The organism is Dehalogenimonas formicexedens (genome assembly GCF_001953175.1).
Lineage (GTDB): Bacteria > Chloroflexota > Dehalococcoidia > Dehalococcoidales > Dehalococcoidaceae > Dehalogenimonas > Dehalogenimonas formicexedens.
The window spans coordinates 1,423,228-1,479,398 of sequence record NZ_CP018258.1 but is presented as its reverse complement, the minus strand read 5'-3'; the positions used below and the strand labels follow the sequence as shown (position 1 = coordinate 1,479,398).

62 protein-coding genes, 1 tRNA gene and 1 pseudogene (2 of these 64 only partly in view) are annotated in these 56,171 nt (G+C 56.0%); 32 read left to right on the top strand and 32 right to left on the bottom strand.

The features are described from left to right. Positions 1-918: the 5' portion of a double-cubane-cluster-containing anaerobic reductase gene (locus Dform_RS07705; RefSeq protein WP_076004487.1), read on the bottom strand. The gene continues 357 nt to the left of window position 1, outside the view; 918 of the gene's 1,275 nt are visible here — the first part of the coding sequence; its start codon is at positions 916-918; its stop codon lies beyond the left edge, outside the window. A gap of 423 nt (positions 919-1,341) precedes the next feature. Between Dform_RS07705 and Dform_RS07700 the strand changes: the two genes are divergently transcribed. Further along, positions 1,342-1,416, top strand: a tRNA-Met gene (locus Dform_RS07700). 195 nt (positions 1,417-1,611) lie between these two features. On the opposite strand, the gene Dform_RS11255 is transcribed toward Dform_RS07700, so the two are convergent. Further along, positions 1,612-1,896, bottom strand: a complete 285-nt coding sequence (locus Dform_RS11255) for a hypothetical protein (protein ID WP_145925551.1) — start codon at positions 1,894-1,896, stop codon at positions 1,612-1,614. Positions 1,897-2,087: 191 nt separating this feature from the next. On the opposite strand from Dform_RS11255, the gene Dform_RS07690 reads away from it, so the two are divergent. Further along, positions 2,088-2,894: a hypothetical protein gene (locus Dform_RS07690; protein WP_076004485.1), complete on the top strand. Its 807-nt coding sequence runs from the start codon at positions 2,088-2,090 to the stop codon at positions 2,892-2,894. Then, positions 2,894-3,166 (top strand): DUF2277 domain-containing protein, encoded by a 273-nt coding sequence (locus Dform_RS07685; protein ID WP_076004484.1) that lies wholly within the window; start codon positions 2,894-2,896, stop codon positions 3,164-3,166. The genes Dform_RS07690 and Dform_RS07685 overlap by 1 nt, the downstream gene beginning before the upstream one ends. Positions 3,167-3,170: 4 nt before the next feature. Here the strand turns inward: Dform_RS07685 and Dform_RS07680 are convergent, their stop codons facing one another. The 6 genes from Dform_RS07680 to Dform_RS07655 form a co-directional block, all read right to left on the bottom strand. Beyond that, positions 3,171-4,115, bottom strand: coding sequence for a ribose-phosphate diphosphokinase (locus Dform_RS07680; RefSeq protein WP_076004483.1), 945 nt, complete (start codon positions 4,113-4,115; stop codon positions 3,171-3,173). A 231-nt stretch (positions 4,116-4,346) separates the two neighbouring features. Continuing rightward, entirely contained in the window at positions 4,347-5,594 is a 1,248-nt protein-coding gene (locus tag Dform_RS07675) for a serine hydroxymethyltransferase (RefSeq protein WP_076004482.1), read from the bottom strand. 223 nt (positions 5,595-5,817) lie between these two features. Continuing rightward, positions 5,818-6,090 (bottom strand): hypothetical protein, encoded by a 273-nt coding sequence (locus Dform_RS07670; RefSeq protein WP_076004481.1) that lies wholly within the window; start codon positions 6,088-6,090, stop codon positions 5,818-5,820. A gap of 23 nt (positions 6,091-6,113) precedes the next feature. Beyond that, the gene (locus tag Dform_RS07665) at positions 6,114-7,529 is read right to left on the bottom strand and encodes a reductive dehalogenase (protein ID WP_076004480.1); all 1,416 of its coding nucleotides are present in this window, start codon (positions 7,527-7,529) and stop codon (positions 6,114-6,116) included. A gap of 1,081 nt (positions 7,530-8,610) precedes the next feature. Then, on the bottom strand, positions 8,611-8,826 hold the full coding sequence (locus tag Dform_RS07660; protein ID WP_076004479.1) for a hypothetical protein: 216 nt from the start codon (positions 8,824-8,826) through the stop codon (positions 8,611-8,613). 122 nt (positions 8,827-8,948) lie between these two features. Further along, positions 8,949-10,280: a KamA family radical SAM protein gene (locus tag Dform_RS07655; protein ID WP_076004478.1), complete on the bottom strand. Its 1,332-nt coding sequence runs from the start codon at positions 10,278-10,280 to the stop codon at positions 8,949-8,951. A 537-nt stretch (positions 10,281-10,817) separates the two neighbouring features. On the opposite strand from Dform_RS07655, the gene Dform_RS07650 reads away from it, so the two are divergent. Then, a complete protein-coding gene (locus Dform_RS07650) occupies positions 10,818-11,393 on the top strand; it encodes a pentapeptide repeat-containing protein (RefSeq protein ID WP_076005117.1) in 576 nt (191 codons plus the stop codon). A gap of 298 nt (positions 11,394-11,691) precedes the next feature. Here the strand turns inward: Dform_RS07650 and Dform_RS07645 are convergent, their stop codons facing one another. Then, positions 11,692-12,654, bottom strand: coding sequence for a YihY/virulence factor BrkB family protein (locus Dform_RS07645; RefSeq protein ID WP_076004477.1), 963 nt, complete (start codon positions 12,652-12,654; stop codon positions 11,692-11,694). An 85-nt stretch (positions 12,655-12,739) separates the two neighbouring features. Here Dform_RS07645 and Dform_RS07640 point away from each other — a divergent pair, with 85 nt between their 5' ends. From Dform_RS07640 to Dform_RS07610, 7 genes are all read left to right on the top strand, one after another. Continuing rightward, on the top strand, positions 12,740-13,078 hold the full coding sequence (locus Dform_RS07640; protein WP_076004476.1) for a GIY-YIG nuclease family protein: 339 nt from the start codon (positions 12,740-12,742) through the stop codon (positions 13,076-13,078). Between the two features lie 326 nt (positions 13,079-13,404). Continuing rightward, a complete protein-coding gene (locus tag Dform_RS07635; protein WP_076004475.1) occupies positions 13,405-14,046 on the top strand; it encodes a uracil-DNA glycosylase in 642 nt (213 codons plus the stop codon). A 49-nt stretch (positions 14,047-14,095) separates the two neighbouring features. Further along, positions 14,096-15,727: a ribonuclease J gene (locus Dform_RS07630; RefSeq protein WP_257787732.1), complete on the top strand. Its 1,632-nt coding sequence runs from the start codon at positions 14,096-14,098 to the stop codon at positions 15,725-15,727. A 131-nt stretch (positions 15,728-15,858) separates the two neighbouring features. Beyond that, positions 15,859-16,053 carry a hypothetical protein gene (locus Dform_RS07625; protein WP_076004474.1) on the top strand — a complete coding sequence of 65 codons (195 nt, stop codon included), beginning with the start codon at positions 15,859-15,861 and terminating at the stop codon, positions 16,051-16,053. 84 nt (positions 16,054-16,137) lie between these two features. Further along, positions 16,138-16,653, top strand: a complete 516-nt coding sequence (locus Dform_RS07620) for a putative immunity protein (RefSeq protein ID WP_076004473.1) — start codon at positions 16,138-16,140, stop codon at positions 16,651-16,653. A gap of 199 nt (positions 16,654-16,852) precedes the next feature. Beyond that, entirely contained in the window at positions 16,853-19,147 is a 2,295-nt protein-coding gene (locus Dform_RS07615; RefSeq protein WP_083635409.1) for a DNA translocase FtsK, read from the top strand. A 230-nt stretch (positions 19,148-19,377) separates the two neighbouring features. Continuing rightward, on the top strand, positions 19,378-20,760 hold the full coding sequence (locus Dform_RS07610) for an MBL fold metallo-hydrolase RNA specificity domain-containing protein (RefSeq protein ID WP_076004472.1): 1,383 nt from the start codon (positions 19,378-19,380) through the stop codon (positions 20,758-20,760). A gap of 209 nt (positions 20,761-20,969) precedes the next feature. Here Dform_RS07610 and Dform_RS07605 read toward each other — a convergent pair whose 3' ends face one another. The 6 genes from Dform_RS07605 to Dform_RS07580 all read right to left on the bottom strand — a co-directional run bounded on the left by Dform_RS07605 (position 20,970) and on the right by Dform_RS07580 (position 25,976). Next, positions 20,970-21,800, bottom strand: coding sequence for a S1C family serine protease (locus tag Dform_RS07605; RefSeq protein WP_083635408.1), 831 nt, complete (start codon positions 21,798-21,800; stop codon positions 20,970-20,972). 148 nt (positions 21,801-21,948) lie between these two features. Next, a complete protein-coding gene (locus tag Dform_RS07600; protein WP_076004471.1) occupies positions 21,949-22,710 on the bottom strand; it encodes an ABC transporter permease in 762 nt (253 codons plus the stop codon). Then, the gene (locus Dform_RS07595; RefSeq protein WP_076004470.1) at positions 22,707-23,645 is read right to left on the bottom strand and encodes an ABC transporter ATP-binding protein; all 939 of its coding nucleotides are present in this window, start codon (positions 23,643-23,645) and stop codon (positions 22,707-22,709) included. The genes Dform_RS07600 and Dform_RS07595 overlap by 4 nt, the downstream gene beginning before the upstream one ends. Then, entirely contained in the window at positions 23,623-23,874 is a 252-nt protein-coding gene (locus Dform_RS07590; RefSeq protein WP_083635407.1) for a PLD nuclease N-terminal domain-containing protein, read from the bottom strand. The genes Dform_RS07595 and Dform_RS07590 overlap by 23 nt, the downstream gene beginning before the upstream one ends. Further along, entirely contained in the window at positions 23,871-24,347 is a 477-nt protein-coding gene (locus tag Dform_RS07585; protein ID WP_076004469.1) for an HIT family protein, read from the bottom strand. The genes Dform_RS07590 and Dform_RS07585 overlap by 4 nt, the downstream gene beginning before the upstream one ends. A gap of 234 nt (positions 24,348-24,581) precedes the next feature. Next, the gene (locus Dform_RS07580; RefSeq protein ID WP_076004468.1) at positions 24,582-25,976 is read right to left on the bottom strand and encodes a putative Ig domain-containing protein; all 1,395 of its coding nucleotides are present in this window, start codon (positions 25,974-25,976) and stop codon (positions 24,582-24,584) included. 261 nt (positions 25,977-26,237) lie between these two features. Here Dform_RS07580 and Dform_RS07575 point away from each other — a divergent pair, with 261 nt between their 5' ends. Both Dform_RS07575 and Dform_RS07570 read left to right on the top strand, forming a co-directional pair. After that, positions 26,238-26,402: a DUF3008 family protein gene (locus Dform_RS07575; RefSeq protein ID WP_158513483.1), complete on the top strand. Its 165-nt coding sequence runs from the start codon at positions 26,238-26,240 to the stop codon at positions 26,400-26,402. 53 nt (positions 26,403-26,455) lie between these two features. Continuing rightward, on the top strand, positions 26,456-26,626 hold the full coding sequence (locus tag Dform_RS07570; protein ID WP_076004467.1) for a DUF1328 domain-containing protein: 171 nt from the start codon (positions 26,456-26,458) through the stop codon (positions 26,624-26,626). A 35-nt stretch (positions 26,627-26,661) separates the two neighbouring features. Here Dform_RS07570 and Dform_RS07565 read toward each other — a convergent pair whose 3' ends face one another. Continuing rightward, complete coding sequence (locus Dform_RS07565; protein WP_076004466.1) at positions 26,662-27,513, bottom strand: DUF4382 domain-containing protein; 852 nt, start codon at positions 27,511-27,513, stop codon at positions 26,662-26,664. Continuing rightward, on the bottom strand, positions 27,510-28,025 hold the full coding sequence (locus Dform_RS07560) for an RNA polymerase sigma factor (RefSeq protein ID WP_076004465.1): 516 nt from the start codon (positions 28,023-28,025) through the stop codon (positions 27,510-27,512). The genes Dform_RS07565 and Dform_RS07560 overlap by 4 nt, the downstream gene beginning before the upstream one ends. Positions 28,026-28,172: 147 nt before the next feature. Between Dform_RS07560 and Dform_RS07555 the strand changes: the two genes are divergently transcribed. Then, on the top strand, positions 28,173-29,090 hold the full coding sequence (locus Dform_RS07555) for a diacylglycerol/lipid kinase family protein (protein WP_076004464.1): 918 nt from the start codon (positions 28,173-28,175) through the stop codon (positions 29,088-29,090). Here Dform_RS07555 and Dform_RS07550 read toward each other — a convergent pair. Then, positions 29,087-30,295 carry a MalY/PatB family protein gene (locus Dform_RS07550; protein WP_076004463.1) on the bottom strand — a complete coding sequence of 403 codons (1,209 nt, stop codon included), beginning with the start codon at positions 30,293-30,295 and terminating at the stop codon, positions 29,087-29,089. The two genes, Dform_RS07555 and Dform_RS07550, sit on opposite strands and share 4 nt — an antisense overlap. Before the next feature lie 16 nt (positions 30,296-30,311). Then, positions 30,312-30,992 (bottom strand): RibD family protein, encoded by a 681-nt coding sequence (locus Dform_RS07545; protein ID WP_083635405.1) that lies wholly within the window; start codon positions 30,990-30,992, stop codon positions 30,312-30,314. A gap of 186 nt (positions 30,993-31,178) precedes the next feature. On the opposite strand from Dform_RS07545, the gene Dform_RS07540 reads away from it, so the two are divergent. Continuing rightward, positions 31,179-32,060, top strand: coding sequence for a hypothetical protein (locus Dform_RS07540; RefSeq protein ID WP_076004461.1), 882 nt, complete (start codon positions 31,179-31,181; stop codon positions 32,058-32,060). 193 nt (positions 32,061-32,253) lie between these two features. On the opposite strand, the gene Dform_RS07535 is transcribed toward Dform_RS07540, so the two are convergent. Next, the gene (locus Dform_RS07535; RefSeq protein WP_076004460.1) at positions 32,254-32,766 is read right to left on the bottom strand and encodes a deoxyuridine 5'-triphosphate nucleotidohydrolase; all 513 of its coding nucleotides are present in this window, start codon (positions 32,764-32,766) and stop codon (positions 32,254-32,256) included. 108 nt (positions 32,767-32,874) lie between these two features. On the opposite strand from Dform_RS07535, the gene nhaA reads away from it, so the two are divergent. The 5 genes from nhaA (at position 32,875) to Dform_RS07510 (ending at position 36,150) form a co-directional block, all read left to right on the top strand. After that, the gene (gene nhaA, locus Dform_RS07530) at positions 32,875-34,221 is read left to right on the top strand and encodes a Na+/H+ antiporter NhaA (RefSeq protein ID WP_076005113.1); all 1,347 of its coding nucleotides are present in this window, start codon (positions 32,875-32,877) and stop codon (positions 34,219-34,221) included. Positions 34,222-34,294: 73 nt separating this feature from the next. Beyond that, positions 34,295-34,618 (top strand): 50S ribosomal protein L21, encoded by a 324-nt coding sequence (rplU, locus tag Dform_RS07525; protein ID WP_225973660.1) that lies wholly within the window; start codon positions 34,295-34,297, stop codon positions 34,616-34,618. An 18-nt stretch (positions 34,619-34,636) separates the two neighbouring features. After that, positions 34,637-34,891, top strand: a complete 255-nt coding sequence (rpmA, locus tag Dform_RS07520) for a 50S ribosomal protein L27 (protein WP_076004459.1) — start codon at positions 34,637-34,639, stop codon at positions 34,889-34,891. 6 nt (positions 34,892-34,897) lie between these two features. Further along, positions 34,898-35,107, top strand: a complete 210-nt coding sequence (rpmE, locus tag Dform_RS07515) for a 50S ribosomal protein L31 (RefSeq protein ID WP_076004458.1) — start codon at positions 34,898-34,900, stop codon at positions 35,105-35,107. 83 nt (positions 35,108-35,190) lie between these two features. Further along, complete coding sequence (locus Dform_RS07510) at positions 35,191-36,150, top strand: DUF1385 domain-containing protein (protein ID WP_076004457.1); 960 nt, start codon at positions 35,191-35,193, stop codon at positions 36,148-36,150. A gap of 88 nt (positions 36,151-36,238) precedes the next feature. On the opposite strand, the pseudogene hisI reads toward Dform_RS07510, so the two are convergent. Next, positions 36,239-36,574, bottom strand: a pseudogene (gene hisI, locus Dform_RS07505) (phosphoribosyl-AMP cyclohydrolase); the annotation flags it as partial. Between the two features lie 70 nt (positions 36,575-36,644). Next, positions 36,645-37,379, bottom strand: a complete 735-nt coding sequence (gene hisA / locus Dform_RS07500; RefSeq protein WP_083635404.1) for a 1-(5-phosphoribosyl)-5-[(5-phosphoribosylamino)methylideneamino]imidazole-4-carboxamide isomerase — start codon at positions 37,377-37,379, stop codon at positions 36,645-36,647. 151 nt (positions 37,380-37,530) lie between these two features. Here hisA and Dform_RS07495 point away from each other — a divergent pair, with 151 nt between their 5' ends. The 8 genes from Dform_RS07495 to Dform_RS07460 all read left to right on the top strand — a co-directional run bounded on the left by Dform_RS07495 (position 37,531) and on the right by Dform_RS07460 (position 44,993). Next, a complete protein-coding gene (locus Dform_RS07495) occupies positions 37,531-37,911 on the top strand; it encodes a hypothetical protein (protein WP_145925550.1) in 381 nt (126 codons plus the stop codon). 205 nt (positions 37,912-38,116) lie between these two features. Then, positions 38,117-41,356 carry a preprotein translocase subunit SecA gene (gene secA / locus Dform_RS07490; protein ID WP_076004454.1) on the top strand — a complete coding sequence of 1,080 codons (3,240 nt, stop codon included), beginning with the start codon at positions 38,117-38,119 and terminating at the stop codon, positions 41,354-41,356. Between the two features lie 5 nt (positions 41,357-41,361). Next, complete coding sequence (locus Dform_RS07485; protein WP_076004453.1) at positions 41,362-42,075, top strand: hypothetical protein; 714 nt, start codon at positions 41,362-41,364, stop codon at positions 42,073-42,075. 245 nt (positions 42,076-42,320) lie between these two features. Beyond that, positions 42,321-42,578 (top strand): hypothetical protein, encoded by a 258-nt coding sequence (locus tag Dform_RS07480; protein ID WP_145925549.1) that lies wholly within the window; start codon positions 42,321-42,323, stop codon positions 42,576-42,578. Continuing rightward, complete coding sequence (locus Dform_RS07475; protein ID WP_076004451.1) at positions 42,568-43,050, top strand: permease; 483 nt, start codon at positions 42,568-42,570, stop codon at positions 43,048-43,050. The genes Dform_RS07480 and Dform_RS07475 overlap by 11 nt, the downstream gene beginning before the upstream one ends. Next, a complete protein-coding gene (locus Dform_RS07470; RefSeq protein WP_083635403.1) occupies positions 43,047-43,631 on the top strand; it encodes a permease in 585 nt (194 codons plus the stop codon). Before Dform_RS07475 ends, Dform_RS07470 begins: the two co-directional genes overlap by 4 nt. Positions 43,632-43,644: 13 nt before the next feature. Beyond that, complete coding sequence (locus Dform_RS07465; protein WP_076004450.1) at positions 43,645-44,739, top strand: permease; 1,095 nt, start codon at positions 43,645-43,647, stop codon at positions 44,737-44,739. A gap of 11 nt (positions 44,740-44,750) precedes the next feature. Further along, positions 44,751-44,993 carry a thioredoxin family protein gene (locus Dform_RS07460; protein ID WP_076004449.1) on the top strand — a complete coding sequence of 81 codons (243 nt, stop codon included), beginning with the start codon at positions 44,751-44,753 and terminating at the stop codon, positions 44,991-44,993. Between the two features lie 74 nt (positions 44,994-45,067). Here the strand turns inward: Dform_RS07460 and Dform_RS07455 are convergent, their stop codons facing one another. The 8 genes from Dform_RS07455 to Dform_RS07420 all read right to left on the bottom strand — a co-directional run bounded on the left by Dform_RS07455 (position 45,068) and on the right by Dform_RS07420 (position 52,607). Further along, positions 45,068-46,738 carry an MDR family MFS transporter gene (locus Dform_RS07455; protein ID WP_076004448.1) on the bottom strand — a complete coding sequence of 557 codons (1,671 nt, stop codon included), beginning with the start codon at positions 46,736-46,738 and terminating at the stop codon, positions 45,068-45,070. Beyond that, entirely contained in the window at positions 46,735-47,151 is a 417-nt protein-coding gene (locus Dform_RS07450; protein ID WP_158513482.1) for a MarR family winged helix-turn-helix transcriptional regulator, read from the bottom strand. Before Dform_RS07450 ends, Dform_RS07455 begins: the two co-directional genes overlap by 4 nt. Positions 47,152-47,253: 102 nt before the next feature. Continuing rightward, positions 47,254-48,096 (bottom strand): DegV family protein, encoded by an 843-nt coding sequence (locus tag Dform_RS07445; protein ID WP_076004446.1) that lies wholly within the window; start codon positions 48,094-48,096, stop codon positions 47,254-47,256. A 149-nt stretch (positions 48,097-48,245) separates the two neighbouring features. Then, entirely contained in the window at positions 48,246-49,499 is a 1,254-nt protein-coding gene (locus Dform_RS07440) for a DEAD/DEAH box helicase (protein ID WP_076004445.1), read from the bottom strand. 248 nt (positions 49,500-49,747) lie between these two features. Then, positions 49,748-50,956, bottom strand: a complete 1,209-nt coding sequence (locus Dform_RS07435) for a zinc finger domain-containing protein (protein ID WP_076004444.1) — start codon at positions 50,954-50,956, stop codon at positions 49,748-49,750. A gap of 78 nt (positions 50,957-51,034) precedes the next feature. Beyond that, positions 51,035-51,598 (bottom strand): LemA family protein, encoded by a 564-nt coding sequence (locus Dform_RS07430; RefSeq protein WP_076004443.1) that lies wholly within the window; start codon positions 51,596-51,598, stop codon positions 51,035-51,037. Between the two features lie 12 nt (positions 51,599-51,610). Continuing rightward, a complete protein-coding gene (locus Dform_RS07425; protein ID WP_145925548.1) occupies positions 51,611-52,042 on the bottom strand; it encodes a zf-TFIIB domain-containing protein in 432 nt (143 codons plus the stop codon). Positions 52,043-52,118: 76 nt separating this feature from the next. Beyond that, complete coding sequence (locus Dform_RS07420) at positions 52,119-52,607, bottom strand: CvpA family protein (RefSeq protein WP_076004441.1); 489 nt, start codon at positions 52,605-52,607, stop codon at positions 52,119-52,121. 117 nt (positions 52,608-52,724) lie between these two features. Here Dform_RS07420 and Dform_RS07415 point away from each other — a divergent pair, with 117 nt between their 5' ends. From Dform_RS07415 to Dform_RS07400, 4 genes are all read left to right on the top strand, one after another. Next, on the top strand, positions 52,725-53,306 hold the full coding sequence (locus Dform_RS07415; RefSeq protein ID WP_076004440.1) for a YkgJ family cysteine cluster protein: 582 nt from the start codon (positions 52,725-52,727) through the stop codon (positions 53,304-53,306). A 15-nt stretch (positions 53,307-53,321) separates the two neighbouring features. Then, a complete protein-coding gene (locus Dform_RS07410; protein ID WP_076004439.1) occupies positions 53,322-53,627 on the top strand; it encodes an antibiotic biosynthesis monooxygenase family protein in 306 nt (101 codons plus the stop codon). A 127-nt stretch (positions 53,628-53,754) separates the two neighbouring features. After that, entirely contained in the window at positions 53,755-54,594 is an 840-nt protein-coding gene (pheA, locus tag Dform_RS07405) for a prephenate dehydratase (RefSeq protein ID WP_076004438.1), read from the top strand. Positions 54,595-54,667: 73 nt separating this feature from the next. After that, complete coding sequence (locus tag Dform_RS07400) at positions 54,668-55,741, top strand: M42 family metallopeptidase (RefSeq protein WP_076004437.1); 1,074 nt, start codon at positions 54,668-54,670, stop codon at positions 55,739-55,741. On the opposite strand, the gene Dform_RS07395 is transcribed toward Dform_RS07400, so the two are convergent. Then, positions 55,738-55,938, bottom strand: a complete 201-nt coding sequence (locus Dform_RS07395) for a YwbE family protein (RefSeq protein WP_076004436.1) — start codon at positions 55,936-55,938, stop codon at positions 55,738-55,740. The two genes, Dform_RS07400 and Dform_RS07395, sit on opposite strands and share 4 nt — an antisense overlap. Then, positions 55,935-56,171, bottom strand: partial view of a GNAT family N-acetyltransferase gene (locus Dform_RS07390; RefSeq protein WP_076004435.1) — the 3' portion only. It continues 276 nt past the right edge of the window; only the last 237 of its 513 coding nucleotides appear in the window; the start codon falls outside the window, past its right edge; its stop codon occupies positions 55,935-55,937. The genes Dform_RS07395 and Dform_RS07390 overlap by 4 nt, the downstream gene beginning before the upstream one ends.

Here is a 56,171-nt window from a genome sequence, read left to right as displayed (position 1 = left end):
GACGACTACAGCGCCGGCGCTTTCGATGATGTGGTGCAGCTTCCAGTTGGGGATAGCCATGGGGGAGCCGGAGATGAGGATGCGCTTGGCGCCTTTGGGGAAGACGCCGACCCCGTTTTTGACCCGCTCCTCGAGTTCATCGTTTAAAGCTTTCATGATCTGGGTCTCGCGGTCGACGTCATCGTACATCGACACCTGGGTGGCCAGGAGGGCGTCCTTGCCGGAAATGGGCGCCGGGTCGGCGGCCCTGAGTTGCGACAGGCGCTTGAACTCCCGGCGGCGGGCGTTGACCTTCTTGATCGCCTCGGCCAGGTTTTCGGCGGTGATCTTGTTGCCCGTCAGTTCTTCGATCCTGGCCTTGAAATCCCGGACCTCCTGCTGCCACAGGGCGCGGCCGGCGGGTCCTCGCTTGTTGGGTACCTCCATGACGTAGACCGGCTGGTGCTCGGCCAGGAGCTCGAACATCTTTTTCTTACCGTCGCAGGTGGTCTCACCGACGATGAGATGAGAAACCTGGACGTAGGGGCACAACCTGCCCAGCTTGAAGCCGAAGGATGATTTTATCAAAGCGCAGGTATTGCGGGGCAGCACTTCTTCGGCGGCGGGAATGGAAAAGGCGGTGCCGGCACAGAGGCTGATGGGTATGGCGCCCGCCGCCCAGCAGAATTCCTCCGGGACGAAGACGCAGTAGGTGGCTACCACCTTGCCGCCGGATTTGGCGTGTTCACGCAGTTCCTTGACCCGGATGCCGTGGATGTCTCCGACGACGAAATCGTAAAAACCCATGCCCTTGGGGCGGTTTTTCTGGCTGAGGTAAATGTCCTGGTAAATGGGACCGAGGGCATTCATCAGTTGACCATGAGCTTGAAGGTCGATACCAAGGTCTGCCCACATCTGCTCGTTTTCGGTTAAAACCATGTCATAATCCTCTCGAAATTATTTGTTTTTGAACCAATGGCTGTTTTCGAGGGGACTGCGGCCGTAGTCCGGTGATCGTCGGAACGACGTCAAAGAAAGACGGTGGGGTGCCTCCGCCGTCGCGATGAAACAGATGAGATGTTCGACTAAACTAGCCGAAAACACCCGACGGCAGGGAGGCGTAAGCAGTCCCGGGGGCGCGGCAAGCGCGCCTATCAATTTCCCGTCAGGTGCGGCGGTGGAAGGGCGTCCTGGACATGCTTATCACCTCCTTCATGATAAAGATGATGATTCTTGCTTAATTATACATGTGATGTGTTTAGGGGTCAAAGGAATTAGTACTTTAGATATAACGGAATCAAGATTGACAGCCGTCGGCGGCGGATTATAGAATTACTGTCTGTCGCGTTCGAAGTTCACCCTGGCGGCGTAGCTCAGCGGCAGAGCAGGGGACTCATAAGCCCTTGGTCGGTAGTTCAAATCTACCCGCCGCCACCAGTTTCATTCAGAATAGCGCGATGAACCAGAAAACTCTTCTGACTCTCGAACAGGCGCATCGATTGTGCCTTGCTTACCGCCAGACACATAAGCCACGTTTGTTCAGCCAATGTTGGGGTTGTATCAAATATTCCAAAGACAATCCTGAAAAAATGTGTCTTTTCAAACCTCCGACGAATGATGGTTGCCGGTTCGTCAACAAGTTATACGAGCCGTTAACGAGTCAATGAGCCGGTTTTTCAGGTCTCCCAACGGGACGGCAATCGGCTGGATCGTATTCACTATATTGGCATTACCCGTCCTGGCATTCGCGATAGGAGCCGGTATTTCTGATGGTTTCACGTTGAACAGGGCGGCGGTAGCGGCGCTCGACCTTGCGACTGTCGGGTTGGCATCGTGGTTATTGGGGTTTGGGATATCGAGAAGATCAAAACTGTTGATAGCGTTCGCGACAATTTTTATCCTGTTGATATCAGTCACTTACGCCGCTGCCGTCTCCCTGTTAATCGGCGGTCTTCATCTAAACATTTTCTAGGTGATCTGTCGGCGACGGCCGTCGATGAGTAACTCAAACCCACCGCCCTTCCTGATTTTTCCCGCTACTTTCGCTTTATAACGCGTCGAACTTTTTCACATTATTCATCCGTTTGGCGGTGTAATATACTGGATTCATGGGCGGAGAAGAAATTTTCCATGTGGCGGCGATGCCGCCAGCCGAAATGACTCCGGATTTGGTAAGCAAGATCGCTGCTGCCGTAAAGCAACCGGATTACCAGATACGGTTTCAACTCGCGGGCGGTTTACCCCGCATGATCGGACATTTCAAGGAACTCAATGAAGCCCGACAAGCCGCACAATCGCTGACCGTTTTGAAAGTAGCTGCTTTCACCATCGCCGAATCTGAACTGAGGCGCGGAGTTTCACCTGAAATTACCCCATTCTCAATCGACTTAGATGATGACCAAACCATTTTCACAAGTCATGACGGCAAAAATCTTACCTTAAATGGCGCGGATGTATTCCTAATCTTGGCAGGCCGCAGGACCGGTAACTTTGTGGAAGACACAGTTGCCAAAAGCACGATGAAAGTAAATGTTGCCGCCACGATGCTGACCGGTGGTATTCCGGTGATGAAACGCGTTACTACCAAGACAAATGAACCCTTGGGAATCGTTGAACAATTCGTCCGAATGTACGGCCGCGAATCCGACGCTCCGATGGTGGAAATTTGCCAATTCGATTTCGATTATTCATTTCTAGGTGAAAAGATGGAACTCACAACCACCTGCAACTTCGATACGCTCGTCGACTTCTTGAAGCGCAGGTTTCAAAAAGCATATTTCAACGGCACCATGCTTGCCGGGTTCGTCCCTGGGTCAGGCGGCGGCCCGGCTATAGATGTCGCCGAACAAAGCTGTCTCCTGCTTGCCAGGTATTATCGAACAATGGCCGAAGATCAGCCCGGGGAGGCTAGATAATGAGCCGCAATATTCACATGCTGTTCAATTTCGATCCGCCGGCGACCGAGGAAGAGGTCAACGCGGCGGCGCAGCAGTTTGTCCGCAAGGTCAGCGGCTTTGCCAATCCGTCCGCCGCCAATCACAAAGCCTTCGACCAGGCGATCAGGGAAGTGTCCCGGGCTACTTCTAAACTCCTGGATTCGCTGGTGACAGAGGCCCCGGCGAAGAACAGGGAGATCGAGGCCGCCAAGCGGCACGCCAGGGCGGTCGAACGGTTTGGCCGCGGCTAGCGGCCTATTCCTGCTGGAACATGGCGCCGACGGAGAGGCCGGTATGGATTCGGTGGATGGCCTCACCCAGGAGCGATGCCACCGATAGTACGGTGATCTTATCGATGTGTTTTTCACCCAGCACCGGGATAGTATCGGTGACGATGACTTCTTTGACCGCCGATCCCTGGATGCGCTTGATGGCGGGACCGGACAACACCGGGTGGGTGCAGCAGGCGTAGACCTCGGTGGCGCCGTTATTTAAAAGCGTCTGCACCGAGTTGGTCAGAGAGCCGGCGGTATCGATCTCGTCGTCGACGGTGAGGGCGATGCGGCCTTTGACATCGCCGATGATGTTCAGGGTTTCCGTTTTGTCCTCGTTGCCGAGGCGGCGTTTTTCGATGATGGCGAGGGGCGCGTCAAGCCGGGCGGCGAAATCCCTGGCGCGCTTGGAAATACCGATATCGGTGGCGACGACCACCAGAGGCGACAGGTTCATCTTCTTGATGTAGGTGGTCAGCAGGCTCATCGCAGAGAGCTCGTCGACGGGGATGTTGAAGAAGCCCTGGATCTGGGCGGCGTGGAGATCGACGGTGAGCAAACGGTTGGCACCTGCAGTTGTCAGCAAGTCGGCAAGGAGACGGGCGGTGATGGGCACGCGGGGCTGGTCTTTCTTATCGGTGCGGCCGTAGGCGTAGTAGGGGACGACGGCGGTGATACGCCCGGCCGAAGCCCGTTTCAGGGCGTCGATCATGATCAGCATCTCGAGGATGCTCTGGTTAACCGGTGTCGAAAAAGGCTGGATGACAAAGGTATCTCGGTTGCGGACGTTGTCCAGGATCTTAACGAAAGTGTTTTCGTTGGAGAACTGGAAGACCTGACTGTTGCCCATCGGAATGCCGAGATAATCGACCACGGCTTTAGCTAATGCCGGGTGGGCGTTGCCGGTGAAGACCTTCATCTCATCCATCGTTTACCTCTAAATCCGGAGCCCGAAATCCGAAATTCGAAATGCAGGGATGTGGAAACCTATCCCCTGCCCCTTCCCTTCGTCTCACTCTGTTCGCCGATGGAAGGGGTGTTGTTTTGAAGAGGTTTTGGCTCGCAGCCCCGCTCGCCAAAACCTCTGGGATGGAGTCCCCACCCAAGATTTGAAAGATAGTGTGGTTGTTCGTGCTCGTTGTTTTACTCGGTTTCAATACTAATCTGTTATTCCGGGAACGGGAAATTTTTCGGTCAGCGCCCTGACTTCTCCGGCGATGCGGGCTTCAATGTCGGGATTGCCGAAATTCTTGATAACCTCGTGGACCCAGGCGGCGATCTGGATCATTTCCGGTTCGCCGAAACCGCGGGTGGTGACCGCCGGAGTGCCCAGCCGCATGCCGTTGGGAGCCGTGGCCTTCTGGCTGATGACGAAAGGCACCGTATTCCGGTTGACCACGATGTTGCAGCGGCCAAGGGCTTCCTCGGCGTCCTTGCCGTTGACGCCGGTGGCGGTGAGATCTAGCAGGACCAGGTGGTTGTCGGTGCCGCCGGAAACAAGGCGGAAGCCATGCTTCTGGAGTTCGCGGGCAAGCGTCTTTGAATTGGCCAGCACCTGGCGGGCGTAGTCGCCGAATTCAGGGGTGGTGGCTTCGCGGAAGGCGACCGCCTTGCCGGCCAGGACGTGCATCAGGGGCCCGCCCTGGATGCCGGGGAACATGGCGGCGTCGATGGCGTGGGCCAGTTCAGCCTTGCAGAGGATGAAACCGCCGCGGGGACCGCGGAGGGTCTTGTGGGTAGTCGAGGTCACCACATCGGCGTAGGGGACGGGGGTAGGATGGGCGCCGGCGGCAACCAGGCCGGCGATGTGGGCCATATCCACCATCATCTTGGCGCCGACCCTGTCGCAGATCCTGCGGATGCGCTCGAAATCTATTACGCGGGGATAGGCGGAGGCCCCGGCGACGATAATCTTCGGCTGACATTCATCGGCCAGTTTTTCCATTTCGGCGTAATTGATGCGCTCGGTCTCCGGGTCGAGACCGTAGGCGACGACGTTGTACATCTTGCCGGTGAAGTTAACCTTGGCGCCGTGGGTGAGGTGGCCGCCGTGCGACAGGCTCATGCCCATGATGGTGTCGCCGGGCTTGATCAGGGCAAAGTAGGCGCCCATATTGGCTTGGGCGCCGGAGTGGGGCTGGACGTTGGCGTGGTCGGCCTTGAACAGCTCCTTGCAGCGCTCGATGGCGATGGTCTCGATGGTGTCCATGTTGTGGCAGCCGCCGTAGTAGCGCTTGCCGGGGTAGCCCTCGGCGTATTTGTTGGTCAGGGAGGAGCCCTGCGCCTGCAGGATGGCGCGGGAGGCGTAGTTCTCGGAGGCGATGAGATTGATCGTTTCCTGCTGCCGCTTGTCCTCGGCGGCGATGGCATTGTAGATATCCGGATCGTCAAAACGCAGTCTGGTCACTTCAGTCCTTTCGTTATCGTCCCGGCCGGTTTTACGGCAGGAAGCAGGGGTTATTATAGCAAATCGGACTTGGGCGGGGGTAACGAGGAGGCTGAATCCATTATCCGGATTGGTGTTCGAGAATTAAACAAGTTGGGAAGAACGATTAAGATTTTCGATACAACAGCGAAGAAAATAAGAATAGGGGAGGTCTATCAGACCTCCCCTATGTTAAAACAAGCCGTTATCGGACAGCTTTATTGTGGCGCCATACAAATTGAACTGTTACAGCCAGTAGAACCAGCGTTATAGAGCCAAACATCAGCCCTCCCAATTTTGCGGCCGTAACCTGATATTCCGCTAAGGAGCCGGTATAGTGTTGAATAGTCATCAGCGCGAATAGAATAGTTAGGGCTCCAAGCAACCACTCATACCATGTAAATTTTATTCCTTTTTTCATTGCCCATATGACGAATGCAGCCACAACGGCGGTAATCAACATACCTACGAAAAACATGTTTCTGCCTCCTGATCGTTTTTTTAAGTTCGGGAATCCCAACCCCAGACCGGGTGTTTATCAAAGACGTCCCAGTAACCGCTTTCCGGTAGTTCCGAATACTTGAAAGTTCTGTCCATGTTTGCGAAAAACCGGTTTAGTACGGTGGTATTTGTTATCGTCGCCTTGACAACATCATGGACAAATGAATAACCATCCGTCTCCAGGGCGTTGAATGGACACATCCTGTGGCATATCGGACAGTGCGGGCATGTTTGAAACTCAGTTCGCCACCCCAGAAATCCGTACTGCTGGGCTGGGTTGCCCACAGGATTGCCATCCCAGGTGGGATCCCCTCTTTGAATGGATCCAGAAGGACAGGTTTCTGAGCAGATTTCACAGGTCTTACAAAATTCATAGTTGCCGAAGTCGATCGGTTGTCCAGCCGGCAATGGGAGATTGGTTATCATCTTGTAGGTCCCGCGAACAGTCACGCCCCAGCGGGGGAAAGAGACCGGCTGCCCCATCCGAACGTGCTCCGCCCACCCGGACATTATCGCCATGGAGTTGCCGGGCAGGTTCGCCGACATTCCGCCGGCGACACCGTGATAACCGAGGCCGCGGAGGAATTTTTGGATACGGTCTTCGACCATATCAAGCCTGTTGTACGAAATGGCCATTGCCCAGTTTTCGGCAAGACCCAGGGGATTCCTGGTGCTTTTACCCCCGCCGCCAGCTTGTCTCAGAGTCGCGTCCATCGGCTGCCGGAAAATCCAAACAAATGCCCAGTTATAAGACGACGGAATTGCTCTTTCTGTCACGTTGCCAGCTAGTTTCCGTTCTTCTGCTAACGAAATGCTGCTGTCAAAGGTGTAGGTTGTATTTCCGTTTTTCTTGAACATCATTTTCATGAACTTGTCATCGCGTTCCAACGGGCCCACTCCCTGGGACCCGAAAAACCGTACGGCACCGGTAAGGAGTTTATGGTTTTCATCCACATTGCCTTGCCAGGAAGGATAGTTGGCTTTTTCAGGGGTGGTGGCTCCCAGATCGCCCAGCCACGCGCCGTAGGTGTGGCTCCTCGAAAAGCTGGCTCTAGCCCCGTTCTGCATAGCCTGTCTTCTGGGATCTTTCCAATCGAGTTTCGGATCGATCTTCAGCATCTGTTCTTCGAAGACTTCGGGGGGAGTAGCCGGCCGCTTTTCATAAGGCCATGACTTTCTCTCATCTGAATCAAAGGGCTTGACCAAGGACCAATCGACAGGAACCGTAGGGTTATAGGCTTCTCGTTTTTTTACGTACCATGGCATTTTTGGTCCGACAGAATCTGTCGATGCGGCTACTTCATCAAGGTCATGGAAAACCGGGGCAACCAGCCCGGCGGTCCCCAAAGCCGCCCCGGTGAGACCAAGTGCCCTCATGAATTCGCGCCGGCTGACCGTGGAATGAAATGTTGACATTGTGGTACCTCCTTTCAGAATAGCGAAGGAATTCATCCAACCCGTTTCCAAGAATAACCGCTTAATTACAATTTGTCATCGTACTAAAGTATTAATCAATATTGGACTTTTAGCGTAAATTATAGTGATTAATAGGTATTTATGCTAAAAATTGGTTATATTAAGAAATAATTAACAAATATGTAAAAGTCGCAGGGCGTTTTACATTCTGGAGTCAATTGCGAGAGGGTTTTCAATACAGATCTGGCGACCGAAAGGCCCCGATTAGAATCCCGGGAATTTTAACGGAACAAGGGGAAGCAGCGATTGCATAATACTTCGCGCCGGTAGAGTACGCGTCGCAAAAATGAAAAGAATGTGGGTCAAATTGGTTAGGGTCGCTATGCTATACCGACCCTACAAAAATCACTGGACGGCGGACAGGCGGGCGGGTTAAAAACCCGCCCCTACCGGTAAACTCAACCAACCGCGATTGCTTCGCCTCGGCAAGCCGATGGCTCGCAAAGACGACGGGGGTGACGGGCACGGCGTGCCGTGCCGCTACGCAGATGGATTCCCGCTTTCGCGGGAATGACAATTGGGAGGATGGCAATGGGCGGCAGGCAGGTAGCCTGGGGGCGGTTTGGAAATGCCTACGACTACGAATGCATTAAGGTTGATCGGATTGACGACAGATGACACGCCGACCTCACCCCTAGCCCTTACCGTAGAGCGAAGGAAGTTTGGCGCCTCGCAAAGACGACTGCGGGTGACGGGCACGGCGTGCCGTGCTGGGCCGCTACGTAGATGGATTCCCGCTTTCGCGGAATGACAATTGGGGGATGGCAATGGGCGACAGGCAGGTAACCTGGGGAGGTTTGGGTTTGGACAATGCCTGATGCCACGAATGTATTAAGGCTGATCGGACTAACGACAGATGACACGCCGACCTCACCCCTTGCCCTTACATAGAACGAAAGAACTTTGGCGCCTCGCGAAAACGACGGGGGTGACGGGCACGGCGTGCCGTGCCGCTACGCAGATGGATTCCCGCTTTCGCGGGAATGACAAACCGGAATTGGGACGGACGGTAACGGTCTGGTTACCTGATGGTCAAGACCTTGAGAGGCGCGGCGCTGCTGTACTGCCACTTTTTCGACGGCTCGCAAATCTTCTCCGCCCCAAATTCGGTGACAGCGATCATATCGTCGAAGGAAATGACCGGTTCGGCAAAGGAGCAAGCTTTTTGATCGAACGTCAGTACCCTCGTCTCGGCGGGATACTTCTTCAGTTCATCGATCAGTTCAGATACTTTCATCGGGGGTCCTTTCTGAATGTATTTGAGGGGTGAAACGGCCTCGATTTCCCATATGATACCAGCCTGAGGTACATGAATCGACCTTCCGCTGGTATTTTTAAGCCGAAGGGGCAGGTTCCAGACTACTCGAATTCATGTTTTTGGTGATGCGCTCCATTCCTTAAAATCCCGTCCAATTCAGCCTTGAAAAAGAAATCTTCGCCGAAGGCGGGTTTCAGGTCGGTGTACCAGGTAGCCGCCTCGTCGTACTCGCTGAAAAATGGGCGAGCCACCCAATCCGGATTGCGGCCCTGGATCATCCTGAAGGTCAACAATTTTTGGCCTTGGATGGCGGCGGTCCCGAGTATCTGCACCTTGCCGGGGAGGCAGGACATGACCGGGCCGCGGACGGTTCGGCAAATGCCGCTGACGCGCTGATAGGCCTCCCGGAAGATCTCCCATGCCCTCACCAGGGGCAATGAGAAATAACGCTGGGCGCCGGTGTCCCGGGCGACGAACATGTAATAGGGGATGCAGCCCAGGTCGACCTGCTTCTGCCATATTCCAGCCCAAACCTCGGGAGAATCGTTGATGTGCCGCAAGAGGGGTGATTGAGTCCTGATCACCGCCCCGGTCTCTATAATCCTGGCTATGGCTTCTTCAACGGCCTCACCTTCAAGTTCAGCCGGATGGTTGAAGTTAGCCATGAACGCCAGGTGCTTGCCGGCGGCCTTTACTTCCCTGAACAGCGACAACAAACCGGCGGCATCGTCGTCGGTGGTGAAGCGGTACGGCCAGTAGCCTAGCGCCTTGGTGCCGATGCGGATGTGCCTGAGGTTGGGCAAGTCGGCCTCCAGAAGTGGCCGAAGGTACGATTCAAGGATTTTGGTTTTCATGATCAGAGGGTCGCCGCCGGTAAAAAGAACGTCGGTGACGCCCGGGTTGCCCCTGACGTAATCGACCAGCAGTTCGGACTCCCTGGAGGCAAACTTCAGCCCTTCCATACCGCTGAACTGCGGCCAGCGGAAGCAGAAGGTGCAGTAGGCGTGGCAGGTCTGGCCCTGGCTGGGGAAGAAGACCACCGTCTCCCGGTACTTGTGTTGGAAGCCGCTCAAAGTTTCGCCGCACCACACAGGAACGTTGAGTTCGATCTGGCCCGCGGGGTGAGGGTTGAGCTGCAGCCTGATGGCGTCGGCGGCCTCCTTGATGCGGGCTTTATCGGCGCCTGAAAGAATGAGTTTCTCCATGGTGGCGTAATGCTCCGGAGAAAGCATGTCTTTTTGGGGAAAGGTCAGGATGAACATGGGATCATCAGGCGCCTTCGACCAATCTATAAGGTTTTCGACGACGTAATTGTTGGTCTTGAAAGGTAAAACCGAACCGACCACCTCGATGGCATCGATCTGTTCCCGCGTCAGATTGGCAATCTGCGGAATGCTCCTAAAATTATGAACGCTATATGCGTGGTATTGCATTCAAATACCTCCTGAATTAGGAATCCGGATGACATGATCCATTGAAATACTGTTATGAGCCACCGCTCGAGGGTCGCCGGATTTTTCCGAACGATTGCGATGAGACGGCGAACTTGGACCGGCACCCGGTTTAAGAATTGATTACTGAAGAGAGACGGTGCGCCGCGCGAAGGGGCAAGAGACGGCGTCAAAGATCCTTGTTACCAATTATAACGCATACAGACATCTCTGTGAAGTTGGATAGATAGACCGGCCGGATGGGACGGGTGACCTGTGGGTCGGCCCGAGCGGGAGATCGACGAACCACAGATTGCTTCGCCCCGGCAAGCCGATGGCTCGCAAAGACGAAAGGGGGGTGTTATGGCTGGTGGGTTACGTTTTACTTCACCCACCCTACAAAAACCAATGACGACGGACAGGCGGGCGGGTTAAAAACCCGCCCCTACTGGAAATCGACCAACCGCAGACCTCATATTGGGACTAATCAAGAAATATTTATCCGGGTCAAAGAGTCTGGCGAAAGAGTATAATCCGGATATGATTTTCAAGAAGAAAGCCTATTACCAGGAGTCTTTTACATCCCTGTCGCTCGATGGAGAAGCGTTCGAGGGCATCGAATTTGAGGAATGCCAGTTTTACAAATGCAGCTTCGTGAACTGCACCTTCGAGGGATGTAAATTCCTGGAGTGCAAGATCAACGAATGCCGGTTCAGCGCCGACAAGGTGCCCCACACCAGGTTCATCGAAGTGAAGTTTACTACTTCTCAGTTGATCGGCATCGACTGGACCAAAGCGGATGCCATCGAAGGGCTGGAATTCACCGACAGCAAACTCAATTATTCCAACTTTCGCCTGCTGAAGCCGCCCCGGATCAAGATGATCAGGTGCGAGGCCAAGGAAGCCGATTTCACCGAAGCCGACTTGACCGGGGCGATTTTCACCGGAACGGATTTCGAGAACAGCCGCTTTTTCAAGACCAACCTAACAGGCGCCGATTTCAAGGGCGCCAAAAACTATTTCATCGACGCCAGGGTCAATACCCTTAAGAAGACCAAGTTTTCCATGCCCGAAGCGCTGTCATTGCTGAACGGGCTGGATGTCATCATCGAATAAGCCGCTTCGCAAACGATGTTTACGGAACGTCGTTGAGAGATGCGGACACGGCATGCCGTGTCCCTACGAGAGGGTTTTTGATGTGCCTCGGGAGGACGATTACCAGCCCCCATTTCATCGCGGGCTCGCAAAGGAAGATTTGGGCGCATGATGTTGAGGATTCAGCCAGGGCACGCGCAACGTGCCCTACGATGCGGGCGAACGCCGTTCGCCCCTACAAACGCTTCTAAATGATCGAATGATTTGACCGTGACGACAAAAGTGGGACTTTCATTCCCAAAAAACCCTTAATAAATATCTATTTCCCTTTATTTCGAGTTTTCGCAAAGACCTTTTCTTCATACGGGGCGTTGTGGGACTCGCCGGGCTTTACGACATGATACGTCCCCTCCCGGCGTTCCTGGCGCAACGCATTGTACTCAACAGTAAAAATGGCGCCGATGATGGTCACCATCGAGGCGTAGTATACCCAGGTGATGAACAGGATTACCGTCGACAGGCTGCCGTAGATGACTTCGAAGCGGGCGGAGTTTCCGGCAAAGGCAAAGAAAAAGCGGCGGGCTAGCTCGAAGGCGACAGCGGCGAACAGCGCCCCCGGGAAGACCTCTCGCCAGGTGGTTTTGGCGTTCGGGAAGATCTTGTAGACCAGGGAAAACAGTAGGAACATCAACAAGAAGGAGGCTATGTAATCAGCGGTTTGGACCAACGCGCTCTTAAAAAGGGGGATATCCGGGAAAAATTCCAGCGCTCCTGAAAACCCGATGGAAAAGAAAAAGAGCAAGCCGCAGCTAAACAACATCGCCAGAGCCAATAATTTCGACTTAAAAACCGGCCGGAACTTCCGGATGCCCCAGGCGCGATTTACGGCGTCATCCAGGCTGCTGAAAATGTTGATCCCCGTCCACAAGCTGCCGACGATACCAACGAAGCCGAGCGCCGCCCTGGAATCCGCGATGCGCGCCAGGTTGGTCTGGAGATTATCGATCGACGTTGGCAGGTTGGCAGAAAAGAAATCGAACAACCGAGCCTGGAAGTCCATGTTGTTGAAAAAATACGCGAAGATAGCGAGCACACCGAAAAGCAGAGGCAGCAGTGACAGGATGACATTAAACGAAACATTGCCCGCCAGGTCTCCGGCGCCGGTGTTGCCGGCCTGGTTGGCTATCCTGACGATCAACTGGATGGGCGGCTTGGCGAGCCAACGTTCATAAGTCGGGGTGTACTTCTTTTTCAGCTTGGCGACGGTTTGTTTGATGGTCACGATCCCATTGTACCTTGGCACGTTGCGATAGTCGAAAATCCGGCATCGCGATATAATCGGCACGAATCTAACGGGGAAGAAAAATATGAGCGATAAGAAAGAACTGATAAACGAATACAAGCAGAGGAAGATCACCGGCGGGGTGTTCAGGGTCGTCAACACCATGAACGACAAGTACCTGCTCGATTACGCGACAGACCTGCAGGCCAAGCAGAATAGCTTCAATTTCATGGTGGCGACCAACGCCAGCTTCGACTACAAGATGGACAAGGATTGGAAAGAGTTCGGGGCGCAGGCGTTCAGGTTCGAGGTTTTGGATTCACTCGAAAAGAAGAAAGACCAGACCCAGGAGCAGTTTATCGAAGACCTGAAGATGTTGAAGGGGATGTGGGGGGAGAGGTTGGGGGACGTCCTCAAGTATTGATCTTCAAGGGATTCTTAACTAGGATTTAGATCGGTTCAAATTCATTCTCGAGATACGTGGCAACTGGCGTGTGGTACACCAGACGAGGCAAAGGGAAACTGGGCGAACGAACGCAGGTCGCCCCTAATGAACCAACCGCAGATTGCCGCGTCGCTGCGCTCCTCGCAAAGACAATGGGTTTAGATTGCCGCGTCACTGCACTCCTCGCAAAGACAATGGGTTTGGATTACCACGTCGCTGCGCTCCTCGCGACGGCATACAGGCCAATTGACTCATCCCCCTTCCAATGTTAATATGCCATCGAATGACTTTTAATCGTAAATGCCATGGTTGATATTACCCCACTGGGCGAACTTGCCCGGGAGATTTACAACTGCCAGCGCTGCGGGCTTTACAAAAACACCACTAACGCCGTCCCCGGGGAAGGCAACCCCCACGCGGAGATAATGTTTATCGGTGAAGGCCCGGGATACAATGAAGACCGGACGGGCAGGCCGTTCTGCGGCGCGGCGGGCAATTTCCTGACTCAACTAATTACTTCAATCGGCCTCAAGCGGGAGGACGTTTATATCACCAACATCGTCAAACACCGGCCGCCGGGCAACCGCGACCCGCTGCCGGAGGAGATCGAAGCCTGCAAACCCTGGCTCGACCGCCAACTGGAGATAATAAAGCCCAAGGTAATCGTGACACTGGGAAGGTATTCGATGGCCCGGTTTTTCCCGGGCGTCACCATCTCCCGCATCCACGGCCAGTCGCAAAAGTGCGGCGAGTACACCTGCTTCGCGATGTACCACCCGGCGGCGGCGCTGCACCAGGGATCGCTCCGCGCCACCATAGAAGCGGATATGCTTAAACTGCCTAATATACTCGAGGATATAAGAAAACGTGAACAACCAGCCCCAATCCCAATCGCAACAAAACCGCCGCCGCAGGAAGCCCGGCAACTCAACCTCTTCGGCTTCTAGACCTCAACCCCAGGCGCCTCACCGCGGCCAGGGTTCCAAGATCCGCATTGTGCCGCTGGGCGGACTGGGCGAGATCGGCAAGAACATGATGGTCGTCGAATACGGCGACGACATTATCATCATCGACTGCGGTCTGATGTTTCCGGAAGAAGACATGCCGGGGGTGGACCTGGTCATCCCGGACATCACTTATCTCCAGGAACGCAAGGACAATATCCGCGGCATCATCATCACCCACGGCCATGAGGACCATATCGGCGCGCTGCCCTACATCCTGCCGCAGCTCAACGTCCCGATCTATTGCGCGCCGCTGCCGCAGGGCCTGATCCAGGTCAAGCTCAAGGAATCCCATGTCCACAACGTCAAGATTCACGCCGTCCAGCCGGGCGAAAGGATCGACCTGGGGCTGTTCAATATCGAATTCATCTCCATGTGCCACTCCATCCCTGACTCGGCGGGGCTGGTTATCAGGACGCCGGCGGGGACGATCGTCCATTCCGGCGATTTCAAGCTGGACTATACCCCGGTGGACTGCCGGCCGACTGACCTGGGGCGGCTGGGGCAGATCGGCGCCGAGGGCGTGCTGCTGCTCATGGCCGATTCGACGCACGTCGAACTGGCCGGCTACACGCCATCCGAAAAAGTGGTCGGCGAGACGATTTCGACGATCATGGGCGCCGCCAAGGGCAGGGTGCTGGTGACGACCTTTGCCTCCCTGGTCTCCCGCATCCAGCAGGTCATGGACGCGGCGGTGCTGTACAACCGCAAGATCTTCATCGCCGGGCGCGGCATGAACGATATCGTCAAGATGGCGCTCAAAATGGGTTACCTCAAGGCGCCGGACGGACTTATCGGCGAGCTTTCCGAGATGCACCGGCTGCCGCCGAACCGGATTGCCCTGGTGACGACCGGTTCGCAGGGCGAACCGACTTCGGCGCTGGTCCGCATTGCCAACCGCGAACACCGCGAGGTCCAGATCAAGCAGGGCGATACGGTCATCATTTCCGCCTCCCCCATCCCCGGCAACGAATCAGTGGTCGCGAAAACCATCGACAGCCTGTTCAAGCAGGGCGCCATAGTCTACTATGACCGCATCGCCAAGGTCCACGTCCACGGGCATGCCTCGCAAGAAGAACTTAAATTGCTCCAGAGCCTGATCCGGCCGCAGTATTTCGTGCCGGTGCACGGCGAATACCGCCACCTGAAGCTCCACGCCAAGCTGGCGGAGGGGATGGGGGTGCAGCCGGATAATATCTTCATCCTCGAGGACGGCGATATCCTCGAACTCTCGCCGAACGGCGGCAAGGTGACCGGACACGTTCCGGCATCGAACGTGTACGTCGACGGCGTGTCAGTGGGCGACATCAACGGCGTCGTCCTGCGGAACCGCAAAATGCTGTCGCAGGACGGCATAGTCGTCGCCATCATTACCCTGGATGCTTCCACGGGACAGATGGCGGTCCGGCCTGACATTGTTTCGAGGGGGTTCGTGGACCCGGAGGCGGGGAGGGCGCTGCTGGAGGAGAGCAAGGACATGGTCAGCAGGATGTTCGAGGAAGAAAAGCAGAGGATATCCGATTCGGCGGTCATCAACAACCGGGTACGGGACGTACTTTCGAAGTTCTATTACGACCGCACCCGCAGAAGGCCGATGGTGCTGCCGGTGCTGGTGACGGTGTAAGTTAAGCACCAAGCACTAATGTATAAATCCTAAATACCTTTAAATAACCTAAAATCGGACAAACCAGGTGAGATTGCCCGGCTCCGAAAAATCGGGGCCTCGCAAAGACACCATGGGAGGGTCACTTAGCGATGAAGATGCTAATCGGCGGGATTATCGGAATCGCGGGGGCGATATTGCTGGCCAGCATCGTTGTGGATGCCGCCTACCTCGGATCCATCATTGATAGTATTGTCACGAAATTCATTTTATCGCTGGTAGGACTGGCGATGATTCAAATCGGTTATACGCTGTTTAAATCGGGCATGCCGGCAAATAAGCGCTAAGCACCAATTTCTAAATTCTAAACAAATTCGAATCTCAAAAAGCAAAATCCAAAACTGCCGCCGGTTGGATTTGGAGCACGTAATATGATCCTGCCCAAAGTCCGTGATCCGCGGTTCATTACCCTCCGGCGCGGCGGGACGCTGACAGATTCCGACCATCATCTCCTTGCCCTGTGGGCGGCTGATTGCGCTGAACATGTACTTCATTTCTTTGAGTCGACACGACCGTCCGACACCAGACCTCATCATGCTATCGAGCAGGCCAGGGCGTGGGCGCGGGGGGAGATCACGATGACCGAAGCCCGAGCGGCGGGCGGACATGCCATGGAGGCGGCCAGGGACCTAACGGGCGCTGCGCGGTGGGCGGCATACGCGGCAGGTCAGGCGGCGGTGACGGCGCACGTGGCGGCGCATGAACTCGGCGCCGCGGCTTACGCGATCAAGGCTGCTGGCGCGGCGGTTCTCAGGAGTGAAGCCGAGAGCGCGGGGAGGGCAGAATGCCGATGGCAGCGTGAACAACTCCCTGAGCAGATCAGAGATCTCGTATTGGACGATGAGCGGTTGAGGAATGAAATCTGCTGGTCGGTATTCGATTGCTAATTCAAATACACCGCCTCGCTTTATGCTTGCTTCGGCGGGCTCAGCGCAGGCTCCCCGACTGAAGTCGGGGCAAGCACCACGAACGGACACGAATATTTTGAGTGCTCGCCAGGAATGGAATTTTATTATCGTTCGCCAAGTAATTCGTACTCTTTACACCGCTAAAATGGCCTGTTAAACTGTGGCGCGAAGGCCGGTTATGTCAATTAAGAAAAAAAGCAAACTCAATATCAACAGCCGGGGAGGGATGGGGGGAAAAAGGTCCAAGCCCGACAGGCCATCCCATTCCGGCAAATCGGATACCGCAGTCACGATGATCAAGGTCGTCATCGGCCTCGGACTTATTGCCCTGGTGATTTCGTTCTGGAGCACGATCGGGGCGGTCTTCGGCTTGGGGTTGATCCTCCTCATCCTTGGCATCACTGTTGCCATCGCGGTCTTCAAGCGCGAAGCCGTCCTGGAATTTGCGCGCAAAACAACCTTTATCTACTGGTACCGGTGGATCGGCGCGATAGTGCTGATCGCCTCCATCTGGGGCTTGCTCGGCATCATGGGCAGTGGCGGCGCGGTGGGCAATGCGATCATCAATTCAGATACGGGGCCCGGCGGTTTTGTACGGGTTACCGGTTTGTTCGTTTTAGCGCTGGTATTGATGGTCCCGGCGGCGGGATGGGCGGTCACCAAATGGCTGTTCGGCGGAATCAGCCGGCCGTTCAGGGTGGACAAGAACAGGCCGGGGGCTGAAACCGCTTATCCCGCGGGAACCCCAGGCAACCGGCCGACTCTCAGGCAGGCGATAGCTCCCGACCGGCAGAACATAGAGCGAAAACCAGCCCCGGAGACGGCTATCCCGGCCTCGGTGATGGTCGAGGCGGAAGAAAAACCGCCTGTCGAGAAAGCAGCGGCGGCTAAATCTGACAAGGACGCCAGGGAGCCGCGCGACCTGAAACAGGTCTCCCAGGACGTATGGAAAAAGTACGGCGAAACAGCGACTCTATTGACCGCCGACGGCTGGCGCCTGCCGCCGGTGGAAATCCTGGATTATACCCCCGAGATCGAATACGGCGAGGCTGACAACCAGGAACGGGCCCGGATGATCGAAGAGGCACTGGGCAGCTACGGGGTGGAGGCGGCGGTGGTGCAGATCAACGCCGGTCCCACGGTCACCCAATTCGGCGTTGAACCGGGATGGGACCGGAAAGTCAAGGAGATCAAGGAGAAAGATAAAGACGGCAACCCGGTCACCAAACAGGTAGAGACCGGCAGGACACGCGTCAAGGTTGACCGCATTTCCTCGCTTTCAAACGACCTGGCCCTTGCCCTGGCCGCCCCTTCGATCCGCATCGAAGCGCCTATCCCGGGCAAGTCTTTAGTGGGCATCGAGGTGCCCAACACGATGCTGGGTTCAGTCAGCATGAGGTCGGTCATCGAGACTACGGCTTTCCAGAAGCTTAAAGCCAAGGCGCCGCTGGCGATCGCGCTGGGGAAGGGCGCGGGCGGCGAGGCGGTGATCGGCGACCTGGCCAAGATGCCGCACCTGCTTATCGCGGGCGCCACCGGCTCCGGCAAAACAGTGTGTTTAAACGCCCTTATCTGCTGCCTCCTGATGAACAACACTCCCAGCGACGTCAGGTTCATCATGGTCGATCCCAAGCGCGTCGAACTGACGCCTTATAATTCAATGCCTCACCTGGCGGCGCCGGTCATTGTCGACGTGGACAAGGCTATCGGCGCCCTCAAGTGGCTGGCCGGTGAAATGGACCGGCGCTACAAGACCATGGCCGAGGTGACGGCTCGCAACATCGACGCTTATAACAAGAAACCGGGCATCGAGAAGATGCCTTACCTGGTGCTGGTGATCGACGAATTGGCCGACCTGATGATGGCAGGGTTCGATGATGTTGAGCATTTGCTATGCCGTTTGGCGCAGATGGCCAGGGCCGTGGGCATCCACCTGGTGGTGGCCACCCAGCGACCTTCGGTGGACGTTATCACCGGCCTGATCAAGGCCAATTTTCCCACCCGCATCAGCTTTGCCGTGACTTCACAGGTGGATTCCCGGACGATCCTGGATTCCATCGGCGCCGAAAAACTGCTGGGACGCGGCGACATGCTTTACATGCCGACCGACGCCGCCAAGCCCAAGCGCCTCCAGGGCTGCTACGTTTCCGACCAGGAGACGGAGCGGATGGTCTATTTCTGGAACGGCCAGCACCCCGACGCCAATTCCCCGATGCTCAAGGTCGAGGAACTGGCTTCAACCCAGGCTAACGCCGGCGGAGGCGCCGCCAAGCAGCGCGACAGCCTGTTCGAAACCGCGATGCAGCTGGCCGAGGAATCAGGCAATATATCGGCGTCATTCCTCCAGCGCAAGCTCCATATCGGCTACCCGCGAGCAGCCAGGCTGGCCGACGAGGTCAAGGAAGCACTGGGGCAGGACACGGATGACGGCGGGGCGGAAGTCCCGGCGGACGACAACACGCTTTTGCGCTGAAACCCGCGGAGCGGGTTGTAGATCAAGTCATGAAAGACCGGGAAACGAGCCTGGACGATTCCTCAATGTGATTGCCTCCCCACCCTGTACAGGCAGGGATGCCTGTGCTACCCCCCCCCCCCACTTTAAAATTATCATGGAATCCGTCCCGCCTGTCCCTCGTCCGTGTGAAGCTGTAAACCCAAGCGGCCTTGCTTGCTTAACGTCTTGTTATCGGCTATCGTAAGAATATGCCAAAACTCACTTTCCTCGGTGCGGCGGGCAATGTCACCGGATCCCGCTACCTGTTCGAAGGCAGCGAGACCCAACTGCTGGTAGATTGCGGCCTGTACCAGGAACGCGAATTCCTGTCCCGCAACTGGGACCCGACGCCTCTTAAGCCATCCGAAATCGACGCGGTTATCCTGACCCACGCGCACCTGGACCATTGCGGGCTGTTGCCCAAGCTGGTCCACGACGGCTTCCGGGGCAAGGTTTATGCCACCGATGCCACACTAGAAATGGCTGAGGTGATGCTGCTTGATTCCGCCCGCATCCAGGAGGAAGACGCGGATTTTAAGAAACGCCGGCATGAAAGGGAAGGCCAGCGCGGCGCATTTCCCGAATTGCCCCTTTATACCGTCGAAGACGCTAAAAACACCTTCCCGCTTTTCCATCCGGTGAGATACGGCGAGACGATAGAATTCGCCGGGGTGAAAGCTACGCTCCAAAACGCCGGGCATGTGCTCGGATCTGCCATGGTCTATCTTGAATGCCAATCCCGGGGGAAAGCCAGGAGCCTGTGCTTTTCCGGCGATATCGGGCGGCCCAAGAGTACCTTGCTCACCGCACCCCGCCCGCCTTCGGTACCGGATTACCTGGTGATGGAGGCGACTTACGGCGACCGGGATCATCCCCCGGCGGCGGACGTCGAAGGAACGCTTGCCTCGGTGATCAATGAAACGATCAGCAAGGGCGGCAACGTCGTGATACCGGCATTTGCCCTCGAACGGACCCAGGAATTGCTTTTCTTCCTGAAAAAGCTGATGGCAACAGGAAAAATTCCAAAGATGACCGTCTACGTCGACAGCCCGATGGCGATCGAACTTACGGTAATATTCTCCAGGCACCCGGAGTTACTGGGAGCGGAGGCGGGGAAAAGCGCTAATTTCGGATTCCCGGGGCTCAAACTGACGGCGTCGGTGGAGGAATCCAAAGCTATCGCCCATGACCCCAAACCCTGCATCATCATTGCAGGCTCCGGGATGGCGACGGGCGGCCGCATCAAGCACCACCTAGTAAACAATATCACCCGACCCGAGAGTACCATCCTGTTTGTCGGATACCAGTCCCGGGGGACGCTGGGCCGGGCAATCACCGACGGGCAGAGCCCGGTTAGAATCCTCGGGCAGATGTACGATGTCAGAGCCCGGGTGGAACAGCTCCAAGGACTCTCGGCGCATGCCGGGCGCTCCGAACTTATGGATTGGATTACAGGTCTCGGGAAATCCCCGACACGGATATTTATCACCCATTCGGAAGAAGATTCCGCCAATTCCTTTGCCCAGGCGCTTCGGGAACGCACCGGTTGGCCGGTGACCGTGCCGGCTTACGGCGAGAGCTTCGAACTGTAAGAGAACGGGCTTATCGGGGTGTAGTTCGAAAGCTGCGTCCCGCCTATGGTTTCTTCGACTTCGCTCCCCGAATCGTCGGGGCAAGCCAAGACAAGCCAGGCTCACCACGAACGGAACGAAAGATCCGATTACCCTATAAAAGAACGCGGAAAAAGAAAACGGGGTTTCATTTTTTGAAACCCCGTTTTCAATTATCGGAGGGATAAAAACTACTTCGGGACGTTGGCGGAGATGTAGGCGGTTATCAGGTTGATCGGGATGGCCAGGTTGATCATCTCGAAGTCCTGTCCGGGGTCGATGCCCGCGCTGGGAATGCCGATCATCCTGCCGCTCTGGGTAAACAGGCAGCCGCCGCTGTTGCCGGGGTTGATGGGGACGTCGATCTGGATCCAGTTGGCGTTGTCGTAAGTCCGCATGGCTGAAACCATACCCTGGCTGAAAGTGGCCGGCCCGGGAAGCTGGGTGCCGAGGGGGAAGCCGCCGGCGACGACTTCATCACCGACGGTGAAATCCGACATCGTCCCGAGGGTCATAACCGGGAAGTCGGTTCTTGTCGATGTGAGTTTAATGATTGCCATATCCTGAACAGTATCGGCAGCCACGGTGGTTGCCGCCAGGATGGTGCCGTCTTTCAGGGTGACTTTGATGGCTGTAGCCCCGGCGACGACATGAGCGTTGGTCAGGATGTAACCACGGGCGTCAATAATAGTACCGGACCCGGAGTCCAAGCCGCCGGCTACGGTGCAATCTATGCGGACGATCTTGGGTTCTACCAGGGCGATGACGCCGGCGAACGAATCACCCACTGAGCCGGTGGAAGCCCCGGTAGGCCCGACCACGCTGCCGGCATCGATGGTTTGCCCGTTTGACATGGTAATTATCAGGTGCCCGCCGGCATTGACCGAAGCAGAAGAGATGCTGAGCCCGGCGGGACCGGCGGGTCCCTGGGCTCCCGTTGTCCCGGAACTGCAGGAAGTGACTGAAAACACGGCCGACACAAGCATCAAGGCTACGATTGCGGGCATCCAAATCTTTTTCAAGGTTATCCTCCGTTATTTTGAAGTTCTTAAACCAGTATAGACCCAGCTTTGGCGAACACAAACAGCGATGCCCGCCGATTTTATTCGCGGGCATCGCTTTGGGAAGCCAAATCCGATTATGTTATTTTAATGGAGACGATCTCGAATCTTAAATTTCTTTCCTCTTAAGGATCGTTGTCGCCAGGTAGGCGGCTAACGCGATCAGGGCAACGGTCACACCTAGCGCCAGCCATTCCGCGCCACCGGTTTGCCCGGCGACCAGGTGGTTGCCCCAGCTTGTGAGCGAATTCGGGATCACCCGTCCCACGTATGGAACCTGGGTTATTGCGGCACCGGTCAGCAGGACGGCGATGGAAATGCCGCCGGCGGCAAGGGCATTGCGGAACATGGCTGAGAACACCAGGGTCGTGGCAATACTGAAAACCATGAACAGGGCCAGAAGCAGTGTCTGGCCGATAAAGCCGCTGAGATTGGCGTCGCCGAGCAGCATCACTGTATAGGCATAGGCACCGATGCCCCCCAGGACCAGCCCCGCGATGAAAGTTGAGCTTATCGCCACCAGCTTGGCGGTGACGAAAGCGCCGATACCGACAGGCTTGGAAAGCGTCATCACCGCGGTGCCGCGGCTGCGTTCACCTGCAATGGCGCCCATGGTGATCAGAATCACCACCAGAAGGCCGACCTGCAGAGCTGTCGCGGAGTATTCGGTCAGGGCCTCGAGCGCCGTAGGCGGGGGCAGCGGGATGCCGGTGACGTCTTCGCCCGCAAGCTTGATGATTTCCGGCAGGTATTTGAGCATCAGGGGGGTGGTCAAGCCGAAGAACAAGAACACCCCGGAGACAATGAGCAACCGGTAGGTGCGGAACTGCTCTTTCAGTTCTTTGAACAGGAGTGTTTTAAAGCCGTTCATTTACCGTTCACCACCTCGACGAAGATGTCCTCAAGGCTGGGCTGAGCCAGTTCGTACCGGAGCAGGGTCAGGCCGCTTGCGGCGATAAGGTGGGGCAGTTCCTTGCGCGCGGCAGCGACATCCTGGGCGGTGACTCTGAGGAGAGGCGTGTTGCCGTTGACAGCCGCTTTTTCGGATTTTACGAACCAGGGTTTGGCTTGGAGGGCATCGGCGAAAGACTTGTCATCCTCGTCGAATTCGATCTCGAATACCGACCTGGAATATTTCCGCCTCAATTCCTCGACGCTCGAAGTAACCAGCAGTTTTCCTTTATCGATGATGGCGACGCGGTCGCAGACTCTTTCGACGTCAGATAGGATATGGGTGGACATGAAAACGGTGGCTTCTTCCTTGAGCTTGCCGATGAGATCGAGGACATCGCGCCGGCCGATGGGGTCGAGGGCGGAGGTCGGTTCGTCCAGGAACAACACTTTAGGATGGTTGAGCATTGCCTGGGCGATGCCGAGGCGCTGTTTCATGCCGCGGGAATAACCGCCCACCTTGCGCTTTGAGGCTTTTTTGAGTTCAACAAGTTCAAGAAGTTCAGCGGCGCGTTTACCGATGGCGCCGCTGGTCATGCCGTAAAGCTCGCCGGCGAAGCGCAGGTATTCCTCTCCGGTCATCCAATCGTAAAAGGCGGGGACGTCCGGCAGAAAACCGAAATTCTTGCGGACTTCGACCGACCCCTGGGTGACTTCCTGGCCGCAGATGAAAGCCTTGCCTTCGGTCGGCGCTGATAATCCAGTCAGCATCTTGACTGTAGTGGTCTTGCCGGCGCCGTTGGGCCCGAGGAAACCGAAGACGGCGCGCTCATCGACTGTAAGATCGAGCCGGTCGACGGCGACAATGTCGCCGAAACGCTTGGTCAGTTTTTCAGTCTTTATCGCCGGAGCCATTGGCACTCTCCTTGTCTTCTACATGGCGGCCCCAGACGAGGTAGATGATCGGGCCGAGGATTTCAAGCAAGATGATCACCAGTACCCATACTACCTTGCTGCCGCCCTTGACCTTTTCACGCTTGGCGAGGTCGACCAGGGCTACCACCCACAGGACAACCTGGATAATGAATACCGGGATGAGGAATGGGACCAGGTCTTTAAGGATCTGGATGTCAGAGTCGGTCATTTGAAATACTCCTTCAATTTTTCATACGTCTTATCGAGGGCTTCGTTGATGACCCGGGTTTCGCCGAGAACCGGCATGAAATTGGTGTCACCGACCCAGCGGGGAACGATATGACAGTGGAGGTGTTTTTCCACTCCGGCTCCAGCCGCTTTCCCCAGGTTGAAGCCGACGTTGAACCCTTCGGGACCCATTGCCTCCGTCAACACGGTCTCGCACCGGGCAACCAGTTCCATGATCTCTGCTTTTTCGCCCGTAGTCAGGTCTGCCAGACGGGAAACGTGCCTGAACGGGGCCACCATCAAGTGCCCGGCGGTGTAGGGATAGGCGTTCATGATGACGAAGGCATCCTTGCCGCGGTGCAGGATCAGTTTCTTTCTATCGTCGCCTTCAAGTGGCAGATCGCAGAAGATGCAGCCATCGTTTTTGGGGCCTTCGATCAGCTGCATCCGCCAGGGCGCCCAGATCTGTTCCATTTCCACCTCTCTTTGCTGGTTATTTTCGGTATTTCGCCAATCACCGAAATATTACAGGGCTTTTCAAATCAGTGTCAATAATTTAACGATAATATACTCCGGTTAAAGCCCTGCGGATAACCGCCGCATGCCGGGTTATTAGACTGGCCGAACGGCGGGGTTTGACCATGAAGAGGCAACGAAAAAGGGAGCCCGGAGGCTCCCTTTTTCTATCCCGATGACAATAACCGCAAATTAAGCGATGTGGATGGCAAGCGCCTGTGCATATGTGAGATGAGTCGGGGTGGCGCTGTCGGTTACGGTGACGGTGAACGCAGAATCGCCCGCCGCGGTCGGCGTTCCGGAGATTAGACCGGTTGCCGGATTGAGGGTAAGCCCAGCCGGAAGAGTTCCTGCGGTGACGGCGAAGGTCAGGGGCGCGACACCGCCGGTGGCTGCGACGGTCGCGCTGTAAGGGGCGCCCAGGGTGCCGTTAGCCAGGGTGGTCGTGGTGATCTGAAGGGCAGGCGCCGCAGCGATATGGATGGCGAGAACCTGGGAATCTGTCTTGCCTGTTGGCGTAGAAGCATCGGTCACGGTCACTGTAACTGGGAAATCACCCGATGCGGTGGGGGTGCCAGAGATGACGCCAGTATCGGGAGCGAGGGTGAGCCCAGCAGGTAGGGTGCCGGCGCTAACCGCCCAGGTCAGTGGTGCGAGGCCGCCCAGCGCGGTCAGAGTGGCGGTGTAGACGCTGCCGGCGGTTCCATCAAGAAGGCTGGTATTCACGATCTGGATGGCGTCGGCGGCGGCGATGCTGATAGTGAACGATTTTTCAGCCGTCTTCTTGATGGCGAAGCTGTCTTCAACCTTTACGGTGAAAGTAGCGTCGCCCGCCGTGGTCGGAGTGCCGGAAATGACGCCGGTGGCGGTATTGAGAGTCAGACCCGCGGGCAAGGCGCCGGTGACGCTCCAGGTATAGGGTATCTGTCCGCCCATAGCGCCCAGGGCGGCGGTATAAGGAATACCGACCATGCCGTTGGGCAGGCTGGCGGTGGTGATGCCCAGGCTGCCGGGGTCAAAGGTTGCGTTGAGCTTGATGACCGGTTGGAATATGACCTGACCCGAGTTGCCGGCGGTGTGGATGGATTTGGCGGCATCGAAGTCGAACAACAGGACGCTAGTCTTGCCGGCGGCTATCTCAAATCCCTGGATGAACTTCAGCTTGCCGGAGGGCAGCTTAGCTTCGACGGGCTGCTGTTCGCCTTCGTAGGAGACGGCGACTTTAGTAACCTCCATGCGGATCTGGTTATAGGTGCCGGGGGTGAGGTCGGCGGTAGCCAACAGTTGTTCCAAACCTTGAACTTTGAGCAGGTCGAAGGTGCTGGCTCCGGTTAAAGACAGCGTCTGCCAACCGTTCTCGCCGGTTTCGCCGCCGCTTTTGTTGATCTCGACCGAGGCGACGGTGACGTTCACGGCGGTGACTTTCTTTTCAGGCGGGGCATCGGTGACGCGGACTTCAAGGCGTCCGGTGGTGGCCCCGGTGGTCTGATCGTCAGAGCCGGGGTTTCCAAGTTGAGCGCAACCCGACAGCACTATCGCAGAAATCGCGATGAAAGCTGCCAGTTTTGCCAACAATCCAGTTTTCATTTTCCGTTCTCCTTTTCGAGTGGTTCCGTTGATAGAAACGTGACACCGGGGATTTTGTCAGGCCGGATCCTTTATTACGATCGTACCAGAGACTGTCTGGCGCGAATACAATCCGGAAAATCGTGGGTATTCGTAAGCATTTACGTAGAAATCCGCCAAAAAATGCGCAACACATTTCTTAATGATGAGTAGATTTACGGATTATAAGATTGAACGGCATAGGCTTAAATATGAAGAGGCAGGATGGGGGGTGATGGTTGCATGCCGAGCACGTCAAAAAAACAACAAAAAGTCATGTGCATTGCCGAGTCCATAAAAAAAGGGAAAACCCCGGCTGGCTACAGCAGGCAGGCGGCCAAAATCGCCGGCAGCATGAGCGAGGAACAGTTGAAAGAGTTCTGCGAAACTCCCGTCAGGGAGCAATAGAGTCGCCGGTCTGGCTTAACGTTCTGCGTGAATTCAAAAGGGAGGAGATTCTTATGGGGCTGGTCGTATTACTGTTCATCCTGGCGATCATTGCCGCGATTTTCGGCTTCGGCGGCATCGCCGCGGCGATAACCGGACTCGCCGTCGTCCTTTTCTGGATTTTCCTGATCCTGTTCATCATCGGCGCGGCGTTCAGGGTATTGACAGGGCACTGGTGGGGTTAAACACCCGGCCGGGGTGAGTTATCCCGGGTCGGGGTTCAGTTCTTCGGTTCGTAAACGGCGCCGCTCTGGCCAGCCTGGGGATTGAGAATATATTTGCCCGAACCCTGGCCGGTCTTATTGGCGGTGATGTCAAAGGTGAACGAAGTGACCTTATCGCTGCCGACGACGAATGGGAGGGATACCTGGAGTTTGCCACTGGGCAGTTTGACTTCAGCGGTCTGACCGTCCTTGAGGGTGCCGGCGATATTCTTGACATAAATCTCAACCTTGGTGTACTGGCCGTCCGGGACAACACCCTGCCAGAGCTGCTGGGTGATGTCACCGGGAAGCTGCACCAGGTCAAAATCCGCCACTTCCGGGGTGAAGGTGACCCAGGCATCCCCTCCACTGGTTTTGAGCAGCGCCACGTGGTCGACGGTTACGACAAGACTCGTGAAATCGGCGATATCATTGGGCGCGTCGCTGACCAGGAAACGGAAATTGTTGCTTGCGGAGGGGGTACCGGCCGGGTTTGTAGCGACTATCGTCGGGATCGAGCCGGGCGCGGCGGTGTTCAGTCCCACCAATCCAATCACAACCACAAGGAAAATGCTGACCACAGTACCCCATGCCGGGGCCTTGGCGGCAATCCAAGCCCAAAACGAGGTCTTGCGGCGCTTGTCGAGGGCTTCAAGCAGGCGCTTTCGGGCCTCTCTCCGGGATGCGTCCGGCACCTTGATACGGGTAACGAGGGAAAGACCGGCGGCTGCTTCCAGGGCGGGTTTGAGCTCCGCGGAGTATTCGGGATAATCGGCCAGGCATGATTCGAGGGTCGCCCCGCGACTCAGCCGGTCGACGCATTGGTCCAGGACAGTATTAAAATCCATGGTTTTCATGTCTTTATTCATCTGGTCAGTTTGATCCTGAGTTTTTTAAGCGCGGCGGACTGGGCTTCGCGGACCGCTCCGTCACTCTTGTCCATCAGGGCCGCCGTTTCCGCTGAGGACAACCCGCCGAAGAACCTCAATTGGATGACCTCCCGTTGATCTTCGGTGAGGTCTGCCATCGCCTGGCGCACCATTTCCATCTGTAGCTTTCTTTCGGTGTCGAGTACCGGGTCGCTATCCGATTCTATTTCGACCTTCTCCAACTCTACCTTTTTCACATGGCTGTTTTTACGATGGTAATCGACGACCAGGTTGTGGGCTATTTTGAACAGCCAGGCGCCCATCGGCAACCCCCGTTCTTCGAAGGAACCGAGGGATTTCAGAGCTTTGACGAATACCTCGGAGGCGATGTCCTCGGAATCCCGCTGGTCGCCGATGCGGGCGTAGGCGTAGCGGACGATGCGGTCATAGTATTCGTCGAAGAGACCGGCGAGCTTATTCTCTTTTTCTTTCAGCGAGTCTCGTTTTTGCATCGGCCTCTCGGGAATGCGCGACAGATTTCGATTTACTATACCACAGCCCCGAAAAGGCTTGTTCGATAATAGTAACGGGCAAATTGTCATAATGTCAGGAGCCTCGACATGCTGTGGTAAAATGGAATATTCCAAAAAGGAGCGGTGATGCCCCAAAAGGCTGTCGCCAAAGTTATCGTCAATCCTGTCGCGGGATGCGGCGCCTCCGCCAAGCATTGGCCGCACATCAAGCAACAGCTCGAGAAGCTCGGCATCAAATACGATGTCGTCTTCACCGAGAGAGTCGGCCATGCCATCGAATTAGCCCGGGAAGCAACCAAACAACATTATCGTTACATCGTGGCGGTTGGCGGCGACGGCACGATCAATGAGGTTGTCAACGGCTTGCTTTCCGTCCCGGACCACCAGGTCGCCCTGGGAGTGGTGAATACCGGCACCGGGTCCGATTTTGTGCGGTCGCTCGGCATTCCCCGCAACCCCGACCGGGCCTGCCATCATCTCCTTTCCGACAAACGGATTAAGGTAGATGTCGGTGTTATCGAGTGGGGGATCAACGGCACTTCCGGCAAAAGGTATTTCGTGAACGCCGCCGGTGTGGGGTTCGATGCCGAAGCCACCGAAACCCGCCGAAAACTGCCGAAGATATTCCGGGGGCCGGTTTCTTATGTTGTCGGCGTTTTCAAGACTCTGGTGGCCTACCGGAACAAGCGCATCAAGATAAAACTCGACGAAACCGATGAGAGACACAAGAAAGTTCTCTCGGTGATAGTTGCCAACGGCAAGTATTTCGGCGGCGGAATGAAAGTAGCCCCCGACGCCCACCTTGCCGACCAGTTATTCGAAGTCCTGACCATCGGCGATATCGGAAAGTTTGAGCTCGTCCAAGCGTTCCCGCGCGTTTACAAGGGCACGCACGTCACCCACCCCAAGGTCAAGGTTGAGCGGGCATCAAAGGTGGACCTGTCATCCGTCGAGCGCCTGCTTCTGCAGGCTGACGGGGAGATCATCGGGGAGGGGGCGTTCAGGTTTTCGTTATTGCCCGGGGCGTTGAGTGTGATTGTCTAGAGGACCCATCCGGATTCAGTGGTCGCTTGTTCGATTCGATTCAACGCTTCTTGTAATAGAGACCTCGGACTAGCGATATTCATTCTCATAAACCCCTCGCCTGCCGGCCCAAATCTGTAACCCTCGTCGAGACCAACTTTTGCCCTGATGATAAAGAAATCCCGCAGTTGTTTTGAATCCATTCCCAATCCCCGGCAGTCCAACCAGACCAGGTAGGTGCCTTCAGGGCGCACTACTCTGATCTTGGGGATCCGCTTCCCGAAGAAATCTACCAGGAAATCCAAGTTACCCTGCAAGTAAGCTGAAAGCTGTGCCAGCCAGTCGTCGCCGTCGCGGAAGGCGGCTTCGAGGGCGGTGAGGGCCATCGTGTCAGGCTGAGGCATGATACCGGATCGGGCTGCCTGGAAATCGGCGCGGAGTTTGGGATTGGGGATGATGATGACCGAGGCAGCGAGGCCAGCCAGATTGAATGTCTTGGAAGCCGACATGCAGGTGATGGAGTTCCGGGCCAATTCTTCCGAAAGAGTGGCAAAAGGAGTGTGCTTGTTGCCGTCAAAGAGGAGTTCACAGTGGACCTCATCTGAAATAACGATCGCTCCCGAGTTGATGGCGATCTCGCCGACCTTTCTCAGTTCGTCCGGCGAGTATACCCGCCCTACGGGGTTGTGGGGATTACATAAGATCATCAGCTTTGGCTGCGGCGGAGCCATGAAGCCGGGGTGGGGCGGGTTGAACCTGGCCTTTAGATTTTCGCAGTCCATAGAGTAATGCCCGCCTTCGAACCGGAGCGGACTATCGGCGACCCGGCAGCCCGCGCCCGCAACCAAGGACCAGAAGGGGTGGTAGACCGGGTCGTTGATGACCACGGCATCACCGGGATGGGTAAACGCCTTCAGGGCGGCGGCGATGGCCGGGATGACGCCGGGAGTGAAAACCAGCCAGTCCGGTTCGACCTTCCAATTGTATTTGCGCTGCAGGCGGTTGATGACGGCTTTGATGAGAGATGATTCGGGGTAGGTATAACCATAAATCAGATGCCCGGTGCGTTCCCGGAGGGCGGTGGTGATGGGCTCGGCTACTTCGAAGTCCATGTCGGCAACCCACATTGGGATGACGTCTTCAGTGCCGAAGATTTCCTTGCGCAAATCCCATTTGACGGAGCCGGTGTTGGAGCGCTCGATAATACGATCGAAATTGTATTTCATACAGATATTATATGCTTTAAACTGGTTTCATTACCTGGTATTTTAACAGTATAAGGTCCTCTTTCAACCGTTCACATTGTAACAATTTCAAAGGAAGAGGATGATTTTCCCGATTAAGCTGGTTAAGGAATCTTTGTGTAGAATTTTCCCCCACCAAAACAGGTGAGATTACCAGGCTGATCTCATCAACCAATCCCTCAGTAATTAAGACTCCATTCAATGTCGGTCCCGAGTCGATCAAAAATCTCCTGAGTCCGTAATTGGAATCGAGCCGTTCAAACGCGGTATGGAAATCAACATGATCCTTTCCACAAACCAAAAAATCGTAGTTCCTTGCTTCAAGGTACCGAACAAAATCCATATCCGTTTTTTCGGATATCAGTACAATGATGTCTCTGCAAAATTCGAATGACCTGCAAGCATGAAGCATGCCTTTCGTTTTACCCTGGGTGTCTACCACTATCCAATACGGTAAATCGCGGTTCCGGCTCGGCTTCACGAGGTCCTGTTCTTTTTCCTCAGGAACGCCGCCGTACATCTCTATTCCGGTTACTATCGTGTCGGAGCCAATTACGGTTGCTTCAGTTTTATAACTACCCGCTATCTCATAATGGAGACTCATATTCACGTCGAAACCCGTGAATGAGCCATCCAAACTGATGGTGTTATGCATGATGACGAATCTTGATTTATCCATTATTCGAGCTCCAGTAGTCTGTAATCAATTCGAATTGCATTATAGCGTTCGGGGCTTGCCTCCCGCTATGAATTCCGGATTTCGCCGGGGAAATGGTTAATCAGATTTATTGACAATTAAACATCTAAAGAATAGCATTTCGCCAACGACCCGCCCTCCTTGAACTCATCGCCAGAAGAGGCTGATATGAAGGGTAATTGGGAGTTCGATTTCACTGTCCGCGCCGGCAGCCCGGTGGTCGCGCTTTCACCCGGCGGTTCCGCCTCAATCCCGATAACAGTCGAGGCGCAAGGACAGGCGCAGCCGGTACAGCTTGGGGTGGCGACAGATTGGGGTGGGGCGGGTATTGTCGCCGAGGTTGCGCCGAATGTTGTTCCCGGCAGCGGAGCGGCCATGCTCCATGTGGTGGTCTCCGCGGCAACGCCTCCCGGCAGCTACATGATAGGCGTTCAGGGGACAACGACGGGCACGTTCAAGACTTCTCAGGCGACGGTCACAGTTGTCGTCACTCCAAAACCAACACAGGATCAGCCTGAAGACAACGATGGCGGGGGCGGGCAAGAAGCCGCACAAGGCGGCCAACCTTCGGTAGCTGGAAAGAAATCACCGGCTGCCAGACCAGCCTACGGGAAGATGTCTGCTGCTTCGGCACATCGAGGACCAGCGGGATTTATTATGACCCTGGTCATGCTCGGAGTGTTCGGTTTCGGACTGTATTACCTGAATCAGCAATATAATTTGATAGACACGATCTTCGGTTCGGGGACAACGCAATCGACCGATCCCGGGGGCGCCTCGACATATACCGGAACCCAGACATTTACGATTTATTCCCAGATGGGAGGCAGCCCGATGTCGAATAGTGGGCCTGCCAGCGTGCAAATCGACGGGGCGGGAGACGTACTTGGCCCGGTGCTGTTCGGTAAGATCACAAACGGGGTGTTCACGGGTGAGGCACACACGAACGACGGGGCATCTTACCCAATGACCGGGACATTCTCTTATGGCACATTGAAAGCAGAATACCGTTCGAATTCGGTTAGTTGGGTCTGGACTCTTCATAAGTAAATGACATGAAGCAGATCAGCCAAAACGGTAAGAACTACTTCATCTGCGAAGAATGCGGGTTCGCCTACCTTGAAGAGGCGCTGGCACAGCAATGCGAGGACTGGTGCAAACAGGGGAAGGGTTGAAGGGTGGACCTGGCCCGCCGTGCCGCGGGCTTCGAGGAAGACGGCGAGATCAAGTCGCTTCAGAACAACTAACGGGTATTCTCGTTCTGGTAAATGCCGGAGTAGCCTTCGGTCTCCGCACCAAGACGGAAGAAGACCAACTGCAGCAGGCGCGCGTTCTTCTCGAGGATGATACCATCCTTGTTGTAGACCACGAACAACGACTGCGATCGACCCGAATACCCCGCGTCCCAGACGGCGGTATGGATGGCAGCACCGCAGCGCAGCAAGCTGGACCTCGTCCTTCCGAGCGCCATGACATCTTTGGGCAGGCTCACGATCTCATTGTAAGTGATCAGGTAATTACCCGGTTTGAGGTGGATTCGATGATCGTTGTCGAAAGGCAGGTGTTGGAGATTTGATAGCCGGCGATCGGCGTTATCGACAGGAATGATGCCCAGCCCCTCGATGGCGCAGATCTCTTTCAGGGTCAGGTCGATACCATTAGGTTGAACCTGGTCAGCGAGGCACAGATAACCGGTCAGCAGCGACGGCTCGCCGTTGATCAGAACCAGGAGTTCTTTTTTAGCCAGGCAGGTCATGGCGGGAAGTGTAACACGGGCGGGGGGAGGGGGTAAAACGGACCGCCGCTAGACGGGAAAAGGCGGTATGCCGTAAAATGGCCGCTCGTAGACTATTGAGTTGGCATGATGCGATTATCAATAAGTAATTCCAAGTTTGTGACCGCGATCGAGCGTTTCCTCAGGCAGGAATCAGCCGGAGGTGTTTTACTTTTCGGCGCGGCGGCGGTCGCGATGGTCGTGGCCAATTCACCATGGGCTACCCATTATTTCGACGCGTTGCATACCGAAGCCGGCGTTATTATTGGCAGTTTTCACCTGGAACTGTCGCTGGCTCACTGGATCAATGACGGACTGATGGCCTTGTTTTTCCTGCTTATCGGCCTAGAAATTAAACGCGAACTGATGGTAGGCGAGTTATCCTCACCTGCTAAGGCTGCTTTCCCGGCGGTGGCAGCACTGGGGGGCATGATTGCCCCGGCATTAATATATCTGGCTATCAACACCGCTCAAGGAGGCGAATATCGGGGTTTCGGTATACCCATGGCAACCGATATCGCTTTTGCCCTGGGTTTTTTAATGCTTTTGGGCAAGCGAGTGCCGATGGCGTTGAAAGTATTCCTGGTTTCGCTGGCGGTTATTGACGACCTTGGCGCTATCCTTATTATTGCCGTTGCCTACTCAGGGACGCTCGACTGGTCAAGCCTGGGGTGGGCGGGTTTGGTCATTGGAGGTCTGATCGCCCTGAACGCGGGCGGTGTCAAGAAGCTGACACCATACCTGGCGCTTGGCCTGGTGCTGTGGTATCTGATCTTCCAGTCTGGAATACACGCCACAATAGCCGGTGTTATCCTGGCATTGACAATACCGGTGAAGCAGAAGATCTCCTCCCAGGAGTTTGTCGACACCTGCAAGTTGGAACTTGACGTATTCGGAAGCGGTGAGTCCCAGCGCAAAAACATTCTGCTGACTCACCAACAACAGGAAGCGGTAGAGAAAATGAGTGACGCCTATGAGAGCGTCCAGAACCCGCTGGTCCGTCTGGAGCACGCGCTTCTTCCCATAAGCGCCTTTTTCATCATGCCATTATTCGCCCTGGCCAATGCAGGCGTGGCCCTCGGCGGTGAGATCGATCTGATACAGCCAACGGCACTGGGAGTCGTCATCGGGTTGTTGATCGGCAAACCGGTAGGCATTATCGGGTTGACTTTCCTCATCAGTAAGCTGGGCTGGATAACTAAGCCGGCGTCCTGCCAGTGGAGACACATTATTGGCGCCGGTATCCTTGGCGGGGTAGGCTTCACCATGTCAGTGTTCATCACAGGCCTGGCTTTCACCGAGTCATGGATGATCGACTCTGCCAAACTGGCGATCATCACCGCCTCACTCGTGGCCGGTCTGTCTGGAGTGTACTATCTGTTTAGATTACCCGCACCTTCGACCTGCAGCCTCGAGAGCACCAGTAGCCGACATTAGGTTGCCTGAGGTACCGGGGGTTGCGCCAGAGGTCTCGGATTGGTATAATGGCAAGTTGTTTTTATCTGGAGGTGTGACCATTTACGCGATAGTTGAATCCGGTGGCAAGCAATATAAGGTAACCGAGGGGCAATCTCTCGATGTTGACCATTTGAACGTCGAGGACGGCGCCACGGTCGAATTGGACCGCGTGCTGTTCTTTTCCGACGGCTCCAACAACGTGACCGGTAAACCGGTCATCGAAGGCGCCAAGGTTGTAGCCAAGTCAGAGGGAACGGGGCTGGGCGAGAAAGTTCGCGGACTCAGGTTCAAGGCCAAGACCCGCGCCCACACCCGCGTCGGTGGCCGAGCCGTTTTCACCCGGTTGAAGATCGAAAATATCATTGCCCCCAAATAATTGAGGAGAACAGATTAAATGGCTCATAAGAAAGGCGGCGGTTCAAGTCGCAACGGACGAGATTCAAAACCCAAGATGCTGGGCGTCAAGCGGTATTCCGGCGAGAGGGTCCTGGCCGGGACCATTATCGTGCGCCAGCGCGGCACCCCCATCAAGGCGGGTGAAAATGTAGGTATCGGCAGAGACCATACCCTGTTCGCTTTAGCGGACGGAGTGGTGGAGTTCAAGCCGACGGCTAACAGCAGGAGGATGGCTACCGTCAAGACGGCCTAACGGACTATGAAAGAAAAACTGCACCCCAAGTATTTTCCTGATGCCAAAGTGACCTGTTCCTGCGGCAACACTTTCATGCTGGGCTCGACCTCGCCCACCATCAAAGTGGAGCTTTGCAACAAATGCCATCCGTTTTACACCGGTGAAAAGCGCATGGTCGACACCGCCGGCCGGGTTGACCGCTTCAAGCAGCGCTACAACATCAAGGACAAATAATAACTCGCGACCGATTGAAAAGGGGCGGCTGAAAACCGCTCCTTTTTTGTTACCCGATATTTTATTGGAGTAGGATTCACGACATGGCTCAGAAATTTTATTACGGCGGGCAGGCGATCATCGAGGGCGTAATGATCCGCGGCCAGAAATCGCTGGTGACGGCGGTCAGAAGGCCCCAGGGCGACATACTCGTCGAGTCGCAGCCACTGCCCAGCATTTATACCGGCAAACTGCGGCAGTTACCTTTCACCCGCGGCGTCATCGTGCTCCTCGAGGCGATGTTTCTCGGCATGCAGACACTGATGCGCTCGGCCGAGGTGGCGATGCAGGAAGAAGAGACCGAGAAAGTTTCGCCGTGGCTGCTCTGGGGGTTCGTCGGCTTTTCGCTGGCGGCGTCGATCGCCATCTTCGTTTTAACGCCGCTGCTGGTCACCAGCATTTTCAACCGCTGGCTGGAATCGGCGGTCCTGTTCAACCTTGTCGAAGGCCTGATACGGATGATCCTATTCATAGGATACCTGAAGTTAGTCGGCAGAATGCCGGATATCAAGCGGATGTTTGCCTATCACGGCGCGGAGCACCAGTCGATCAACGCTTTTGAGCACGGCGTAAAGCTGGATCCCCTTTCTGTGCGGGAATTTTCCACCGCCCACACCCGCTGCGGCACCAGCTTCCTGCTGGCGGTGATGGTCATCGCCATCTTCGTCTTCAGCCTCATCGGCAAACCAGCCCTGTGGATAATGATTTTATCCAGAATACTGTTACTGCCGGTGATCGCCGGCCTGTCGTATGAATTTACCAGATTCGCCGCCGGCCATGGCGATAACGCCCTGGTCAAAGCCCTGACTCGACCGGGCCTCTGGCTGCAGTCATTGACGACACGGGTTCCCGAGCTGGCGCAACTGGAGGTCGGCATCGCCGCGCTGAAGAAGGCAATCGTTATCGACCATCCGGAGATGGAAGCGGAGCTTTACCCGGCGCCGGTACCTGTTGAGTCACCTATCGAACCCATGCCGGTAACAGACGCCGAGCCGCTGACTTAGCGGCTTCACTGAGAAAATGAAAACGGCCCCGCCACAAATCGTGGCGGGGCCGTTTGTTCAATGCTTGACCGGTTTAATCTTTGGTGGCGGCGACGTATTCCATGGTGAGGGGTTCGAAGAAGCAACTGGTCTCGCCGGTGTGGCAGGTGGGACCCATCGGCTCGGCCTTGACCAGGATGGCGTCGTTATCGCAGTCCAGCCACAATTCCTTGACGATGAGTTTGTTGCCGGAAGTGGCGCCCTTGTTCCAGAGTTCCTGGCGGGAGCGGCTGTAGAACCAGACGCTGCCGGTCTCCAGGGTCAGTTTGGCGGATTCCTTGTTCATGTAACCCAGCATCAGCACCTGGCCGGTCTTGGCGTCCTGCACGATGGCCGCCACCAGCCCCTTGTCATCCAGTTTTAACCCTTTGCCCTTGACTGCCATGAAACTTCCTCTCCTCTTTTGGATTTTAAAATTGAATATTTGAATTTATTTAGGATTTAGATATTAGAAATTACGATTTGTCTATCGTCTTCAGCGCTTGCCTGAGATCGATCGCGCCTGAATAAATGGACTTGCCGAGTATCGCCGCCTCAGCCCCGATGAGTTTAAGGATCTGCAGGTGGCTGATTGAAGCGATGCCGCCGGAGGCGATGACCGGCGCTCTGATGGCCTGGATAAGTTCGAACAGGGCGGTGAAATTGGGCTCGGTCAGCATGCCGTCGCGGGAAATATCGGTAAAGACGAAACGCCGCACTCCCCGCGCCATCATTTGCCGGGCGAACGAGAGCACCGGCAGGTCGGTTTCTTCTTGCCAGCCCTTGACCGCCATTTTGCCCTCGCGGGCATCCAGGCTGACGATAACGGATTCCGGGTATTTGCCGCAGGCTTCCTGAACAAACGCCGGGTTTTCGACGGCGGCGGTGCCGAGGATCACACGGTCGATACCCGCCGAAAGCAGCTTTTTCACGCGCTCGATGTCGCGGATACCGCCTCCGATCTGCACCGGAACCTGCGTGGCGGCAGCGATCTGGCTGATGACGTTGAAATTGACCATTTCCCCGGAGGCGGCGCCGTCAAGGTCGACGATATGCAGCCGGGACGCGCCCATCGATTGCCACTTGAGGGCCATCTCCAGGGGGTTATCGGAATAGACGGTCTCGCGGGAGTAATCACCCTGCACCAACCGGACGCAGCGGCCGCCGCGAATGTCTATGGCGGGAATTATTTCGATGTTTGGCTCTCTCATGCCGGATTTTGACAATGAATGGCATTATACCATTGCGGCAGATTGCGGGGCTAATCAATGTAAGCGAGGTAAAATATTCTTCTCGTATCTATTGACATGCCTGGTAGCCGCGCCAATAATTTTCTCCAAATACACTTTGGAGGTATTGACCGTGGAAAAACTCAGTTCTGGTTACCTCCGCAACACAGTTCTTTGGATTGTGGGATTGCTGGCAGTCCTGGCTTACGCGGCGTTGGCCAGGGGCGAGACCGCAGAAAACTACAATAATCTCTCGTTGGTTCGTGCCGAAGATCTCATCGGTTATTCCCTGGTGGTTCTCCTCTTTGTGGTTCTTTCCATGGTCCTCAAAGGTAACACCAACCGGACGGTCAATCTTGTCGCCGGTGCGATACTAGCCGTCATAACATTGATTGCTTTTATCGATAGCTTCACGGTAAACCCCAGCGGCATCTACAATCCGGTATTGTTTTCGGCTGCGGTGGTGTACAGCTTGATCTTCTGGTTCGCCCTCAGATCACCAAAAACGGTTTAGTTTCCTCGCCTCATTCCGGCAACGGCGGCCTTCTTACAGCGGAAGGCGGTCTTGTCATGCGGTGGCTATTGGTTTGTCTGTCCGGTCGAATCATGTGTTTGTACTCGCCGACCGTTTTTCCTCGATATGGTACAATACAAAGAACGCCTTCGCGCGTTATATAGAATAATACCGCCCGTTCAGGGCTTAAAAAGGGGTCAGTTAGATGTTCAAATGGTTCGGTAAAATGGTGGATTCCAATGAGAAAGAGATCAAACGTCTACAGCCGCTAGTTGCCCAGGTTAACGCTCTCGAACCCGAATTCGTCAAGCTAAGCGATGAGGCACTCAAGGCTAAGACCGCCGAATTCAAGGCCAGGGTGGCGGAGGAGTACGCCGAACTCAAGGGCGATATCGACAATCTCCGGGAGCAACTGGCGGTTACCGTCAGCCCGGAAGACCGCAACAAGCTCAAGGACAAGATCATCGTACTGGAGAACTCATGCTTTGAGGGCGTGCTGCCCGAAGCTTTTGCCGCGGTTCGCGAGGCATCGAGAAGGACACTGGGCCTCAGGCATTACGATGTCCAGATCATCGGCGGTTCGGTCCTGCACGAGGGTCATATTGCCGAGATGAAGACCGGCGAAGGCAAGACTCTCGTCGCCACCCTGCCGCTCTACCTGAATTCTCTCTTGGGCCGGGGCGCCCACCTTATCACTCAGAACGATTACCTGGCCCGCCGCGACGCCTACTGGATGGGACCGGTTTATCACGCGCTGGGCGTTTCCGTGGCGTCCATCTACCCGATGCAGACGCCTGATGAGCACCAACCTTCCCGTCTGTTCGACCCAAACTACAATTCCGGTAAGGAAAACGATCCCTGGAAGCATTACAAGCCGGTGCCGCGCAAGGAAGCCTACGATGCCGATATCACCTACGGCACCTCGGCGGAGTTCGGCTTCGACTATCTCCGCGACAACATGGTTATCGACCTCAAGCAGTGCGTCCAGCGGCCTGAAGGACCCTACTTCTCCATTGTCGACGAAGTCGATAACCTGCTCATCGACGAAGCCCGGACGCCTCTGATCATTTCGGCGCCGGACGTTGAAGCCGGGAAGCTTTACCAGACCTTCGCCCGGCTGGTTCAGAAGCTCAAGCCCGAAACCGATTATGAGGTTAAAATCAAGGAACGCCAGGCCGAACCCACCGAGGACGGCTGGTCCAAGATCGAAGGCCTGCTCAAACGCGAAGGTCTGATGAAGACCGACAACCTCTATGACCCGCAGAACTCTCACCTCATGCGCCAGCTAAGGAACGCCCTCTCGGCCAAGGAGTTTTATCTCCGAGACCGGCAGTACGTGGTCGATCGCGACCCGGACGGGCAGATCGGCATCGTCATCGTCGATGAGTTTACCGGCCGCAAGATGGTCGGCCGCCGCTACTCCGAAGGCTTGCACCAGGCTATCGAGGCCAAGGAAGGGGTCAAGGTCCGCGAGGAATCCAAGACCTACGCCTCCATCACCATCCAGAACTACTTCCGCATGTACGACAAACTGGCGGGCATGACCGGCACGGCGCTCACCGAGGCCGAAGAATTTGCCCGTATCTACAAGCTGGAAGTGGTAGCCATTCCCACCAACCGGCCGATGATCCGCGACGACCAGACCGACCAGATTTACAAGGATGTTGACGCCAAATTCAAGGCTGTCGTCCGTGAGGTCGAGGAGATGCGGGCCGCCGGACGCCCGGTGCTCCTGGGCACGGTATCCATCGAAAACTCCGATCTCATATCCGAGATGCTCCGGAAAAAAGGCATCCCCAACGAGGTTTTGAACGCTAAGAAGCATGAACGGGAAGCCGCCATCGTCGCTGAAGCCGGCAAACCGGGAGCGGTGACCGTGGCAACCAACATGGCAGGCCGCGGCGTCGACATCATCCTCGGCGGCCGTCTCGATACTTACGACCCGATGGGAGACCTGAAAACTTACCTGGGCGAAGAATTCGCCAAATCGGCGGTCGACAGGGAGAAACTCACCGAGTTCGAGAAAGGCATCGAAACCGAGGAAGCCGAAATCACCCGGCTCCAGGGGCTTATCAATACCAAGAGGCTGGAATACATCCAGGAAGTAAAAAACGATCCGGCGATGGCTGTTACAAGCGGCAAGCTCGCTGAGATCGATGAACTGGAGCGGACCCTGAAAGCCGTCGCCGAACACTACATGACGGTCTACGGCAAGTGGGTCGGCGACATGGAGAAGGAATTGCCGGCCAACCCCAAGAAGGTTGAGTGCCGCATTGACACCGGGCGCTGCCAGTCGGTCCTGGACAAGGAAAAGAAGCGCTTCAACGAGTGGCTGGAGCGCTACGTCGCCGTGGTCAAGGCCGGCGGCCTGCACGTCATCGGCACGGAGCGCCATGAGGCACGCCGCATCGACAACCAGCTACGCGGCCGTTCCGGCCGCCAGGGAGACCCAGGGTCATCCCGCTTCTTCGTGTCGCTAGAAGACGATATCATGCGGCGGTTCGGCGGCGACATGGTCCGGGGGCTGATGGAGCGCCTGGGCTTCGACGAAAATACGCCGATCGAAAACTCGATGATCTCCAAGTCCATCGAAAACGCCCAGAAGCGGGTCGAAGGCTTCAACTTCGATATCCGCAAGAACCTGGTCGAATACGACGACGTGGTCAACAAGCACCGCGAGATCATTTACGGGGAGCGCAAGAAAATACTCTCCGGGGCGGATCTGAAAACCAATATCTTGGATATGGTCAAGGAGACAATCGACGCCATTGTCGCCGACCGTCTGGCCGGCCTGGATTACCAGGACTGGGATACCGCCGGGCTTCTTGCCGACATCGCCGCCTTCATGTCCCTACCGCCGGACCTCACCGCAGAGGAGATCCAGAGACTGTCCGCAGACGAGGTCGCGGAGCGGCTGAAGTGCTGGTCTGAGGAGCAGTACGCTAAAAAAGAGCAAGAGATCCCCCCCGAAGTACTGCGCCAGATAGAGCGCCATCTGATGCTCCGGGTTATCGATACCCTGTGGATCGAGCACCTGACTTTTGTGGAACACTTGCGTCTCGAGGCCGGCTGGCAGACGCTGCGGCAGGTCAAGGCCGTCGATGCCTACAAGAACGAAGGCTACCGGGCATTTGAAGACCTCCTTGAAGGCATCAAGCATGATGTGGTCCACACCATTTTCAAGGTCCAGGTGGTGAGACAGGGGCAGCCCGCGGGCGCCTCTCCCCAGAGAATCCAGGCTAGGCAGGCACCGTTGGCCGTCGGGGCAGCCGCAGGTTCGGCGCAATCAGCCCTCACGCCTAACGCCTCATCGCCGATGCAGGCAGCCACGGCGGGTTCGAACGTAACTCATGCCGCCAAGGACGCTGAGGGCCATAAGGTCGGCCGGAATGATCCATGCCCGTGCGGCAGCGGGAAAAAATACAAGAAGTGCTGCGGGGCGTAGGATAAATGGTTGAAGAGACCTGCGGTACGACGGAGCTGACAGAGAGTTCGGCGCGGGCTATCCAGCACTTGCGCTCGGCGATAGAAGCCGGAGCGCGCTGGTACCTGGCGCTCCTGGAGACCATCGGGATGTGGCAAGCCGACGAAGAATGTGTCGACGGCCGAGTTTACCGATACCTTATCGAAGGCGAAGCCCTTGATTTCCTGCTCCTTGCCGAACGCCTGACAGAGACCGCCAGGGACCTCATTCCGGAAAAGGAACGGGTGTCGCTTTTATTCGAATCCAGGGCGCCGTTCGAAGTCTCGCCTGAGGAAATGCGCCGGCTTATGGGGGATATCCGCTACCAGCAGCACCTGAACTATTTCTACGGCATTACCGTGGAGGAGGCGCTGATACTGGCTGTCCAGGAAGAGGTCCGCAAGGACCAGCGGTCACTGGTGATCAAGGAATTCGACACCATCGAAGAGAGTTTTGTCCGGATATATGACCAGCCTCGGGGTGAACTGTTGAAAATGTTCCGGCGCGACCGGGGCGAGCGCACCAGCCGGTCGCTGAAGCTGTCGGAGATGCGGGAGTTCACTTACTGGCTGTTCAAGTACCGCCTCAAGCACACCGATAAAGCCCGAGTTGCATCGGATACCAAGAAAGCCCTCGCCCGGCTGAAAAAATACCCCGGCAGAAGCGGCAGCCCGGGATTGGATCAGATGCTGGGATTTTAGTTCCACCATCGCGCCCTTTTGTTTTTTACCCGGTTCAATTGTCAATACGTTTTTTCTCCGATAGGGCTCTATTCGCCTTTGAAATGTCCGGTCAATATGCTAAAATGCGCATATAGAGATAGTTCCGCAACTCTTTTTACAAAATAGTGTTTCGTTTCCGATATGAATAATCATCTCAGGGAGGCTGAATGACGGCTCAAGAGACGGCTCTTATTTTCTTACCCCGAAGGGGCTGTTGAAACCCGGTGGGACAATCGTCGTCGACGATTGACGCCATTTCGAAACAGTTGAATAAGGCTTTCGGAACCACGCCAACAATTGTCGATATCGAAGGTATCGATGGATCCGAAGAAAACTACCGCGAGGCGATTGATCTGTTCAATGCCCGGGGCCTCCGGGTTCTTCCCATGGTGACCCTGGGCGGTAAAGTTGTTTCTCACAGTACCGAGGTCCCGGACAAAATCACCAAATCCGTTGAAACAGCGATGGCTAATGAGCAATAACGCCATTATCTTCATCTCCGTCGCCTTGATTCTGTCGGCGCTGTCCTTCGCCATGGACCGGCAGAAGACCATCGCCGGTTTCAAACGCGGCTGGCAGATGTTTTCACGCATGCTGCTGCCCTTTTTGAACATCCTGATCATCGTTTCCGTTGTCCTTTATCTGATCTCGCCCGATGATATCCAGCATTACCTGGGGGCGGGGTCCGGGCTGCTGGGTTTTGCCATCGCCGCCGTGGTCGGCTCAATCACACTCATACCTGCTTTTATCTCTTACCCGATCGCCGCCGGGTTGCTGCAGCAGGGGGCCAGCTACGCCGTGGTGGGAACTTTCATGACAACATTGATGATGGTGGGCGTGGTCACGCTGCCTTTGGAGATCAAGTACCTGGGGAGGCAGGCGGCCGTCATACGCAACGTGCTTAATTTCTTTGCTGCCATCGCCATCGGTCTTCTGATCGGAGTCATCTTGTGACGATACTTTTTAAGAAGTACCAGGCCTGGCTTTGGGTGGCGGCTTTCCTCCTCGTGACCGCCGCATCGTTCGCCATCGGTTTCGATCCCGGGAAGACGGTGTTCACCAATTTCCGGGTGTCGCTGATAGAAATGATCTCTTTCGTGCCGTTCATCTTCATTGTCGTCGGACTGTTCGATGTCTGGCTGCCCAAGGAACAAGTCCAGAAGCATATCGGCCATGAGTCCGGCGTCAAAGGCATCGCCCTGGTCGTCCTGCTGGCCATGCTCCAGGCCGGCCCGCTGTACGGCGCTTTTCCGGTGGCTTATGTCCTGTGGAAAAAAGGCATCAGCGTACGCAACCTGTTCATCTACCTTGGGGCTTTCTCTTCGATGAAGATCCCGATGCTGGGCATCGAGATCGGTTACCTGGGCATCCAGTTTACCCTGGTACGGACACTAATTACACTGCCGCTGTTTATCGGCATCGGTTTCATCATGGAGCGTTACCTGAAAGGCAAGCACTTCGAGGTTTACGAGGTGGCGCCGGCCAAGGAACCCAAAAAGCAGCCGCCGGGCGGGATCAAGCAACCCGCATCATGAAAGCAATGACCTCATGGCTCACGAAGAAAAGTGCGATATAGGCTGCGACTGCGGTCCCGGTAACTCACCGGCGCCGGTCCGGGCGGCCCGGCCAGGGCGACTGGCCTGGTGGTTGGGGCTTGGGCTGGTTGCCTGGATTTTGATTTACTACTGGTTGAAACCGGCCGCCGACTTCGTCACCTTCGATCTGTTCAGGCTGGATGAAACAAGCCGGTTCGGCAGCGCCGTGGCTTTTTTCCTCTACGACGCCCCCAAGGTGCTGATGCTCCTGGTGCTCATCATTTTCGGGATCGGCATCGTACGTTCCTTCTTCAGCCCGGAACGCACCCGGGCCTTTCTTGCCGGCAAACGCGAACTGGTGGGCAATACCATGGCAGCCGGGCTGGGTATCGTCACCCCGTTCTGTTCCTGTTCAGCCTGCCCTCTTTTCATCGGTTTCGTCGAGGCCGGCATCCCGCTGGGCGTCACCCTGTCTTTCCTGATTGCCTCGCCGATGATCAACGAAGTGGCGCTGGTCCTTCTCTACGGCCTCTTCGGCTGGAAGATCGCCCTGCTGTACATCGGTTCCGGACTGGTTATCGCCATCACCGCCGGCTGGGTCATCGGTAAGCTCAGCCTGGAACGCTACATCGAAGACTGGGTGCGGCAGCGCCGCGCAACGGGCGCAAACGCCATACCGGGCGAGACCCTCACTTTTGAGGAGAGGGCGCAGTACGGCCTCCAGGCGGTGCGGGATATTGTCGGCAAGGTCTGGCCTTATCTCCTGGGTGGTATTGCGGTGGGGGCTTTCATCCACGGCTATGTGCCCCAGGACTTCCTGGCTTCGTTCATGGGCAAAAACGCCTGGTGGAGCGTGCCGGCCGCGGTGCTTATCGGAGTACCGGTGTATTCCAATGCCGCCGGCGTGGTGCCCATCGTCCAGGCCCTGATGGAGAAAGGCGCTGCTTTGGGAACCTCCCTAGCCTTTATGATGGCGGTGGTCGGCCTGTCGCTGCCGGAGATGGTCATCCTGCGTAAGGTGCTCAAGCCCAGGCTGCTGGCGATATTCATCGGCGTCGTGGCGACCGGTATAATAGTCACCGGGTACCTGTTCAACTATATCCTGTAAGGAGAATGGCAATGCAGATCAAGATCCTTGGGACAGGCTGTGCCAAGTGCAAAACCCTGGAGGCCGTCACCCGTGAAGCGGTTAACGAACTCGGCGTCGATGCCGAGATCACCAAGGTCTCCGAACTCCAGGACATCATGACTTACCCCATCACCATGACGCCGGGCCTGGTAGTGAACGAGAAGGTCATCGTTTCCGGCAGGGTTCCCGACAAGAAAGAGTTGATACGGCTATTGAAAGCGAATCGGGTCTGATCAACAAGCGCCTCTTCAACTAAAAGGAAAGGGCGTCCCTCAAGGGACGCCCTTTTTGCGTCGGTAGAAAGAAGCTACAACTCCGGTTCGTGCCTCTTGTCGGATTGCCCCAGGGAGGTCTCAAGCTCGACACCCAACTCTTCGGGCATGGGGTGATGGCTCTTGCGCAGGGCGATCTGTGGCAGGAAGATGGTGACGATAACCGACACGGCCATCAGGACAGCTCCGATGATGAAGACCCTGTCTATGGAGTCGCTGTAGGCTGTCTTCAAGATTTCCAGGAAGTTGTTGAAGGCGTTCGTCAGGGCATCGCGGACAGCCGCCGGAGCCTGTTCAAACCCTGCCCGGATCTGGGCTTGTCCGATGTTGCTCAAAAAAGTCTGAATGGTATTGCCGTCGATATTGACCGGCAAATTCGGGTTAGCCTGCTTGGCCATGACTATGAACGGGTCGTTCTGGATATTGGTGAGTCGCGAGGCGAGCTGGGCATTCATGACGCCGCCAAGGACCGCGCCGCCGACGGTGGCGCCGACCGTTCGGAATAATTGAATTCCGGCGGTAACCTGACCGAGTTTAGCATGGGCAAAGGCGTTTTGAACCGCCACGGTGAACACCGGCATCGTGAAGCCGAGGCCGATGCCCATGACGATCATGCGGAGGATAAGCGAGACCTGAGTGGTGGTTTCGTTGATCTGTGAGAAGAGCAGCATGCCTGTGGTAGCGATGGCCATACCGGCGATAGCCATGATTTTGTAGTTGCCGGTACGCGACATGATCTGGCCTGCGGTCATCGAACCGACAACAATGGAAATCATCATTGGCATCAGGATCAGGCCTGAGTTCGTCGCAGAGAATCCGGCAACACCCTGGGCAAAGACAGGGATGAACAAAATGGAACCGAACATACCGAGTGAGGCCAAGAAGGTGGCGATGATGGAAACGGTGAACACCCGGTTTTTGAAAAGGCTGAGCGAGATCACGGGGTCTTTAGCCTTTGTCTCGCGCCAGGTGAAAGCTATCAAGGCTACAAAAGCCATGATTAATAAGCCGACGATTTCAACCGAACCCCAAGCATACTGGCTGCCGCCCCATGTAAGGGCAAGGAGCAGCGGTACCAGAGTGGCGGTCAGGAGGATCGCGCCAATATAATCGATCGAACGGTTCTTGACCTCGTGCGGGTTATTGATCTTGGGCACCATGCCGGCGAAGATGACCGCCAGAGCGGCGATGCCGACGGGGACGTTGACGTAGAATATCCAGCGCCATGAGAAGTTGTCGGTCAGCCAGCCACCCAATAGCGGGCCGGCCACCGAGGTGATGCCGAAGACGGCGCCGAAAAGTCCCTGGACTTTACCGCGCTGAGCCGGCGGGAACAGATCTCCGATAACTGAGAAAGCGTTGACCATGATGGCGCCGGAGCCCACGCCCTGAATGGCACGGAAATAGATGAGCTGGGTCATGTTTTGCGCTATGCCCGAGAGCATCGAACCGGCCAGGAATATCAGAACGGCCAGCAGCAGCAGGTTCCGGCGGCCGAACATATCGGTCAGTTTGCCGTAGATGGGCACGGTGACGGCGGTCGCCAGCATGTAGGAAGTGAAGACCCAGGAAAGGTGGGACAGTCCCTGGAACTCTTCGACGATGCGGGGCATGGCGGTGGCGACGATGGTCTGGTCGAGCGACGCCAGGATCATGGACAACATGACGCCCGCCAGGATGAGGGGGGTGTTTTGCTTGTGGGTCATACTACCTCTTTCAATTTGGTCTGGGAATTGGTGACTACCTTATCTAAAAGCCCGATGAGTGTCCTGAATTCATCGTCATCGAGGGAACTGAAGACGGCGCAAAAGCGCTCCAGGCGCTGGACTTTCATGGCTTCAATTTTCTGGCGGCTTTCTTCAGGCAGGCTCAGGCGGAGGGCGCGGCGGTCGTCGGGAGACGTTTGACGAAGGATCACACCTTTGGCAACCAGGCCGTCGACCAGTTGAGTTGCCGCGCTGGAAGAAATGCCCAGTTGGGCGGCCAGTTCCTTGATGCCGATACCTTCCTGGCGGCTGATAAGAATAAGCGCCAGCCACTGGGAATGAGCGAGCGGTTCTTCGCCGGGACACTGGGTGTCCGGGTTCATCAGGCGTTTTAACGAATGCAGCTTTTCCATGAGCTGCCCGACTTGTTGTTTGCGATCGGTCATATAAATAAAATTAAGGTGCTAAATATATTAGCACCTTAATTAATAACCTGTCAAAAGTTGGGATCAGAGTCAGCTTTTGAGCCTGAATGCCACCGCCAGGACGCCGGGTCCGCCGTGCACCCCCAGCACCGGCCCGAAACGGCCGATATAGATCCTGTCCGGCGAGACGAATTCAGCGATGCGATCAGCCAGGGATTTGGCTTCATCCGGCGTGGTTGAATGAATTACGGTGGCTTCGGCGATGTTGTGGCCGGCTTCCTTCGCCAGTTCAAATAACCTTTCGATGCCCTTTGCCCGGCTCCTGACCTGGCCGACGGGGATGAACTCGCCGTCCTTGATGCCGAGCAGGGGCTTGACGTTAAGGATGGAGCCCAGAAGAGCTTTAGCCCGGCCGATGCGTCCGCCGCGGGCAATGTATTTCAGAGTATCGAACAGAACCAGCAGGTGAATGTCGCCGACAAAGCCGCGGGCCGACTCGGCCAGCGATTTCAGGTCCTTTCCGGTTTTGGCAAGACGGGCGGCGGCTACGACCACCAGTCCCTGTGCCATCGACGTCATCTTGGAGTCTACCACTTCCACCGGGACAGGATTTTTCATCATTTTGGCGCCCTGGCGGGCGGAACTGATGGTGCCGCTCATCTTCTCAGAAATGTGGATCGATAAAATCCCGTCCGCACCAGCGGCGAGTTCGTCATAAACCCTGGCAAAATCCTGTGGCGAGGGCTGGGCGGTGGTAGGGTGGACCGAATCGGATTGCAGGCGGGAATAAAACTCATCCTCGGTGATGTCGACGCGGTCCCGATAAGATTGCCCTCCGAATTGGACGTACAGGGGCACCGAGGTGATACCGAGCTCAGCGGCTAGTTCCGGGGGCACGTCGGCGGTGGAATCGGTGACTATCTTGATGACCACGGCGGCGCTCCTTTTTCAGATAAGGTCGATATGAGGCGATGACGACGCCAGTATAGCGTATCTCCCGGCTGTTGGCTACGATTATTTTAGGAACAATTAAGCCCACCTCAACGGTGGGCTTTTACTCTGCTCAGGCGTAGATTCCGGAGCTAAATCGATTGCGGGCTCAGCCTGCGGTGGAAAGCCGGCGTACGGCGCCGGTTGTGATCCGATCCCGAGGCCGGATTTTGCGGCCGGGTATGCCGGGGCTGGTGTGGCGGAGCGGTTTTCACCGGCTCGGGAGCATCGTACTTGAAACCATCGACGCTGCGCCGCTCGATGGGTGACTTGAGCACCTTTTCGATCGACTTCACCATCGGTTCGTCCTCAGCGCAGACGAAGGTGAAGGCATCGCCGGTTTTACCGATCCTACCGGTCCGTCCAATGCGGTGGATGTAGGTGTCGGCAGTATCGGGCATGTCGTAGTTGATGACGTGAGAGACGTCCGAGACGTCGATGCCGCGGGAGGCGATATCGGTCGCCACCAGCACCTTGAAAGTGCCGTCCTTGAAACCGTCGAGAGCGGCCTGGCGGCGGTACTGGGAGAGATTGCCTTGAATGGAGGCGACCTTCAGGCCGGATTGGGCCAGCGCCAAGGCGACCCGTTCGGTGCGGTGCTTGGTGCGGGTGAATACCAGCACCGAATCCATATCGGTCTGTTTCAGCAAAGTTTTCAGCAGCGAGGTTTTCAGGTCCTGCCGCACGGGGTACAAGGCATGGGTCACCGTGTTGGCCGGGGCTACCTGGCCGATCTGAACGGTAACGGGGTCATTGAGCACATCGCGCACCAGTTTGCGGACGTCATCCGGCATGGTGGCGGAGAAAAGAAGGGTCTGGCGCTCATGCATCAGGCATTTCAGGATCTTGCGGATATCGGGCAGAAAGCCCATATCAAACATCCTGTCGGCTTCGTCGATGACCAGCATCTCGACGTCGGTGAAATCAATAGTCCCCTGCCAAACATGGTCGAGCAGCCGCCCAGGGCAGGCGACGACGATGTCCATTCCGGTGCGCAGCTTGCTCTTCTGGGGATCCATGCCGACGCCGCCGTAGATGGCCATGCTGCGGATGCCGGTGTGCTGAGACAGCCCTTTGATGGACTCATAGATCTGCTCGGCGAGTTCCCGGGTGGGTGAAATGATCAACCCCCGGAGCTTGCCGCGGGGTCCGCGTAACAGTTTTTGCAGCATAGGCAGGACAAACGCCGCCGTTTTACCGGTGCCGGTTTGGGCCAGGCCTATAAGGTCACGCCCTTCAAGAGCGGGGGGTATAGCCTGAGCCTGGATAGGGGTGGGTTCGGAGTAACCGACGGACCTGATGCCATCCATGATGGCGGGGTGAAGATTGAATTGTTCGAAAGTCATGATAGTCCTAATGATTTATTTTGCATTGGTGGGAAATTGCGAAGCGCGCCATATTCAACGGCAAAAAGAAGCAACCAGTGTTGTCTTTTGAAGAGTCGTTAAGAATGGAACCGGGGTGATTCCTGTTGGATTGAAGCCGGGTATTGAACTGTACGATAAACGAAAAACCTACCAATTGACATAATTATACGGGAAATCCACGGCCAACACAAATAACCCGAGCCACCCTGTCTGGTAAAGGGGGGCGTTTACTTTACCGCGTTGATGGTGCCGCAATGCGGGCACCTTACCGCCGGGGCGGTGAAATTCGGCGGCAGGCGGAGGGTGGTGCCGCAGTTGGAGCAATCGATCCTGCGGTAATTAGCCATGCCGAAGAGCATATTCTGGGTTTCGCGGGTGCGGGCGGTCAGATCGGGTTCTTCGACGGCGCCTTCGGGTGAAGGGGCTCTGGCATCGACGGCAGCGGTCGAGCTGGCCAGGGCTGAGTGAGGCAATACATGAGAATGCGCCGTTTTTTCGTAGGCTTCTTCATAAGCCTTGAGGGAGGCGCTATGGCCCATCTGCCGGAGGATGCGGATCCGCTCGGAGATGGGCGGGTGGGTGCCGGTCAAATCGGTGGCCGCCCGCCCTTTTTCCCTGAAGGGGTTCACGATATACATCGGCGCTGTGGCCTGGTTGGCCTTGGCAACAGGGTTGGTCGAAGCCGCCAGTTTTTCCAGGGCTGAAGCCAGGCCTTCCGGATACCGGGTATAGAGGGCGGCGGAGGCGTCCGCCAGGTATTCCCGGCGGCGCGACAGGGCAAAGTACAAAAGCTGGGCGAAGATGGGAGCTAGGATGATGAAGAGGATACCGACGATGGCGATAATGGCGCCGCCGCCGCCCCCGGAATCGTTTGAACGCCGGGATCCCCGGCCGCCGGTGAAAAAGATCATCCGGCTGAAATAGTAGGACAGGATGACGACGGTTCCGAGAAGGACAGCGGCCATGGACATCAGCAGAACATCGCGGTTTTTGACATGGGACATTTCATGGGCGATGACGCCCTGGAGCTCGTCCCGGTTGAGTTTCTGCAATAGTCCCGAGGTAATCGCCACGGCGGCATGGTTCTGGTCACGTCCGGTGGCGAAGGCATTCAATGCCGGGTCGTCGATGATGTAGACATCGGGCATTTTGGCCAAGCCACAGGCGATAGTCATTTCTTCGACGACGTTGAAGAGCCGGGGATGGTCTTTCTTCTCGATCTTTCTGGCGCCCGCGGTGGCCAGCAGGATGCTGTCTCCCTGGAAATAGGCCACCAGCGTCATGATGATCCACACGACAGCAGCAATGGCGATACCGCCGTAAGGGGTTCCGAAGAAATAGTCGCCGAGGGCGAAGCCAACTCCGATGAGCACCGCTCCCATGAAAACGACCAAGATGATGGAGCGGGTGCGGTTGGTGCTTATCTGTTCCCACATAGTGTTACGATAAAACCGTCTCTACGCTTACGACGGGGCGCGAATGACGCGCCCCGTCGATTCAGCTGGCTGTATTTTTTAGGTGAAGGAAACCTTGGGGGCGATGCGCTCGGCTTCGACCTTGACTTCGAAGAACTCGCTCACGGTGAAACCGAACATGCCGGCGATGATGTTGGATGGAAACATCTGGATCTTGTTGTTGTAGTTCAAAACGGAGTCGTTGTAGAACTGGCGGGAGAAGGAGATCTTGTTTTCGGTCGAGGTCAGTTCTTCCTGCAGAGCAAGGAAGTTCTGGTTGGCCTTCAGCTCAGGATAGGCCTCAGCCACGGCCAGCAGCCGCCCGAGAACCGCGGTCAATTCGCCTTCAGCCTGGGCGCGGGTGGCCGGGCCGGCGGAGGCAACCTGCTGCGCCATATTGCGAGCCTTGGTGACGTTTTCAAAGACCTCACGCTCATGCTTGGCGTAGCCTTTGACCGTCTCGACCAGGTTGGGGATAAGGTCGTACCGCCGTTTCAATTGGACGTCGATCTGGGCCCAGGCGTTCTTGACCTGGTTCCGCAGGCCGACCAAGCCGTTGTAGATGCCGATGAAGATCAGGAACAGGATGACGATGACGGCCAGGATGATGATCAGTGCTATCATTCAGCTCCTCCTTTATTTTCCGATGTCAGCTTTTAAGGTGTCTTTCAGAAATGCGAGCATCCCGGAGTCAACCGGGCTGCCGGCGGCCGGTTTCACCTGCGAGAGCATCTGGTGCAATTCTCCGCCGTCGAACCAGATGCCGTCACCCCTGTCGCAGGCGTCGATCAGCACGGACGGGGAGGCGCCGACGTTTTTCTTCAGCATTTTACGGTTGCAGATGGGGCAGCGGCGGTTTTCTTCCGACGTCGAAGCGTCCGGGCGCGTCAAAATGTCGGCGACGCAGAGATCTGCCTGGGGGCCGCAAGTACGCTCGGTGACCAGTTCCAATTCGCCGCGGTCAAACCAGACGCCGTGGCAGGTGGGACAGTAATCCAGGGCGATCTGCTCGTGTTCGACCACGATCATCGGGCTGCTGTCTTTGGGACAATTCATAACTTGCGTCAAGTTTAAGCGTCCTATATGACGCTGTCAATAGCATCTTAGATAAACGGTGACCGGCAAGATCCGGCTAAAACCGGAGCTATTTAAAGAAGTCTTTGATCGAATCGAACTGCGAAGGCAGCAGGCTTAAAACAAACGGGAATTTATCGAGAAGAAATGTGGCCATCACGGAGTTAGACAAAGAGTCAGTGCCGAAGTAACGAGCCCAGATGGCTAAAGCCGCGCCGACGAACAAGGCGCCCATGAACAGTCCGAAAACCGCGCCTAAAAGGCGATTGAGCAATCCGAGAAAAGCGACATTGACCAGTTTGGTCAACAACGATGCGACGATTGAGAAAATGGCCCAAACCACGATGAGAATGAGCACGAAAGCCGCCACATTGGCGACATCGGTATTGGAGATGAAACTGAGAAGACTGCCGGCCAGATTTTCATAGAAACGCCCTGCCAGGAAGATACCGACGATCAGCCCGACCAACCCGGCGAGAGCTTTGATAAACCCCTGGGCGAACCCGGTGATAACCTGGATAGCCAGGATCACGATGATGACAATATCCAGCCAGTTCATATGCTGATTAAAGCACTTACCCTCCGTTCTTTCAAATTCTATTCGTTGACAGCGGCTCGGAAAGGAACTAAAGTGACGGAGAACCAGCTAAACCAAACGTAAAATCGCGGGAAAAACATGCCTGATTTAACCGAAAAGCAAGCGAAAGAACTCGCCGAGGTCAAGGCGATGGTTGAGACCAAGCGCGAGAAGCTCGGAGTGAAATACGACCGTTATATTTCCCGGGTCGTCGCTGTACTGCGCGCCAACAATGCCGCATTCGAAACGATGACGGATGAAGAGATAGTGGAACTGGTCAGGCTGGTGGATGTTATCGGCGAAGAATCGCGCGGCATCATGAAAAAACTGGGTGAATACTGCATGCATTGCGGCTGGTGCTGCTCGCAGACGAATAAGATCGTCGTGACTAAAGAAGACACGGAGCGCATCAGCCGGGCGCTGAAGCAGAAAACTGAGGATCTTTTTATATTCGATGGTCAAGAATGGTCCATGAAGAAGATGCGTCCCTGTTTGTGGTGGAACCCGAAGAACGGACACTGCACCATCTACAACATCCGGCCGCAAGTTTGCCGCCTGTGGCCGATAGCGGTCAACGAGATCGGCCAGAAAATGGTACACAGCGTCTCTCAATGTTCCTACGCGGTGATGGTGCTGGCAAGTAAAGTGATCAGGTACCTGCAGGCGCCGGCTTTGAAGTAGTCTGGAAATATCCGCATGATTGTCAGGATATGGCACGGTTGGGCTGCTCCCGGCAAAGACGATCAATACGAAGAACTTCTGAAGGAAGAGATCTTCACCAGAATCGCCAACCGGTACATCAAGGGTTACCAGGGGATTCGTCTTCTCCGGCGGGATTCTGGAGACGAGACCGAGTTTATTACAATCATGACCTTTGACGATCTCGATGCGGTTAAGGAGTTTGCCGGCGAGGACTATGAGGCGGCGGTGGTGCCGCCCAAGGCCAGGCAGCTCCTTTCTCATTTTGACCAGACATCGCAGCATTATGAGGTAAAGGTTTAATCAGGACCGCAGTTTCCCGGCGCCAAAGCCCGATAAGCTTAATCCTGTGTAAAATCTATTGCCACCGAATCCTTTTGCCGTTATCATAGTAAGAAATCACTCATTCAAAACTTCAAGGAGGCGTCAAATGATCAAAATCTCCATCCAGGGCGCCCGCGGTTCATTCCATGATATCGTCGCCCGAAAGAAATTCCCCGGCGACTCCGAGATCATAGAAAGCGAAACGTTCAAGCAGGTATTTGAAGACGTCCATAAAGGAGTTACTGATTATGGCGTCGTGGCTATCGAAAATTCCGTTTACGGGTCGTTCCTCGAAAACTACGACTTTTTACTGAAATATGACGCGCGCATTGTCGGCGAGGAGTACTTACGCATCGTCCTGAACCTGATCGCCCTGCCGGGTACCAAGATCGAAAACATAACGGAAGTCTATACCCATCCGATGGCGATGAACCAATCCGAAGATTTCCTGGAGAAGCATCCCAAGATGCAGCGCATCGAATCTGAGGATACCGCAGCGGCGGTGAGGTTGATAAAGGGGCAGGAACTGCATACCGCCGCCGCAATCGGGTCTTCTCTAGCGGCCGAGATTTACGGCATGAAGATCCTGGCCAAAGACATCGAAACCGAGAAACGCAACTACACCCGTTTCCTGATAATCGCCCGCCCCGATACCCCCTATGACCTTGACGCCGATAAGACTTCTCTGGTAGTCCGGGCCAAGAACATCCCCGGCGCATTGTATCTGGTCCTGAAATGCTTCAATGACGAGGGTATCAACCTGTCCAAGATCGAAAGCCGTCCCATGGTCACGGGCAGGGTGTGGGAGTATTATTTTTATCTCGATTTTGAAAAAGGTCTTAACGCGCCGGCAACCCAGCGGGCACTCAAAGAGCTCGAAAAAGTGACCAGCATGATCAAGGTGCTGGGGACTTACAGGAGAGACGAAAAAGTCGAAGAGCAGTAGACCTGAATAGGAAGCGGGTAAGGCGCCGTCCAACGGGACGGCGCTCGCTTTTAAAGAAAGAGGGAAAAAAACCATGGACGATATCGAGGGGCTTCTCAAAGAACTGACCGAGGCTAGTGGCGTTTCCGGCTACGAGAGAGAGGTCAGGCTGATCCTGGAGCGCCGGTTTGCCGCCCTGGGCGAGGTGTCCCGCGACCGGCTCGGCAGCGTGATCGGAGTCCAGAAGGGGTCATCGGCGAGTCCCCGGATCCTGATAGCCGCTCACATGGATGAGATCGGCTTTATGGTGAAAATGATCACCAGAGAAGGTTTCATCAAATTCGTCCCGCTGGGCGGTTGGCCGAATCAGCACTTGCCAGCGCAACGGGTGATGATACAGACGTCGTCAGGACCCGTGGTCGGGGTCATTGGGACACCGCCGCCCCATTTGCTGCGCGATAAAGACCGGAACACCACACCCGATAAAAAGGAAATGTTCATCGACATCGGGGCCACCTCGAAGGAAGAGGTCGAAGCCGCCGGGGTTCGGGTGGGCGACCCTATAGTCCCGATAACCGATTTCACTGTGTTATCCGTAAAAGAACCCACATACATGGCCAAGGCCTTCGACGACCGAGTGGGTTGCGCCCTGCTTATTTCGGTGATGGAATCATTAGCCGGCGGGAAGCACCCCAACGCGGTTTACGGCGTCGGGACGGTCCAGGAGGAAGTGGGGTTGCGCGGCGCCACCACCAGCGCCGAGATGGTTAATCCGGATGTGGCGATAATCCTCGATATCGGTCCCATCGGCGACGTCCCGGGCATTAAGCCGGATGAGTCAATTACCAAGTTGGGGGGCGGACCTAACCTCCTGGTTTATGATACCCGGATGATACCGAACCTGAAGCTCCGGGATCTGGTCATGGAAACCGCCAGACAGATGGATATCCCGTTGCAGCTCGATACCCTGGAATTTGGCGGATACGACGGCGGGGCCATCCATCTGCACAAAAGCGGGGTGCCGACGGTGGTGATCGCCATCCCGACCAGGCACGCGCATAGTCACAACTCGATCATCAGGCGCAAAGATTATGACATGACGAGCAAGCTGGTGACCGCGCTGGTACGGAGACTCGATGAAGCGACAGTCGCCGGCCTGTGCGACTAAACCGGCTTTCTGATTGACTGGACCCGCCCTACCTCGCCGCTCACCAGGCGCACCTTGATGCCGTGGGGATGGGTAGGCGACGACGTCAAGATATCCTGGACGACGCCCTCGGTAAGTTTGCCGGATTTCTGGTCGGCCTTCTGAACGATCGAAACCCTGGTTCCGGGCTTGAGATCGGACCGGTTGACGTCGCTCACGGTTGGCCGCCCGGCATGAACTCAAGGTAAACGACATCGAGCCAGGTCCCGAATTTAAATCCGACTTCATGGAAATGACCGACTTCAGTGAATCCGAACTTCCTGTGAAGGTCGATGCTGGAGGCCTGGCTGCCGTCGATGGCGGCGATAATCGCGTGGTACCCGATCTTGCGGGCGCGGTCGATGAGATCTTTAAGGATTGCCGTGCCGATGCCCTGCCTTAGATATTCGTG

Bases quoted from the DNA above. Each gene is read 5' to 3' on its own strand.
- Dform_RS07440 (WP_076004445.1), bottom strand. From the start codon at position 49,499: ATGACTTTCGAACAATTCAATCTTCACCCCGCCATCATGGATGGCATC.
- Dform_RS07685 (WP_076004484.1), top strand. From the start codon at position 2,894: ATGAGCCGCAATATTCACATGCTGTTCAATTTCGATCCGCCGGCGACC.
- Dform_RS07420 (WP_076004441.1), bottom strand. From the start codon at position 52,607: ATGAACTGGCTGGATATTGTCATCATCGTGATCCTGGCTATCCAGGTT.
- Dform_RS07615 (WP_083635409.1), top strand. From the start codon at position 16,853: ATGTCAATTAAGAAAAAAAGCAAACTCAATATCAACAGCCGGGGAGGG.
- Dform_RS07560 (WP_076004465.1), bottom strand. From the start codon at position 28,025: ATGCAAAAACGAGACTCGCTGAAAGAAAAAGAGAATAAGCTCGCCGGT.
- Dform_RS07535 (WP_076004460.1), bottom strand. From the start codon at position 32,766: ATGACCTGCCTGGCTAAAAAAGAACTCCTGGTTCTGATCAACGGCGAG.
- Dform_RS07540 (WP_076004461.1), top strand. From the start codon at position 31,179: ATGAAGGGTAATTGGGAGTTCGATTTCACTGTCCGCGCCGGCAGCCCG.
- nhaA (WP_076005113.1), top strand. From the start codon at position 32,875: ATGCGATTATCAATAAGTAATTCCAAGTTTGTGACCGCGATCGAGCGT.
- Dform_RS07565 (WP_076004466.1), bottom strand. From the start codon at position 27,513: ATGAATAAAGACATGAAAACCATGGATTTTAATACTGTCCTGGACCAA.
- Dform_RS07465 (WP_076004450.1), top strand. From the start codon at position 43,645: ATGGCTCACGAAGAAAAGTGCGATATAGGCTGCGACTGCGGTCCCGGT.
- Dform_RS07410 (WP_076004439.1), top strand. From the start codon at position 53,322: ATGATTGTCAGGATATGGCACGGTTGGGCTGCTCCCGGCAAAGACGAT.
- Dform_RS07650 (WP_076005117.1), top strand. From the start codon at position 10,818: ATGATTTTCAAGAAGAAAGCCTATTACCAGGAGTCTTTTACATCCCTG.
- Dform_RS07680 (WP_076004483.1), bottom strand. From the start codon at position 4,115: ATGGATGAGATGAAGGTCTTCACCGGCAACGCCCACCCGGCATTAGCT.
- Dform_RS07550 (WP_076004463.1), bottom strand. From the start codon at position 30,295: ATGAAATACAATTTCGATCGTATTATCGAGCGCTCCAACACCGGCTCC.
- Dform_RS07620 (WP_076004473.1), top strand. From the start codon at position 16,138: ATGATCCTGCCCAAAGTCCGTGATCCGCGGTTCATTACCCTCCGGCGC.
- Dform_RS07485 (WP_076004453.1), top strand. From the start codon at position 41,362: ATGGTTGAAGAGACCTGCGGTACGACGGAGCTGACAGAGAGTTCGGCG.
- Dform_RS07660 (WP_076004479.1), bottom strand. From the start codon at position 8,826: ATGAAAGTATCTGAACTGATCGATGAACTGAAGAAGTATCCCGCCGAG.
- Dform_RS07430 (WP_076004443.1), bottom strand. From the start codon at position 51,598: ATGATAGCACTGATCATCATCCTGGCCGTCATCGTCATCCTGTTCCTG.
- Dform_RS07635 (WP_076004475.1), top strand. From the start codon at position 13,405: ATGGTTGATATTACCCCACTGGGCGAACTTGCCCGGGAGATTTACAAC.
- hisA (WP_083635404.1), bottom strand. From the start codon at position 37,379: ATGAGAGAGCCAAACATCGAAATAATTCCCGCCATAGACATTCGCGGC.
- Dform_RS07510 (WP_076004457.1), top strand. From the start codon at position 35,191: ATGGCTCAGAAATTTTATTACGGCGGGCAGGCGATCATCGAGGGCGTA.
- rpmA (WP_076004459.1), top strand. From the start codon at position 34,637: ATGGCTCATAAGAAAGGCGGCGGTTCAAGTCGCAACGGACGAGATTCA.
- Dform_RS07610 (WP_076004472.1), top strand. From the start codon at position 19,378: ATGCCAAAACTCACTTTCCTCGGTGCGGCGGGCAATGTCACCGGATCC.
- Dform_RS07450 (WP_158513482.1), bottom strand. From the start codon at position 47,151: ATGGAAAAGCTGCATTCGTTAAAACGCCTGATGAACCCGGACACCCAG.
- Dform_RS07655 (WP_076004478.1), bottom strand. From the start codon at position 10,280: ATGCAATACCACGCATATAGCGTTCATAATTTTAGGAGCATTCCGCAG.
- Dform_RS07415 (WP_076004440.1), top strand. From the start codon at position 52,725: ATGCCTGATTTAACCGAAAAGCAAGCGAAAGAACTCGCCGAGGTCAAG.
- Dform_RS07545 (WP_083635405.1), bottom strand. From the start codon at position 30,992: ATGGATAAATCAAGATTCGTCATCATGCATAACACCATCAGTTTGGAT.
- Dform_RS07475 (WP_076004451.1), top strand. From the start codon at position 42,568: ATGAGCAATAACGCCATTATCTTCATCTCCGTCGCCTTGATTCTGTCG.
- Dform_RS07595 (WP_076004470.1), bottom strand. From the start codon at position 23,645: ATGGCTCCGGCGATAAAGACTGAAAAACTGACCAAGCGTTTCGGCGAC.
- Dform_RS07585 (WP_076004469.1), bottom strand. From the start codon at position 24,347: ATGGAACAGATCTGGGCGCCCTGGCGGATGCAGCTGATCGAAGGCCCC.
- Dform_RS07455 (WP_076004448.1), bottom strand. From the start codon at position 46,738: ATGACCCACAAGCAAAACACCCCCCTCATCCTGGCGGGCGTCATGTTG.
- Dform_RS07690 (WP_076004485.1), top strand. From the start codon at position 2,088: ATGGGCGGAGAAGAAATTTTCCATGTGGCGGCGATGCCGCCAGCCGAA.
- secA (WP_076004454.1), top strand. From the start codon at position 38,117: ATGTTCAAATGGTTCGGTAAAATGGTGGATTCCAATGAGAAAGAGATC.
- Dform_RS07575 (WP_158513483.1), top strand. From the start codon at position 26,238: ATGCCGAGCACGTCAAAAAAACAACAAAAAGTCATGTGCATTGCCGAG.
- Dform_RS07665 (WP_076004480.1), bottom strand. From the start codon at position 7,529: ATGTCAACATTTCATTCCACGGTCAGCCGGCGCGAATTCATGAGGGCA.
- pheA (WP_076004438.1), top strand. From the start codon at position 53,755: ATGATCAAAATCTCCATCCAGGGCGCCCGCGGTTCATTCCATGATATC.
- Dform_RS07580 (WP_076004468.1), bottom strand. From the start codon at position 25,976: ATGAAAACTGGATTGTTGGCAAAACTGGCAGCTTTCATCGCGATTTCT.
- Dform_RS07400 (WP_076004437.1), top strand. From the start codon at position 54,668: ATGGACGATATCGAGGGGCTTCTCAAAGAACTGACCGAGGCTAGTGGC.
- Dform_RS07555 (WP_076004464.1), top strand. From the start codon at position 28,173: ATGCCCCAAAAGGCTGTCGCCAAAGTTATCGTCAATCCTGTCGCGGGA.
- Dform_RS07590 (WP_083635407.1), bottom strand. From the start codon at position 23,874: ATGACCGACTCTGACATCCAGATCCTTAAAGACCTGGTCCCATTCCTC.
- Dform_RS07625 (WP_076004474.1), top strand. From the start codon at position 15,859: ATGAAGATGCTAATCGGCGGGATTATCGGAATCGCGGGGGCGATATTG.
- Dform_RS07570 (WP_076004467.1), top strand. From the start codon at position 26,456: ATGGGGCTGGTCGTATTACTGTTCATCCTGGCGATCATTGCCGCGATT.
- rpmE (WP_076004458.1), top strand. From the start codon at position 34,898: ATGAAAGAAAAACTGCACCCCAAGTATTTTCCTGATGCCAAAGTGACC.
- Dform_RS07460 (WP_076004449.1), top strand. From the start codon at position 44,751: ATGCAGATCAAGATCCTTGGGACAGGCTGTGCCAAGTGCAAAACCCTG.
- Dform_RS07600 (WP_076004471.1), bottom strand. From the start codon at position 22,710: ATGAACGGCTTTAAAACACTCCTGTTCAAAGAACTGAAAGAGCAGTTC.
- Dform_RS07435 (WP_076004444.1), bottom strand. From the start codon at position 50,956: ATGTGGGAACAGATAAGCACCAACCGCACCCGCTCCATCATCTTGGTC.
- Dform_RS07670 (WP_076004481.1), bottom strand. From the start codon at position 6,090: ATGTTTTTCGTAGGTATGTTGATTACCGCCGTTGTGGCTGCATTCGTC.
- Dform_RS07640 (WP_076004476.1), top strand. From the start codon at position 12,740: ATGAGCGATAAGAAAGAACTGATAAACGAATACAAGCAGAGGAAGATC.